A 55111-nucleotide genomic window follows, 5' to 3' on the forward strand; every position below is an offset into this window, starting at 1 on the left:
CCAGACCTCCCCCTCAGACTCCAGACGGATCTGAGCGGATCCGAGCACATGTCCGGCACTGTGGAAGGACACCCGGCACTGGCCGAGCCAGATCGGTTCCCCATAGCGGACGGGATGCAGGCAGATCTCCTGTCCGAGTCGCTGACGCAGCACGCCTTCGCTGACATCCACCGCCCAGTACTCACCGCATCCCGCCCGGGCATGGTCGGCATGGGCGTGGGTGATCAGAGCCCGGGGCACCGGTCGCCAGGGATCCACCCAGGCGTCTGCCGCCCGGCAGTAGAGCCCTTCCGCGGTGCGCTCGATCAAGGTGTCGCGTCTTGACTGCAGAAGTCTGGAGTTCCCTTACCTTGAGCGCGACCTCAGCACCGCGATCGATGAACAGACGCCTCTTCGTCGGGATGACGCTGCTGTCGCTGATGCTGCCCGGCGCCGCTCTCGCACAGAAGAAGATCCCCAAGGCCCAGGGCCACGACCAGTGCCCGCTCGGCTATGTCAACACCCTCGGCACCACCTGCGTCTCCCCCATCGCCTATGAGGTGCAGCCTTCGGAAGGGGATGCCTGCCCTTCCGGTTGGATGAACATCGGAGCCGGGTACTGCCGCAGGAAGTGAGCCTTCGGGCTCAGCGGCTCATCTCCAGCATTCTCTGAATCGGCTGGAGGGCTCTCAGACGCAGCTCCTCCTCCAGTTCGATCGCCGGTTCCAGGCTCTCAAGACAGTCGTGCAGCTTCTGCAGGGTGTTGAGCCGCATGTAGGGGCAGGCGTTGCAGCTGCAACCGTCGACACCGGGCACATCGAGCAGCGTCTTGCCGGGGGCTCGCTGCTTCATCTGATGCAGGATGCCGGGCTCGGTGAGCACGATGAAGGTCTCCGCTGCACTGCTCTGGGTGCGGTTCAGCAGCTTGCTGGTGGATCCGATGAAATCCGCCAGATCGAGGAGGTGCTCCTGGCACTCGGGGTGGGCGATCACCTCCGCATCGGGATGTTCGAGCTTCAGTTCCAGGAGTGCTTCCTCGCTGAAGGTCTCATGAACGATGCAGCGTCCCGGCCAGAGCGTCAGCTCACGGCCGCTCTGCCGCTGCACCCAGCGTCCGAGGTTCTGGTCCGGAGCGAAGAGCACGGGGCGATCCGCGGGCAGCTGTTGAACGAGATCCACGGCATTGCTGCTGGTGCAGATGAGGTCGCTCTGGGCCTTCACCGCCGCGGTGCAATTGATGTAGCTGACCACCACATGGTCGGGATGCTTCGCGCGGAAGTCAGCGAATGCATCGGCCGGACAGTCATCGGCCAGGGAGCAGCCTGCATCGAGATCCGGCAGCACCACCGTTTTCTCGGGACTCAGGATCTTGGCGGTCTCCGCCATGAAATGGACGCCGCAGAAGACGATCACATCGGCGTCGGTGCTGGCGGCCTTGCGGGACAGTTCCAGGGAATCCCCGATGAAGTCGGCGATGTCCTGGATCTCGGGTTCCTGGTAGTAGTGCGCCAGCACGATGGCGTTGCGATCACGCTTCAGTCGTTCGATCGCCGCCACCAGGGCGTCGTCAGCGCTCATCGGAACCGGGCCGGGGCAGGATGGCTCCAGCCTAGGCATCGATTCTGTCGGATCTTCGCGTTGCGATTGCCGGTGATCTCCATGGAGCCTGGGGCACCACGGATGAGGCGGTTCTGGCGCGACTCCAGCCTGATGCTGTGCTGTTCGTCGGAGATCTGAGCGATGGAGACCTGCGGCTGACCAAGAGGATCGCGTCGCTGCCCTACCCACTGGCGGTGATTCTCGGCAATCACGACCTGGGTCGCGATCGCAGCGGAGGGATCCTGCGACAGCAGCTGGCTCTTCTGGGGGAGAACCATTGCGGCTGGACCCAGCGCGGTTGGAGCCAGCCCGCCATCGGACTGGTGGGAGGGCGGCCCGGCAGTGCCGGCGGAGGCTTTCATCTGTCCCATGCCGTGCAGGCGGTCTATGGCCCGATCACCCTCGAGCAATCAGCGGATCGCATCGTGGCCGCTGCTGCTGCCGTTCCTGCGGATCAACCGCTGATCGTGATGGCCCACTGCGGCCCCAGCGGCCTCGGTTCCGAGGCCGACAGCCCCTGCGGTCGCGACTGGAAACCGCCGGCGGTGGACTGGGGCGATCAGGATCTCGCCCTCGCTCTGGATCGGATGGGTCGGCAGCGTCCCCCGGATCTGGTGGTCTTCGGTCACATGCATCATCAGTTGAAGCGTTCGAACGCCCTCCGCCGCACCCTGCTGCGCGATCGCCGCGGAACCGCCTTCCTCAATGCCGCCTGCGTCCCCCGCAGTGGGCGTGATGCCAGCGGTCGTGAGCTGCTGCATTTCTCCTGGGCGGAATTCCGGGGTGCGTCCCTGACCCATCTCAGTCACCGCTGGTACTCGCCGGACGCCCAGCTGATGCATGAGGAGGAGCTGCCACGGCAGGAGGCGATGGCGTGCTGATCTATGTCTGCAGCAGCAGTCATGGGTTCGGTCATGCGGCCCGTGATGCGGCTGTGCTGCAGCAGCTCCGTCGTCTGCGTCCGGATTGGCAACTGGTGCTCAGCTCACAGGTGCCCGCCGGGTTCCTGCGGCTCCTGCTGGGTTCGGCAACGATCGATGTCCGGCACTGCCGCTGGGATGTGGGAACGGTTCAGGCGGATGCCCTGGGGGTGGATGCAGCAGCAACACTCCTCGCTCTCGAGGAGCTGCAGCAGCAGCTGCCTGAACTGATCGAGCAGGAGGCGGCCTGGATTGCATCCCAGGGCAGGCCGGTGCTGGTTCTCGGAGACATCCCACCCGCCGCCGCCGATCTGGCAGATCGGCTCACAGCACCACTGGTGTGGATGAGCAACTTCGGCTGGGATGAGATTTACGGGCCGTACGGCGAAGCTTTCCAGAGCCATGCGGAGGCGGCCCATCAGGCCTACCGCCGCGGTCAGCTCCTGCTTCGCTGCCCATTCGATCTGGCCATGACCTGGGACCTGCCGGAGCAACGACTCGGGCTGGTCTGCGGTGAGCCACGCCCACTCGTGCCTGCGCTGCGTGATCGACTCCTCGCCGCCGGAGCTCCGGTTCAGGTGGGCTTCGGCGGACTCGGGCTGAAGCTCAACCCGCAACTCTTCGCCGCGTGGCCTGAGCAGCACTTCGTGATGGCTCCCCCCGCTGACAGCCGCGAGCGGGAGGCGCTCAGGGCGCTGCCCAACCTGACGCTGCTCCCGGACGGCGTGCGTCCGCTGGATGTGTTTCCGTTCTGCCGGCGCCATCTCGGCAAGCCAGGCTTCAGCACCTTCTGTGAGGCGCTCTCCTTCTCCGTTGGTCTGCATGTGGTGGAGCGCCGGGATTTCGCAGAGGCCAAGGCTCTGATGCGGGGTCTTGCGCGCCATGGTTCCTCCCGCCTGCTCAGCCGGGATCAGTTGCTCACTGGTGACTGGCAACTGGATCAGCCTCTGGTGCCCCCCACGCAGGCTGCGGCTGCCGCCCATGGTGCGGAACAGGCGGCCCGGGCTCTGATCGCCTACGCCGACCCATAACAGATATCCGTTCAAGAAAAAATATTGTGTATCAACGCCTTCAATTTGCGTCTGGATGTCACTGAGCGCCTGAAATATCGCTGATCCGTCGATAGCGAGACGATTCGTGGACTGGCATATATACCTATTGATCCAATCGAATTGTTCGACAAAGTCACGTCGAAGGAAAAATGCTTCCTTCGGCTCAACCAACCATCCGCTTCTGGTTCATCGAGCCTTTATCCCACTCGGGATCTGTACTTCGAACGCTTTTTATGGCTATCCACGAACTGATCGGTCGTCAGGCACTCGCAGCGACCGTCGTCGTCGGATCTCTTTCAGCCTCCCTTGTTTCGGCTCCTGCTGCGGCCAGTCTGCTGCCTCCATCCTCCCGGGCTCAACTGCTCAGCCCTCCAACTGCGGTGCCCACCCGTGCCATCCCGTATGTGATCACCCCCGAGCGTCGGGCGATGCTCAACACGATCCGCTACGCCGAGGGCACCTGGAAGGGCGGGATGGATGTTGGCTACCGCGTCATGTTCGGTGGTGGTCTGATGTCCAGCCTGGATCGTCACCCTGACCGGGTCATCTACAGCACCCGCTACGCCAGCGCGGCAGCGGGTGCCTACCAGTTCATGCCCTTCACCTGGAACCTGGTGCGGCGCAGCATCGGTGTGGTCGGTTTCGGCCCGGAAGCCCAGGATCAGGGAGCTCTGTTTCTGATCCAGCGCCGCAAGGCCCTGGGACTGACCGACGCCGGTACGCTCACTCCGGTGCTCACGGCGATGCTGGCTCCGGAGTGGGCATCGTTCCCGACCCTTTCCGGCCGCAGCTTCTACGGTCAGCCCGTCAAGAAGTACGCCCGTCTCCGTTCCTTCTACAACCTCAATCTCGAGGAACTGCGCCGACTGCGTGATCAGAGACGTGAGGAGCTGTCTCAGGGATCGAGCTCCTCAGATGTCTGTATCGGCTCCCGGATCTTCTGCGCCACAAGTTTCTGAGCAGGCTGAGGGGTCAGCCCTCCGCATCGTTCTGCAGGCGACGGCCCACCGTCGCCTGTGCGATCAGGTAAGCGCCCACGGCACTGCCGAGAAAGCCCATGCTGTTGCGCAGGATCGGCAGCAGATCCGAGGTCCGGGTGATCACCGGAGCGATTCCGAACACGCCGAACAGCATCACCCACAGGGGTGAGAGCAGCAGCAGCCAGGACCAGGCGATCGTCTCTTCGTCTTTCCGGGGATAGGCGGCGAAGCCGGCGACCAGGCCTCCCAGCACCGACGTGCTCAGGGTCAGCAACCACTGCTCCAGCGGCAGACCGGGAACCACCTGGCACCCCCCGCGTTCCAGACAGATTTCGACGGCGTTCAGGGCATCGAGAACGGCGCCGTCTTCACCGTTGTCTTTCACGTAGTACTGGTTGCCGAAGCGGGTCTGCAGCTCCACCCAGTAGGTGCGTGGCATCAGAGCGAAGAAGGCATCGCCCACGTTGAAATTCAGCAGGTTGCCGCCCCGGGGGTCCGCCACCAGAAGCAGGCTGCTTTCATCCAGTCCCCAGAATTCGCGGACGGCCAGGCCCGGTGTCCGCTCGTACTGGGTGAGAACCCGCAGTTTCCAGCCGGTTTCCGCTTCAAACCGTTCCAGGCTCCGTTCAAGCTCGGTCCGCTGCGGCTCGCTGAAGACCCTGGCCAGATCGATCACAGGTGTGGCGTGATCCGGCAGCAGCTCCGGGTTGTCGTAGGCCTGCGCCGGTGTGGCCGCCGTGCAGCTGACCACCAGCACCAGCAACGCGGCCCACAGCCGGCTGATGTGATGTGCTCCCATGGATCTGCTGCAGTGACGGGCATTCTCTCCAATGGATTCCTCCGTTGCGGCCTGTCCCGCCTGGCTGGCGCATCATCTGCAACAGGCCGGTGGTGTGGTGCCCTTCTCCCGCTTCATGGACTGGGCGCTGAATGACCCTGGCCATGGCTATTACGGATCTGGCCGTGCCCGGATCGGTGTGGAGGGTGACTTCGTCACGTCACCCTCCCTGGGATCCGACTTCGCCGCATTGCTCGCCGAGCAGGTGGGCCGGTGGTTGACCCGTTTGATCGCGGAGAGCCCGCCGGGCGCTCCGTTGAGCCTTGTGGAGTGCGGACCCGGCAGTGGTCAGCTTGCGCTGGATCTGGTGAGGGAGCTGCTGCTGCTGCATCCCGATCTCGCCGGTCGTCTGGATCTGCGGCTCGTCGAGCTGAATCCAGGCATGCGTGAACAGCAGCAGTCACTGCTGGAGGGGGTGATGCCCATCCCGGTGCAGTGGTGCTCTCTGGATGATCTGAAGCGTGCACCGGTGCGCGGTGTTGTTCTGGCCCATGAGCTGTTGGACGCGTTGCCGGTGGAGCGTCTGATCTGGTCCGGTGGGGAACTGAGCCGCCAGGGGGTGAAGCTGCTGGAATCTGCGGATGGCACCCCTGCGCTGACGGGCGTGTCGATGCCGTTGCCGGACGATCTGCGGGCTGAGGCACTGGGCATGGCCGAAGCCTGCGGTTTCAGCCTGCCCCCGTTGGGTGCCCCTGCCGGGTGGACGACGGAATGGCATGGCGACGCCTTTCGTTGCATCGATCAGATGGCCAGTGGCCTCAGCCATGGGCTGGTGCTGGTGATCGATTACGCCCTGGAAGCGCGTCGCTATTACACCGCCCGCCGTGATCAGGGCACGCTGATGGCCTACCGGCACCAGCAGTCCGGAGCGGATCCCCTGGCGAAGGCCGGTCAACAGGATCTCACCGCCCACCTCTGCATCGACACCCTGCAGGTTGCGGCCCGGCGTTCCGGTCTGAGTCCTGGCCAGGTGATGCGTCAGGGAGAGGCCCTGCTCGCGCTGGGTCTGGCCGATCGTCTGCATGGGCTGCAACAGCTGGCACCGGCTGATCTGCCGCAAGCGCTTCAGCGCCGTGAAGCGCTTCTGCGCCTTGTGGATCCGGTTTGTCTTGGAGAGTTCCGCTGGCTCACTTTTCTGCAAACCGATGCGGATAAGCCAATAACTGGATGGGAGATTGTGTCCGCGCCGTGTTGATCTGATCCTGCTCTTTAACCAATGGGTCTTGGGCATACTCATGTCGATTGGACATATTTTGCAGAGATTTTCTGGAGTCAGAGAATGAACTCCAAGCTTGGCGTGAACGCAAGTCGTCGTGGAGAATACTGACCGCTAGTGTCTCTGGATACGCCTGAATGTCTTCCTTCAACTCTTCTTAACAAGGCTATAAATTGGTGTTCATTCGCGCTGATTACAATGTGATGATCGATTAACGATGAATGTCTACGCTTTTCTTCTCCGAATACGCCGAAGGCAGCAGTAACAACAAATATCTGGAGATTTTCAACCCCACGCAGGCTGCGATTTCCCTGGCGGATTACGCCTTCCCCAACGCCAGCAATGGAGCTGATGTTGAAGGTGCTCATGATTACTGGAACACCTTCAGCGACGGTGCCTCCATTGCGGCCGGCGGCACCTATCTGATCACTCACCCGGATGCGGACGCTTCCATCGTGGAACTGGCGGATCAGACCCATCGCTTCCTCAGCAACGGCGATGACGGTTATGCCCTGGTTCGCGGCAGTGAAACCGACTATGTCGTGCTCGACCGCCTCGGGGATTTCGGGGCGGATCCGGGGTCTGGCTGGGATGTGGCTGGCGTGAGCAATGGCACCCAGAACCACACACTTGTCCGAAAATCAACCCATGTCCAGGGCAACAGCGACTGGACTGCAGCACGCGGTACAACCACGAACGACAGCGAATGGGTGGTACTTGCTCAGGATGCCTTTCTTGAGGGTGTTGCCGAGGCCACGCCAGGCCGACACGGCTTGAGCACGCTGTTTTTCTCCGAATACGCCGAAGGCAGCAGTAACAACAAATATCTGGAGATTTTCAACCCCACGCAGGCTGCGATTTCGCTGGCGGATTACGCCTTCCCCAACGCCAGCAATGGAGCTGATGTTGAAGGTGCTCATGATTACTGGAACACCTTCAGCGACGGTGCCTCCATTGCGGCCGGCGGCACCTATCTGATCACTCACCCGGATGCGGACGCTTCCATCGTGGAACTGGCGGATCAGACCCATCGCTTCCTCAGCAACGGCGATGACGGCTATGCCCTGGTCCGCGGCAGTGAAACCGACTATGTCGTGCTCGACCGCCTCGGGGATTTCGGGGCGGATCCGGGGTCTGGCTGGGATGTGGCTGGCGTGACCAATGGCACTCAGAACCACACCCTCGAACGCAAAGCAACTGTTTTCACGGGTAACGCCGATTGGGATGCCTCCCGTGGCACCACTGCTGATGACAGCGAATGGGTTGTGCTGATCAACGATGCCTTTCTCACGGCTGATGCTGATCCAGCCGCATCCCCGGGCAGTTTTGAGAGCACCGCCGCGACCCCGGTTGTGATTCCAGCGGCTGCGTCGGAAGACGATGCTGCACCGGAGGTCACTGAGAACACCCTGATTTCCCTGATACAGGGCTCAGCAGACACGTCACCGCACGTTGATGAGGTTCATCGGATTGAGGGTGTCGTGACCGCGATCCATCCTGAGATGGATGGTTTCTACGTTCAAGAGGAAACTTCCGATAGTGATGGCAATGCCGCCACATCCGAAGGTCTGTTTGTCTACGACCGCAATGATTTGTTCAGCGGTGCTGTGGGCGACCTTGTGCAAGTCACCGGCACCGTTGCTGAATACACAAGTTCAAGCGCGAATTTCACCTCGGATTCCTCCGAGGTGCAGAACAGCCTCACCCAGTTGACGTCCATCACGACTGTGACGGTGCTCAGCTCCGGAGCGGACCTGCCTCCCCTCACCAACCTCACACTTCCTGCTGCGGACATGGCGGCCTTTGAGGCTCTCGAGGGAATGCGCGTCAGCGTTGACGCCGTCGATCAACCCTTGGTGGTGACCAACAATTACACCGTTGGTCGATATTCCCAGGTCGGTCTTTCCGGAATTGGCCGACTGTTCCAGTACACAGAACAGAATGCACCCGATGTAGATGGCTACACGGCCTATCTTTCGGAACTCGAGCGTGGTGTGATCTGGCTCGACGACGCGAGTACGGAAAATAATCCGGCGACGTCCATTCATGCGCGTGGCGGTCAGCCCCTCTCGGCAGCCAACACACTGAGAACCGGCGACACGATCAACTCGATTTCCGGTGTTCTGGATCAACGGTACGAGGGTTACCGCGTGCAGACCACGGATCCAGCCAACTTCCAAGCCAGCAATGACCGCCCCAGTCCCATCGTTGATGACCAGGCCTCACTCACCCTGGCTGGGTTCAATGGTCTGAATTTCTGGAATGGCGATGGAGTTGGCGGCGGATTCCCCACGGAACGGGGGGCACGGGATATCGAGACGTACAACCAGCAGCTCAGCAAGCTTGTATCGGCGATTGTCGGTCTGAATGCTGATGTGTTCGCCCTCCAGGAGCTTGAAAACGACGGTTATGAAGAGCTCAGCGCCATCGACAGTCTCGTCGATGCCCTGAATGCCGCAAGCGATAGCGCTGTTTATGCCTATGTGGCTGTTCCAGACGCTTTGTTGAACGGTGGCATCGGACGCTCCGAGCTGGTTGCGGCGGATCTGATCAGTGCCGGCGGGCTGGCCCATGAGATTCCTTCTCACAACTCGGTGACCACGGAGCTGGAATTCCGTTCACTGATCAATGCCTTTGCCCACTCCCGTGGCGAAAGTGCCAACTTTGAGGCCGTCACTCCATTCGACAGCAATTTTGCCAATGGCATCAGTGCCACCGTTGGTGATCTCTCCTTCAGCTGGAATGTTTCTGGTCACGGTGCTGACGCCGGTGCTGGTACGGGGCCACATGCCACCCGTGATGGTTCCGGGCTCAGCTTCAGTGATGCCGAATTCCAGTCGATGCTCTCCCTGGGCCTTCTTGGAACCGATGCGATCGCGAACGGATTCATCTATCGCACCGATGCTGTGCGGTTGGCACCCGATACTGGAGTTGCTGTTCTCGACCTGGGCTATACGCGGGTCGGAGGTGATCCAGCAACAGATGAAGCCAATCGTCCGGTCATCGCTGTCAGTTTTGAAGAGATCTCCAGCGGTGAGGTCTTCACTGCTGTTTCTGTTCACTTCAAGTCGAAGGGATCCATTGCTCAAGGTGATGGAAATGAAGATCTGGGAGACGGTGCTGGAAACAGCAATGGACAACGAACAAGAGAAGCACAGGCGGTTGTGGATTGGCTTGAAACTGATCCAACCAACAGCAACGACTCTGATGTGATCGTCCTGGGCGATTTGAATGCCTACAGCATGGAAGACCCGCTGATGGCCTTCAGGGATGCTGGTTACACCAATCTTGTGGGAACTGATGATTATACCTATCAGTTCAGAGGTCAATTCGGATCCTTGGATCACGCCTTGGTCAGTGACTCAATGCTGTTCCCCATCACATCGGCATCGCCGTGGCACATCAACAGTGACGAACCCGTTGCCTTGACAACTGGAAATTACCAATATGCTCAAAATCCTGAAAATTATTACGCTGCTGATGCATTTGCCTCATCGGATCACGATCCGATCGTTGTGGGTCTTAATTTCGATCGTGCTAACTCATTGGACGGTTTTTACCCCGATCCCCTAAGAGGCACTGCAGGTAACGACGACACCCTCACCGACGCGCTTGATTTTGGTTCCTCTGACGTTATCTTCATGGGCTCCGGCGACGATGTCGCAGATGCTGCCATTGTTAGCGGTCGAGAGAACACAGTGTTCACTGGAAGCGGTGACGATGTGGTCTATGCAAGTCATCGTGATGTCGTGATTGGCGGATCAGGAAATGACTCGGCGTACTTAATTGAAGATGGTGATAACCGTGTTGCGGGTAATGACGGATTTGATGTGTTCCATGTCGGCACATCCGGCAACCGCGTCTTGGGTGGTGCTGATGATGATGTGATTAATGTATTGGGTGGAGCTGGTATCAACTACCTCAGAGGCGGTGATGGCTATGACGCCTTCTGGTTGGTCTCCGCTGCAGGCGATCGTCCTGCTGAGGCTCAGATGGTGATGGATTTCAACCCTGAAGAAGATGTGGTTGGTCTTGCTGGAGTGAGTTATGAGAGTTTGGCATTTGAGCAGGTTGGTCGTGATACCCGACTATCAGTAGATGGATCTCCAGTGGGTCTTTTTAAAGATATTGACTCATCGACCCTGTCTGATATCAGTCATTTTGCAGGCCTTTTGGCGTAGGTCTTTGGTTTCCTGACTGAACCGCTGCCCACCAATCGCCCCCTCTTCCAGTGTGTTCCTTGATACAGGCTCAATGTGTTCTGCACGCTGCCGGTTGCAATATGTTTTAAATAATCTCGGGTGCGCTCCTTTTCCAGCTCGCCATGCCGTTCGACTTTCGGCTGATCTACGCGTCCGACCTTGAGGAATCGCTGGGTCGCGACTCAACGATCAATTTTGCAGCGATTGTTGAGGCACTCAGAGCAGAAAGCTCATCCGATCTGTTGATTTCGGCTGGCGACAACTACATTCCAGGTCCATTCTTCAACGCTGGTAACGACGGCACCATGCGTCGCGTTGATGGCGACGCAACTCTCGGTGCGTTGAACATCGCCTACAACGCCCTGGCGGCTCTGGAGGGCGACGCACAAGCGTACGACGCCTTGCGCGGGGCTCCCGGTGCGATTGATATCGCGCTCATGAACGTCATCGGTTTCGACGCTTCGGCCGTCGGTAACCACGAGTTTGACGCTGGCACCTCCAGTTTTGAAACGCTTCTGGAAGCCGATCAGCGCGGTGATGAGGGTGTTGCTGGTGACCGTTCAGCAGGTACCTTCTTCCCTTATCTGACCACCAACCTCGACTTCTCTGAAGAAGGTGATCTCGCCGGTTTTGTGACCGACGCACCCAACGGAATTGTCAATGCCACTGGCGGGACTCAACCGAGAACGCTGGCTGACGCGGCCATCTTCGACTTCGACAACAATGGTGTTGTTGAGCAGGTTGCTGTTGTCGGGGCCACAACCCCCATTGTGCAGTTCATCTCATCACCCGGTGATGTTGAGGTGCTCGGTACTGCCGGCCTGACGGGTTATCCCACGAGCGATGCTGAACTTGCAGCAGTGACGGAAGCACTGGCTGCAGTCATCCAGCCCACCATCGATGCCCTGCTCGCAGACGGCGTTGATCAAATTGTTCTTGCCAGCCATCTGCAGCAGTATGAGATGGAAGAAGCCCTGGTCGGGCTTCTGAGTGGAGTTGATGTGATCATCTCTGGTGGATCCGGTACGGAGGCCACGTTGCTTTCCGACGGTATTGAGATGGTCAATGCCGATGGAGATCCCGCTTACGTGGTCTCCATCGATGGCTACTACGACTCGGTCGGTGTTTTAGATATCACGTTCGACGACAACGGAGTTCCTTCAGCTGTTACGGCCCAGGAAATTCCTTCCACGGATGCAGGCGTTGCGTCTGTCGGTGGCGATGTCACCACAGGGCGAGCTGCGATTGCTGCTGATCTGATCGAGGCCGCGCGTGATGTGGTCGTCTCCAACGATCAGACCATCTACGGCTACACGGATGTTTGGCTTGAAGGCCGCCGGGGATCCATCCGGACGGAAGAGACCAACATGGGCAACCTTGCCTCTGATGCCCAGCTCTGGTACGCACGCACGGTGGATCCCGAGATCCAGGTTTCCCTCAAGAACGGTGGTGGACTCCGTGCTCCGATCGGATCAGTGTCGGCTGATTCGGAATTCACGGCGCCGGTCGCATTGACCGAAGAGGTCGATGGCTACGACAAACCCGCAGGTGCCATCTCACAGCTTGATCTGGAAGCTGTTGCCGCCTTCAACAACGACCTGGTTCTCGTCAACACAACGGCAGCTGGCCTCCATGAATTGATGGAGCACTCCGTTAACGCGAGTTCACCGGGTTCGACCCCAGGCCAGTTCCCACAGATCGCTGGAATGCGTTTCAGCTTCGACTACGACGCTGACTTCAATCCGCTTGTTGAAGGACAGCAGCGGGTGCGCGATCTGGCTTTGGTTGATGACGAGCACGAAATCACTGAGGTCATCGTCGCCAATGGTCAGCTTGTTGCTGATCCAGACATGGAGATCAAAATGGTCTCCCTTGATTTCCTGGTGAACAACAACGGCGACAGCTACCCCTTCACCGACGATGCCGACTCGGGCATCGAAGGGGTTGCCACCAGTGTGATCGACCTGCTGGATGACAACGGTGAAGAACTTGGCGAGCAGGTTGCGATTGCCCAATACCTTCAGGAGTTCCACGCCACCCCGGAGAGCGCCATCGATGCTGAGGAGGAGCCTGCGTTCCTCGACACCCGCACGATGAATCTGGCTGCTGACAACTTGGCAGCCTATGAATTCGCCGCAGAGGTTGCCGGTGCCAACGCGATTCACGCTCCCATCGGAACCATCGATCTGGAAGGGTCCGAGATCGTGGCCTTTGCCCCTGATCATCAGGTCGCCGTTCTGGTGACCGGTGTTGACAGCAACGCCGCTGGCGATGTGGTTCACATCGTCGATCTCACCGATCTGACGGAGCCCGAACTGATCTCCTCGATTGTTGAGATCGGCGAGGTTCAGAGCGTCGACATCGCCGGCGATCTGGTCGCCGTCGCCGTCGCCGATCAGTCAGATCCAGACACCGATCCTGGTGTTGTCTCTTTCCACCGCATCACCGGCTTCGGCGAACGGGCCCAGCTCAATTTCGTCGGACACGTTGAGGTCGGCGCTCTGCCTGACTCTGTGGCCTTCAACGACCACGGCACTCGCCTGGCCGTTGCCAACGAAGGCCAGTCGAACGATGTCGAAGATCTCGCCGATGATGCCCTGGGCACCATCTCGATCATCGACACCAGCAGCTTTGATGAAACCGGTTCCGTTGACGAGTTCACTGTCGAGACCATCGACTTCTCTTATCTCGATGATCTGACCGAACAACTCAACAACCAGGGCATCCGGATCGCCCGTTCAGCCGAGAGCGTTGGTCAGGACATCGAGCCTGAATTCATCACGACCATCGGGGACACGGCGTATGTCTCACTGCAGGAGGCCAATGCCATTGCCGAGATCGATCTGATCGAGGCAGAAGTTGTTGATCTGTGGACCACCGGCTTCAAGGACTGGGTGCACGGCCGCCCGGTTCTGACCGACATCGAATTTGATCTCGCTTATCCCAGCGTTCACAACGGCGGCGTCGGTCGCCCTGACCCCAATGGCAATGGCGCCGTTGATGTTGGTGAAGCCATCGCCGGTGGCATCTCCGGTGCCTTCTACATCGGTGATGACGAGGAAGACGGTCTGGACCGTTATGTGGTCGTCACCGACCGTGGTCCTCAGGCCTTCGACATCGGTGATCGCGATCTTGATGATCCCGATGATGCCTTCGACGGTGAGAAGGTCTTTGACGACCCGATGTATCCGATCACCGTCTACACCCTGACGGATGACGCTGGAGTGGTTCTCGAAGAGAGCGCCCTCCAGCTGATGGTTCCCGACAGTTCTGAGGAGGGCGGTTTCCGTCTGTCCACTGGTCTGCCCGGTCTGGATGGACAGGAGGCCGGTGTTGCCTACGACATCGCCATGGAGCTGGTGGCTGTCGGTGATGCCGAACTCGGCACCTTCAACCAGTACCAGGTGGCACCTCTCGATGCTTTCGGTATCGATGCTGAGTCGATCAATCTGATCCCTGATGCTGCTGATGCGGCAGCTCAGATCAACGGTGGCGACTCCATGTATGCCATCTCCGATGAGTACGGCCCTCAGATCCTGCTCTTCGATTCCGAGAGTGGTCATCTCGTTCAGCGTTACGTTCCCGAAGGCACCGTTTACGACGCTGACTATTCCGACGACATGGCGGATGTGGAAGGGTTCACCTTCGACACGCTTCCTTCGGTGTACTCCGATCGCCGCACCAACCGTGGCTTCGAGAGCATGGCGTTCAACACCGACGACAACCTGCTCTACGCCTTCATCCAGAGCCCGATGCGCCCTGAGGGCTATCTGGACGGAAACGCCGAGATCATCCGTGTTCTGGCAGTTGATCCCTACACCGGCACACCGCAGGCTGAGTACCTGCACCTGCTCCCCAGTGCCGATATCTCCGCGAAGAATGCCGGTGTCGACAAGGTCGGTGATGCTGTCTACGACCCCCACCGCGGCGTCTTCCTGATCTCCGAGCGTGATTCCTCTGATGGTGACCCCACGGCGACGAAGCGCGTTGTGGAGGTGGATCTTCTCGGTGCCACGAATGTTCTCGACACCGACTGGCAGACCATCCTCGGTGTGACCCAGCCTGAGGCTTACGCCACCGACAGCCTGGTGGATGACATGGCGGCTGAAGACATCTACTTCACCAACCGTGTGGAGTTGTTCAACCTGCCGTCGTTGGGTGCGCACCTCGGCTTCGACAAGATGACCGAGGGTCTGGCTCTGAACACCAACGATGGATCACTCATGGTGTTCAGCGACAACGACTTCGTCAGCCAGGCCAACAGGCCAGCCAACATGGTCACGCAGGTGGCGTTCGAGCCTCTTCCCCTTGACACCTCCAACCGTGGAGAAGCCGGCGGTGAATTCGGTCTGAAGAACGTCTACGGCATCAAGCATCCTGACGGTCTGCATGCCTTCGAGCTCAATGGCGAGACCTTCGTGATCACGGCCAACGAGGGTGATGCCCGTGATGGTGATGAAACCATTGACGAAGTGCGCGTCGGCGATCTGGTGGAAGACCTGGGAACCTCCCAGGAGAACCAGGATTACTGGGTTGAAGAGCTCGGCGAGCGTCTCCACCTGGTCGCCAATGCAGGTGACTATGACCGGGATGGCGACATCGATCAGGCCTTTGCCTTCGGTGGTCGCAGCTTCAGCATCTACGACGAGGTCGGCAACCTGGTGTTCGATTCCGGCAATGAGCTGGATGAGCTGATGAAGGGTATCGGCCTCTATCGCGACAGCCGCAGCGATGACAAGGGGATGGAACCCGAGTGTGTTCTCACCCAGGAAATCGATGGAAGGATGTATGCCTTCATCGGTCTTGAGCGTGGTGAGCACTCCACGGTTGCTGTTTATGACGTGACCACCCCTGCGGACTCCCACCTGGTGGACATCCTTGCCAACACCATCGTTGAGCCTGGTGTTGACGAGGATGGCAACGCAGATCTGTTCACCGGATCGATGCATCCCGAGGGTCTGCTGTTCATCGAGACAGCCCCCAACGGCGGCGGTGTTCTGCTGGTGGCCAGTGAGGGTGACGACTACCCCGTCGAGTCTCAGTTCGATGTCTACAGCTACGGGCTGCCTGACGGTGTGACCCCTGAGCTGGCACTGACCTCAGAGTCTGACCTGGTTCTGGGTACGGCCGGCGACGACGACACCCTCGTTGATGATCTCGGCTTCAGTGGCCACGCTGAAGTGCTGTTTACCGGTGCCGGCACCGACACCGCAGACTCCGAGATCATCGGAGGTGAAGAGAACACCATCTTCACCGGCAGCGGCGACGACACCATCTACGCCAATGAAGACGATGTGGTCATCGGTGGTTCCGGTAACGACACCGCCTTCGCCACGGCGGATGACGGCAACCGCCTCAGCGGTAACGATGGCTTCGATGTCTTCAACATCGGCACCAGCCACAACCGTGTTCTGGGCGGCGACCACGACGACGTCTTCAACGTTCTCGATGGCGCAGGTGTCAACTACCTGAACGGTGGTGATGGCTTTGACCAGTTCTGGCTGATCCCCGGCGCTGGTGATCGTCCTGCCGAGGCTCAGATGGTGATGGACTTTGACTCCGATGAAGATGTCATCGGTCTCTCCGGCGTCAGCTACGACAACATTGATCTTGAGTCTCAGGGTGGAAACACGCTGCTGCGGGTGAATGGAGCGGAGGTTGGCCTGTTCATGAACACCACGACCGAAGACTTCCACATCAGCAACTTTGCTGGTTTGGCTTGATCAACGATCTGATTCATCATTAACATCCCGAAAGGCGGCCATATGGCCGCCTTTTTTTGTTTTTCAATGATCATTCATTAACCCAGTGAGCATGCAAACCGTCTGATGATTGCCAGGCCATTGTCCAGTGGCTTTGCCGGTCCTTAACCACTCATTGTTAGTCTTTTTTGGGATGTTTTGATTTCACGTGAGCAATCATCAGGTCGACGATTCGGAAATGCTCGACCTTGTCTCCTCGGCCTCGGTAACGATTCCGTGGAATATCGCTTGGCAGGAGCTTGATCTCATTTTCGGCCTTGGTCGGTTGGCGAGTGGAGAGCAGGTGCTTCTGAACCCAGCGGACTTTGGAGTTATTCCTGCTGGTGGTGTGCAGCTCCCTGGCGTTGAAGTGCGTGGGTCAGATGCAGGCAACATCATTTATGCCTCATCGAATTCTTCTGTCTATGGCGGTGACAACAGCGATTCTCTTTACAGCATTGATGGTTATTCAGATAATGTACTTGTTGGAGAAGAGGGTAGTGATCGTTTTGTCATTGCTTCCAGCGGAGATTATATCGTTGGTGGTTCTCTGATTGAGAATGCGAATAGCTTCGGCCTTCCTCCTTATCTTGCCGAGGTCGATTCTGTTCCGGATCTCTTTTACCTGACGAATTCAGGTTCTGGCGCATCTGACAATGCTTCTCTGATCGCTGATTTTCGTGTTGGCGTTGATCGTGTTTTCGTTGATGGCGAAGAACGTGGAGGTGAATGGTCCTCTCTCAAGGCTGATCTGGCACTGCTGGGATTCGATGTCAACGCTGCACCGATGCTCCAGGAGAGCTTGAGAAGCATCAGCCGTGAGTTCGTGGCAGGTCAGCAGGGTTTGATCGATCTGACCGGTTCTGTGACCGATCCTGACGAGGACGAGCTGGCTGTTGTGATTCTGTCCGGCCCGGAGTGGGTCAGCAGTTCCGGTCTTCAGATCGTCCTGGCTCCCCCAAGCGGGACCGCTCTCGATGGCGTGGCGACTTATGGAGTTCATGACGGTCGTGCCATCGTTCTCGGTGAGATCCAGTTGTCAGTCACCCCGGGTGATCAGCCGGTACCCAGCCCTGCACCCTCACCCAGCCCTGCGCCGTCAGCCCAGCCCTACCCGTCGGTGCCACCGATTGGTCCGTCTCCCAATTTCGTCGGTGACAGCTCCAGCGTTGAAGTCATCCAGGATGACCAATCCGTCCGCGTGATCGGTGCTCGAGGTGCTGTGTCGATTCCTCTTGATGCCGTTGACAAGGTCACTCTGGACAACACCTCGTCTGAAAGAACTCAACTGACTGTCTCGGCTGAAGTTCGTGGTCTTGACATTCAAATTGACAGTGGGGCGCTGACGCTGGAGGGTTCCAAGGTCGTTGGTTCCACGATTGAGTTTGCTCAAGGAGAGGATGCCGAGTTTGTCAGTTCAGTACAGAAGATTGGCGGTGGTACAACCATCGTGATGAGTGAGGGGAATGACTCCGTTGAAATTGGTCAGGGTGTTGTCAACAAAAGTTTCTTCTCCACTGGCGAGGGAGGGGATGCCGTCCTCCTCGATTCCGCAGTGAAGATCAAGGGGAATACGGTCTTTGATCTTGGCAAGGGCACGGATTCGGCAACGATCGATGCAGAGATCCGAAGGGCAACGTTCGAGTTGGGGAAGGGGGCTGATCAGATCACCATGACTGGTGCGGTGAAGAAAGCATTTGTTGACCTCGGTTATGACAAGGCTGGTGATGTTGTGACCATTGCGTCTGAAGATCTGATCTCGAGGAAGATCAAACTGACCAACTTTGATAAAAAGGATGAGCTGATTATCGGTGGAGAAAGCTTTGGTTACGCTGATCTTCAGTCGAATGATTTTGACCGGATCAGTGTGAGTTTCCGCGGTGAAACCTCGGCGGTTGTTCCGGAAGAGTCCAGCGACTCCAATGCCTCGACGGGGTTTGATTTCCTCTGATCAGCCCTCGAGGCATCGCAGGATCTCCTCCCGGCTGATGTCATCCCGCATTTCCACGGTCCCGATTGATGTCGGCATCACGAAGCGAAGCTGTCCGTCGCGCACTTTCTTGTCACCCTGAAGCGTCCTGAGTACCGACTCGGGATCCAGATCAGGCCAGCTGGTGGGCAGACCTGCTCGATCGATCAACCTGCGCTGACGATCGGCCTCCTCCCGGCTCCAGCTGCTGCGCTGCACCGCCAGCTCTCCCACCGCAACCATTCCGATGGCCACCGCTTCACCGTGCAGCCAGGTTCCGTAACCACTCAATGTCTCCACGACATGGCCGAAGGTGTGGCCGTAATTGAGGATCGCCCTCAGCCCTCCCTCTTTTTCGTCGGCGGCCACCACCCTGGCCTTGGCGGTGGCTGATCGTTCCAGCAGGTTGATCAGAGCGTCGCCGGCAAGTCCCTCGGCGCAACTCGGGTCGGCGATCGCCTCAAGGGCTTCGAACAGCTCCGTATCACCGAGAATTCCATACTTGATCACCTCAGCCATCCCGGCGCGGAATTCGCGTACCGGCAGGGTGGCCAGGGTCTCCGGGTCCATCAGCACGAGTGTCGGCTGGTGAAAGGCTCCGATCAGGTTCTTGCCGCCGGGATGGTTCACTCCCGTCTTGCCGCCGATCGAGGCATCCACCATCGCCAGGAGTGTCGTCGGAACCTGAACCACAGCGATTCCTCGCAACCAGGTGGCCGCTGCGAACCCGGTCATATCGCCGACCACCCCTCCACCGAGGGCGAGCATCAGTGAGCTGCGTTCCAGCTTCATCGCGAAGGCCGCGTCATGAATGCGTGCCACGGTCGCGGGCGTTTTCTGCTCTTCACCGGCCTCGATCACCAGGAGTTCCACCTGGAAACCGCTGCTCCTGAGACTGTTCAGGCAACGATCGCCGTAGGGGCCGGCCACATCCGCGTTGCTGACCACGAGAATCTTGCGGCCGGGACGCACCCCGGCCGCAATCAGCTCGGTTCCGACGCTGCTCAGGGCTCCATCACCGATCACCACCTGGTAGGGCGTCGTCTCCAGTTCCACAGCAATGCGACGGAACGGCGCGGACTGGGTGATGGACATGGGAGCTGAACCAACCTGCCCACTCTGCCGCTCTGCGACGGTCACCCGCGCCTACCCTCACGCCAGCACCCCGGGGCTCATGCGCAACAGCCTCACTGCCTGGGCCTTCCTGCTGCCAGCGGTTGTTCTGATCAGCCTGTCCGTTCTCATCCCGGCCGTCATGGCGCTCGTCATGAGCTTCACGACCACGGGCCTCGATGTGAGTGAGCCCCTGCAGTTCGTGGGCTTGGCCAATCTCCGCCGGCTGATCAGCGACCCCATGGCCCTGCGGGTGATGACCACCACCCTTCTCTATCTGATCGGTGTTGTTCCGCCGATCGTGCTGGGTTCCCTGGCCCTGGCCGTGCTGGTGAACCGCAGCCTTCCCGGCATCCATGTGCTGCGGGGGGCCTTCTACACGCCTGTGTTGGTGTCGATCGTCGTGGCAGCGATCGCGTTCCGCTGGCTCTACGCGGAAAACGGTCTGGTCAACGGCTGGCTTGTGGCCTGGTTCGGTGACACCTTTTCGCCGATCGGGTTTCTCACCACGCCGCAGCTGGCCCTGCCGGCCGTGATGCTGGTGACGCTCTGGAAAGGACTCGGCTATTACATGGTCATCTTTCTGGCCGGTCTTCAGGGGATTCCCAAGGAGTTGTACGAGGCTGCCGAGCTCGACGGCAGTGAAGGCTGGCGTCAGCATCTCGACATCACGCTTCCGTTGCTGCGTCCCTACGTCGCGCTGGTTGCCGTGGTCTCATCCATCGCCGCAACCAAGGTGTTCGAGGAGGTGTACCTGATGACCCAGGGAGGCCCGGCCGACTCCACCAGAACCATCGTTTACTACGTCTACGACCAGGCTTTCGCGGAACTTGAAATCAGTTATGCCTGCACGCTCGGACTGGCGCTGTTCCTGCTGGTGATGCTCTTCACCCTGATCCGCCTGGCCTTCAGTGGCGATCGCGCCTTGATCTGAGCAGCCGATCGCGGATCCCGGTGGCAAGCTGCGGGAGTCTGCTCGACCTGGATGATCGGCGTTGTGGGAGGAGGCCAGCTGGCCCGCATGCTGGTTCAGGCGGCGGCTTCACGTCAGATTCCCGTCGCTGTTCAGACGGGCTCCGATGACGACCCTGCCGTGGAGGGGGCCTCCCGGCTTGTGACGGCGGATCCCAGGGATGTCGCCGGTACGCGCCAGCTGGTGGAGGGATGCAGCGGCATCACCTTTGAGAACGAATGGGTGAATATCGATGCTCTGATCCCCCTTGAGCAGCAAGGAGTTCGCTTCCGGCCTTCCCTGGCTGCGCTCTCTCCCCTGGTCGACAAGCTCTCCCAGCGCCAGCTGCTTGCCGATCTTCTGATTCCGAGCCCGCCCTGGTGCCCGCTGAGCCTGGTGTCCCCTGCTCAGCCGGCCCTTCCTCAAGGCTGGAGTTTTCCTGTGATGGCCAAGGCCGCCAGGGGTGGATACGACGGCAAGGGCACCCTGATCCTCAAGGACATCGATGCGCTGGCTCAGTTGATCCGCTCGGTCACTGCCGAGGAGTGGATGCTCGAGGCCTGGGTGGACTACGAGCGCGAACTGGCGTTGGTGGTCAGCCGCGACACCAGCGGATGCGTCCGGGCATTCCCCCTGGTGGAAACCCATCAGAGCCAGCAGGTCTGCGACTGGGTCCTCGCACCTGCCGCCGTGCCCCAGGCCGTGGAAGCGCTTGCTTTCAACGCAGCCTCGTCGCTGCTGACGAAGCTCAACTATGTCGGGGTTCTCGCTCTGGAATTCTTCTTCGGCCCTGACGGTCTGCAGGTGAACGAGATCGCACCCCGGACCCACAACTCCGGCCATTTCTCGATCGAGGCCTGCACCAGCAGTCAGTTCGATCAGCAGCTGTGCATTGCAGCCGGGCTGCCGGTGCCAGCTCCTCAGCTCGCCTGCCAGGGTGCGGTGATGGTGAATCTCCTCGGTCTGTCCGACGGAATCGCCGCCCCCCTTGATCATCGGCTGGCCTCACTGCGTCAACTGCCCGATGCCACGCTCCACTGGTACGGAAAGAGCCCGGAATCGCCGGGGCGGAAACTCGGCCACATCACCGTGGTGCTGCATGGGGCGACCGCGGATGAGCGCTCCGATGAAGCGCACAGGATCACCACCAGGATCAGAGAGATCTGGCCGTTGCCTTGCTTCGGCTCCGACTAACGTGGCATTGAACTGCTGTGTTGGTGACGGCCTTTTCTAGTGCTCTGATCTGACTCTCTTTCGACTTGGGGAGACTGTCGTGAAGGTGCCGTAAACCGGCCTTGCAGCCGGAAACGAAGCCTCATTTTGACTCCCCTTCTGGTTCTTCCAGGTCGACCACTGGGGCTCGCACGGCATGGCGGTTCACCCTCTTTCTTCAGGCGTTCTCGAGGAGATCACGTGAATCTCTCGTTTCCGACCATCGTTCTGATGCTCCTCGCCTGTTCCTCACCCGTGAAGGCCGACGGGATCAGCTTTCGTCCAGACGATGCCATGGTGGCCTGCCGCGCCATCCTTCCGCAGTGCTTCACGCGGGCGGACTGGGCTGAGCTCTGCCGAACCGATCCCTCGTTGTTGGAGGCTCATCCGGAGGCCTGCCGACTGGCCATGCTGGCCGATCCCGAGAATCCCTGAGCGACTCCATCGCGCCCTTCAGGGGCGATGTCGCTCCATCGCCTGCTGGAGATCCGGTTTCGGCAGGTCCGTGATGATGAACACCTCCTGCACTGTCGTTCCACGACGGGCCACAAGCTTGTAGCCGCCCCGGATTGGCGTGGACACCCGCAGTTCAAGGGTCGGGCAGCGACCCTTGACCCGGTTGATCACGGCCGGGGTGATCGTCTGGATGCCCTGCTCGGACGCCAGAGATCTCAGCCAGGGGATCAGACCCTCGACGTAGGTGCTGTGGGTGATCACAACCCGGCCCAAAACCGAACACTTTCCCAGGAACTGGTCGAAGTTAGCGGCCATGGCTATGCCGGAGAGAGGGTGCTGTGTCGCCATGCTGAGATCCGTGGATGCCTTGCGCCGAGCAGTCTCCGGTCCACTCACCGACAGCTGCGGTCCCCAGGCCCGCATGCTCACCGCGGAAGTGCATGGCAGTGAAGTGCGCGGTCTCGCCATCTGCCCGGGACGGGTTGTGCGCTATGTGCTCGATGCACAGAAGTCTCACCTGGACACCGTTGACCTGTTGCGGTTGACCCGGGCCACCCGCAAACCAGCAGCCTGAATCAGCAGCGTTCGAGTGGTGCCATGGTCAGACCCTCGGATCCCAGTTGCTGGTGGTAGAGCTCGGCCTGCTCGAGCGGGCCGCACCACACTTCTGCAGACCCCTGACTGTCGATGCGATTGGCCAGGGTCCAGGCCTTTTCCTCACTCATCCCCGGGATGATCCGCCGCAGGCAGTCCACCACATGCTGAAAGGTGTTCACGTCATCGTCGAGGACGATGACCCTGGCCTCTGGATAGCGCTGGGTTGTCCTCTGACGCTCCAGCAGCGTTGTGGATCCCGGGCTGGAGCTGCTCATGACAGATGCTGGCGCTTGGGTTGCGAGGACGGGAACCTAGGTAGGATCACACGAGCGAAGCGGTCAAGCACATGCTGTTCACCCTGGCCTGGGCATCTCTAGCCGCCATATTCAGCTTCTCCATTGCGATGGTCGTCTGGGGTCGCAACGGTGACGGAACTCTGAAGTTCTGAGGCCGTTGCCGTCCCTTGATGGTTCCCTGATCAGTCAGTCACTGGCGGTCTCGGCAGCCGTTCTGCTGGTGTTCGTGAGTGTATCGGTGATCTACCTGTCGCTGATCGAGTGGAAAGACCGACGCCGACGCCGCTGATGAAGGTCGCGGCAGGTCTGTTTCGCCGCTTGGCGACCTTCCCGATCACCGCCCCGGCACTGCTGTTGCTGCTGATGCTGTCCACGGCTTGGCTGACGCATGTCGCCCGGCGGGAGCACTCGCCCAGAGATTCTCAGACGCAGCAGCTGGATCTGCTCAGCGCATCCCTGGTGATGTTGCAGAGCTTTCAAGTGGATTCCGGGCAATCCGTTCCGGAGATCTGGTCTGAACGGCTCGGTCCGGAGCAGGCCTCCCGACGCTGGCGTGCCTCCAGGGAGCAGATCTGGTGGAAAGGGTGGGTTCCCTCGGGCAGCAGTGTGCTCGTGCTGCCACGCCAACAGGGCTCAACGGCGGGCAACAGTCCTCTGGATCGGCTCCTGCCCGGGTTTGACCTTGTCTTTTCCGATCCCGCTGAACGCAGCAGCTTCATGGAGTCGTTGCGTCCCCAGCCAGGGGACCCATCACCGCTGGAACGGTTCTGTCTGAGGGCCCTCGAGGTCTCAACGGCTGTGCGATGGACGCCGGAGGCCCTGCTTCCGATGGCCGGACCACTCGCTTCGATGCTCAATTCGGCCTCCCATGGCTGTCTTGTCCTGAATGTCGACGCCAAGGATCTGCGTTGGAGCGGGGTGTTTGCCAGTCGACCGCTTCGGGATGCCCCACGACGACTCAAGCCTCCAAGAGGGACAACGCCTCTGGCACCGGGCAGGCTTCGGGCTCCCATGGCTTCCGATCCTTCGCTGCTGCCGATGTTGCAGCTGGACAGTTCAACAGCGGAGCCCGTGCTCAGTGGAATTCTGAATCGCCCTCTGATCCGGGACGGTCTTGAGAACGACTACGGGTTGACGCTGGCCATGCGTCGCCAGCTTCTTGAGGTGCCGATGCGCCTGAGTGTCGAACCTCAGGCGAAAGGTCCTTTCCAGGCCCGTGTGCAGATCGATCTGCAGCTCCCCTATCGGGATCCGGACGTGAGACGAGCGCTTGAGTTGACGGCGACCCGTCTCGAGAAGCAGGGATTCCGGCGACGACGCGTCGATCTGGTTCACCCGGATGGCCAGACCGTCATCCGGGCGACTCTCTGGCTCGATGATGACGAGGACCCTGGACGGGTGCTTGGGGGATGGACCTGGCTGCCCAGGGATGCAAGCCATGGACACCCCGCTCTGCTCCGCATGGTGCTTGCCGGTGCGCCCACGCTGAAACGATCGGCAACGGCCGAGCTCGGCTCCGACAGCAGCATGAATCTCATGCTGTCTCCAAGGGATCTGGTCACCCACGGTCTGCTGCCCGTCAGCTGGCCGACTGTGGTGCGATCAGCGGAAAGGCTGATGCTGCGCACGATGCCGCTGCGCGGGCAGACAGCCCGGGACGACTCCTGGCGATGGGTGCGTGGTCAGCTCGATGTTCCCTGAGCGGCTTCATCCTGACGTTTTTCCCGCTTCCTTCGGTCGGAGGCCAGGGTTTCCTCCATCAGTTCCACGGCCTGTTCCATCCGTTCACTGTTGGAGGCGAACAGGTTCAGGTCCTTCTCCACCCGTTCAGAAGGGAAGTTGAGGTCAGTGCAGAGATCGACAGCCTGTTGGGCCAGAGCCTTGCCGTCTGGACTGTCCTGGTTGCCGCGAGCGGTTTCGAGCACGGTCAGCAGGCCGATCGCCATCATCCGCGAGTAGTGCGATCCCTCGGGCAACCGCTGCTCGGCCAGCATTGTCGTAATGCCTTCCATCGCTGCGGAGGCAGCGGCGTCGCGGGTTTGAGAAGCTTCCCGTTTCAGGGCGTCGGCATCAAAGCCATTGCTGCTGCAGATCGCTGCGAAGAGACGATCGGGATGGCTTTCCGGTCGATACCCTCGCGTGAAGGTTGTGAAGACCTTTTCGAGGCCTACCGCGAACAGTGGCGTGCTGCTGAACTGTGTCTGATGGCTGAGTAGATGCAGTTCCACCAGCAGCTCATCGCTCACCCGCCGGTAGAGGGGGGCGATGACATGGGGGAACGCCTGATGAAACGCCCGCTTGCTGTCAGCAATGGTCTGACGATCGCCCAAGTCGGAACCCTGGAATGTCGGCAATGACCATAGCGCCGAGGACGACGCCGTTAGGATTGACGCAATCACGCAGAAGCAGATGATCCCGATCGTGATCGAGGAGTCCGGCCGGGGCGAAAGGGCCTTTGATATCTACTCCCGTCTTCTCAGAGAAAGAATCATTTTTCTGGGTGAAGCCGTAACGAGCGATTCAGCCAATCGCATCGTTGCTCAGATGCTTTTCCTGGAAGCGGAAGACCCGGAAAAGGACATCTACCTGTACATCAACTCACCTGGAGGTTCCGTCTACGACGGGCTTGGAATCTTTGACACGATGCAGCACATCAAACCGGATGTTCATACCGTCTGTGTTGGTCTCGCCGCAAGTATGGGAGCCTTCCTTCTCTGTGCCGGTACGAAGGGCAAGCGCAGCAGCCTTCAGCATTCGCGCATCATGATTCACCAACCACTCGGCGGGGCTCGCGGTCAGGCCAGTGATATCCGAATACAGGCTGATGAAATCCTTTTCCTCAAGGATCGCCTCAACCATGAACTGGCTTCGAGAACCGGCCAGCCCCTCGACCGCATCCAACAGGACACCGATCGTGATTTCTTCATGTCACCCACGGAAGCTGTCAGCTACGGGCTGATTGACTCAGTGATCGACAAGCGCCCGGTGCATTCCGTCGCTTGAAATCCGGTCGTCCAACCAAGATCTGTCCGGTCTGCGAGAGACCGTTTCAGTGGAGGAAGGCGTGGAGGAATTGCTGGGACGAGGTTATCTATTGCTCTGATCGATGTCGACGAAGGAAATCAACGGTTTCGTTAAAAGATAATGTTTAAAGCAGCAAGTCATTGCGACTGACCTTCAGGGATTTCCACATATCTTTGATTTGTTCAAAAGCTTTTTCCTGGCTGACTTTTCCGTTTGATTGCAGTCCGACAATCAGGCCGACGCGATCGGCAAATTCCTCGAGATTCTGGTGAAAGGCAACCCTCTGAGGGGTCCAGTCGGGGCCATGAAACTGGCTGTGACCCTGCATCGGTGAACGGGTGCCATCACTGGTCATGAGTGATGCTCAGACATGCAGAACAAGACCCTGACACCTTAGAGATGCTCAGGGTCTTGCGGTGTGATCTCCGAATCAGTTGAGAATCGGTGTCGAGCGGTCCTTGTCGGGAACCGTCGCGAACTCGCCGACCATGGCGCGGAACTCATCGCCGTCCATCGTCTCCTTCTCGATGAGAGTTTCGACCAGGGAATCCATGGCCTGGCGATGCGCCGAGACAATGGACACGGTCTCCTCGTAGCAGTGCTTCACCATGGCGCGCACCTGTTCATCAATCTGACGGGAGATGGAATCGGAGACGTCGCTGCGGGTCATCAGATCACGACCCAGAAACACTTCCTGATTGCCGCCCTCAAGAGCAACAGGTCCGAGATCGCTCATCCCGAATCGCGTGACCATCTGACGGGCCATTGAGGCCACTTGCTGAATGTCGCCACCCGCACCGGTGGTGACTTCCTGGTGACCGAAGACCACATCTTCCGCCGCGCGTCCACCGAGAGCTCCCATGATGCGTGCCTTGAGTTGAGCTCGCGTCACAAGTGACTGCTCCTCGTCGGGGGAGAACCATGTGAGGCCCTGTGCCTGCCCCCGGGGAATCAACGTGACCTTCTGAACCGGATCGTGATCTTTGACGAGGGTTCCGATCAGGGCGTGACCGACTTCGTGGTATGCGATCAGACGCTTGCTGCGTCCATCGGTGAGAGGTCGACCTTCCATGCCGGCGATGATCCGATCCACGGCATCATCGATTTCGCTGAGGCCGATCGCTTCCTTGCGGCGACGGGCCGTGAGAATCGCGGCTTCGTTCATCAGGTTGGCCAGATCAGCCCCTGTGAAGCCGGGGGTGCGACGCGCAATGCTCTCGAGAGACAGCTCTTCCTTGAGTTTCTTGTTCCGGCAGTGCACTTCGAGGATCGAAAGCCGGCCCTTGATGTCCGGTGCATCGACGGTCACCTGGCGATCGAAGCGGCCAGGACGCATCAGAGCGGAATCCAGAACATCCGGGCGGTTGGTGGCCGCGATGATGATGATGCCGCTGTTGCCCTCGAAACCATCCATTTCGGTGAGCAGCTGATTGAGGGTCTGCTCGCGCTCATCGTTGCCGCCGCCGATGCCGGCACCCCGCTGACGGCCGACGGCATCGATCTCATCGATGAAGATCAGGCAGGGGCTGTTTTCCTTGGCTTTCTTGAACAGATCCCTGACACGACTGGCACCGACACCGACGAACATCTCGACGAATTCGGAACCTGACAGAGAGAAGAACGGCACACCGGCCTCACCTGCGATCGCTTTGGCCAGAAGCGTCTTGCCGGTTCCCGGAGGTCCGACCAGCAGCATGCCGCGGGGAATCTGTGCACCGACGGAGGTGAAACGTTCCGGCTGCTTGAGGAAGGTGACGACCTCTTCAAGCTCCTGTTTTGCCTCATTCACACCGGCGACGTCGTCGAACATCACTCCGGTTTCGGCCTCCATCATGAAGCGGGCCTTGCTTTTGCCGAACTGCATCGCCTGACCGGGGCCACCGGGCATACCGCTGTTGCGTCGGGCCAGGAAGATGAGAGAGCCGATCAGGAGCAGTGGGAACAGCAGGTTGCCCAGCAGACCGAGAGCCGGAGGTGCGGTGCGGGGAGGATGAATGTCGAAGCTGATGCCCTCGCTCTTGAGGGTGTTGATCAGTTCTGGGGCCAGCCCGGGAAGATCCACTCTCAGCCGTTGGACGCGATTGTCGAGATCGGGATCGACGGCTTCAACCACGGCATTGCGACCTCCGTCGTAGATGTCGACGGCTGTGACGCGACCTGCCTCGACGTAGTCAAGGAAGCGTCCGTAGCTCATCCTCGCGACGGCGGCATTCCGGGGTGCCACGGTCGGGCCGCTGGGGCCCACTCCGTTGACGCCGCCGTTGCTCACGACCTGCCAGCCGATCAGCAGGACCACGGCGATCGGCAGGAGCCAGAGAACAAGGAGGCGCCAGCGCTGATTCATGATCCTGAGAAATGATGAACGACTGTAAAGCAGTTGGACCGCTCTCTGACGCGTCGTTCAGAGACTTCTGAGGGCCACGATCGGATCCAGCCTTGCAGCTCGGCGGGCCGGAACGACGCCGAAGAACAGCCCGATCGAACCGGAGAGCCCCACCGTGATCAGCACCATGCCGGTGCCGATGGTCGCCGGCAGCGGCGTCGCGGCCGCCACAAGCGCAACGGTGCCGAGGCCTGCCGCCGTGCCGATGGCGCCGCCGAGGCTGGACAGCACAAGGGATTCGACCAGGAACTGCTGCAGAACGTCGCTGCTTCGAGCCCCCAGAGCCTTGCGGAGTCCGATTTCCTCGGTTCGCTCACTGACGGAGACGAGCATGATGTTCATGATTCCGATGCCTCCCACCAGCAGGGAGATGCCGCCGATGGCAGCAAGCATCAGCGTCAGCCCTCCGGTGATGGTTCCCACGATGCTGAGGGCATCCTTCTGGGATCGGACGGCGAAGTCGTCATCGCGCAGGATCCGATGCCGCTGCCGCAGCAGATTGGTGATCTGGAACTTGGCCGCGCCGGTGCTCGCCTCATCCCGAGCTTCCACGCTGATGAAACTGAGACTGATGCCGTAGGTGGGATCCCGACCCGTCAGCCTTGTCACCATCGTGCTGAGCGGGATGTAGGCATTCTCATCCTGGTTGCTGCCGAACACGGCTCCCTTCGGTGCCATCACACCGACCACCTCGAACGCCTGGCTCCCGATCCGGATCTGCTGCCCCAGAGCGTTGCCGGTGGGGAAGAGTTTCAGACGCAGATCCGGGCCGATCGCCACGACGTTGCGGGCAGCCTTGTTGTCCTCGGCGGTGATGAACCGCCCCCGAGCAACCTCGAAGCTGCGCACGGGGAGAAACTCGGGCGTGACGCCGGAGATCGAGCTGGTGGCGCTGCGGGCTCCCGTCTGGACCACCTGGCTGCTGGTGATCTGCGGAGCCACACGACTGACGCTTGGCACCTGCTCGGCGATCGCTTCGGCATCCTCCAGAACCAGTGTTCTCGGGAAGGCGACTCCTCGGCGACGGGTGTCGTTGTTCCCTGGAACCACAAACAGAACGTTGGCTCCGAGGTTGCTCAGCTGTTCCTCGGCCAGGCCCTGCGCACCGCGCCCGACTCCGACAAGGGTGATCACCGAGGCATTGCCGATGACAATGCCCACCATCGTGAGCAGGCTGCGAAGCCGGTTGCTCCGCAGGGTGGTGAGGGCCATCCTCACCGTCTCCGTTGGCGGCATCCGCCGGGTCATGGCTGCTCAGGCAGGTGGGTGCTTCAGATCATGTTGACCGCTGACTCCTCGGAACTGACGATTCCAACCTTGAGCAGATCGGTGGAACCCGAGACGCCTGTGTGCGTGCCCGCGGTCTGCACCACCAGATCCCCCTCATTGAGCAGTCCCAGCGACTTCGCCTTGTTCATGGCCGCCAGGAAGGTGTGGGTGGTCCGTTCATGCTGCGGAATCACCAGAGGCTTCACGCCCCACACGAGCTGCAGCCGGCAGGCGACGGTGGGATCCGGGGTGATGGCCAGAATCGGTGCGGCTGGACGGAATTTGCTCACGTTCTTGGCGGTGGCACCGCTTTTGGTGAGCGGCAGAATCGCCGACGCATTCAGCTGACTGGCGATGGAACTCACCGCCAGGCTGAGGGCGTTGGGAATCGTGCTGGGCAGATGACTGTCAATGGCCCGCCGGGGGTAGTCCTTCTCGATGCGGCAAGCGATGGTCGCCATCGTCTGAACCGCCTCCACGGGAAAATCGCCGACAGCGGTTTCGTTGGACAGCATCACGGCATCGGTGCCGTCGAGGATGGCATTGGCGACATCGCTCACTTCCGCGCGGGTCGGCCGCGGGCTGGAGGCCATGGAATCCAGCATCTGGGTCGCTGTGATGATCGGGATGCCGAGGCTGTTCGCCTTGCTGATCAGTTCCTTCTGCAGCAACGGCACCTCCTCTGCCGGCATCTCAACCCCCAGGTCTCCCCTGGCCACCATCACTCCGTCACAGAGCGGCAGGATCGCGTCGATCTGATCGATGGCCTCGAATTTCTCGATCTTGGCCACCACGGGTGTGGAATGGCCGTGCTGGCGGATCAGGTCACGGATCTCCTCCATGTCGGAGGGATTTCGGACGAAGCTGAGCGCCACCCAGTCCACCTGCTGGGACAGCCCGAATTCCAGGTCCACCTTGTCCTTATCGGTCAGCGCCCGGACGGACAGCTGCACATCGGGGAAGTTCACTCCCTTGTTATTCGACAGAACCCCGCCGACGGTGACGCTGCAGTGCAGGGTCTGCTCGGCCTGATCAACCTGTTCGACCTTCATCTCGACGCGTCCGTCGTCGAGAAGGATGCGGCTGCCAGCGGTCACTTCATCCGCCAGCTTGTCGTAGGTGACGGTGGCGATGGTCTGGTCGCAGCTCACCGGTCTGGAGGTGAGGGAGAACCGGTCGCCGTTGGCCAGGGTGATCGGACCATCAGCAAAGCGACCCAGACGGATTTTCGGCCCCTGCAGGTCCTGAAGGATGCCGATGTTGATGCCCAGTTCGTTGGAAACCTCCCGGATGGTCGCGATCCGTGCCGCATGCTCGCTGTGATCGCCGTGCGAGAAGTTCAGGCGGAAGGTGGTTGCTCCAGCCTGAACAAGTTCCTTGATCCGCTCGGCGCTTTCCGTGGCGGGGCCGATGGTGGCCACGATCTTGGTCCGACGGTTCTGATCGAACTGGCCCATACCGAGGCTAAAAACCTTGCGGAAACTACCATCCAGTCGTTGGGAAGCCGGCGTCCGCCGGTGGGAGGCAGCCATCGACATCAATGCTTATCAGGCCGCTGCCCGCCGCACTGCCGCTTATCCCGACGTGGGCGCCAACCCCGTCTATCCGACGCTGGGTCTCAGCGGCGAGGCCGGAGAGGTGGCGGACAAGGTCAAGAAGGTGCTTCGGGACCGCGGCGGTGTCTTCGACGACCCAACCCGGGAGGCGATCAAGCTCGAGCTGGGCGATGTGCTCTGGTACGTGGCGCAGCTCGCGTCAGAGCTCGGTTATGACCTCGAGGAGGTTGCCACCGCCAACCTCGACAAGCTCGCCAGCCGTGCCGCCCGTGGTCGCATCGGCGGCAGCGGTGACCATCGCTGATCGCTGCCATGTCCCGTCGTCTGCTTGCGCTCCTCACCAGCCTGCTGATCCTGCTTGGATCAGCGGCTCCAGCCAGGGCTGCGGATCTGAAGCTCTCCGCCATCCAGTTGCTTCCCTGCACTGAGGAGGATCCGGGAAATCAACCGGATGTCGGACGCCCGATGGGAGCCAGTTGCTTCGTGCTCAGCGGCGAGGTCGACAACCCCGGTCGTCGTCCGGTCGTGGACACGGATGTCTATGCCCGCATCCTGGATGCCAGCGGAGAACCTGCTCTGCAGAACCGCACCCGAGTGGGATCCATCGGTGATGTGGCCCCAGGGACACATCCGTTCGCCCTGCGGATCGCCGTTCCGGCAGGAACACCAGGTCCCTTTGATGTCCGGAACGCCAAAGCCAGGGGGTTTTCAGCTCCGGTGCGCAGCCGCGTCGACGAGGGTGATGATCTTCTGCCTCTGGAGCAGGAGATTCAGTAGCTCAGACCGCCGGCATAGAAATAGAAGCTGGCGTTGAGCAGCAGTTGCTGAAGCAGGTTCAGCGCCACGAAGGCCAGGATGGCGGAGAGGTCGATGCCACCCAGGGGAGGAATCAATCCGCGGAAGGCGTTCAGGTATGGATCGGTGATCGAACTCACCGTGCTCAGCACAGGATTGCCCCAGTCCAGATTGGGGAACCAGCTCAGCAGCACCCGGACGATCAACACCAGGGAATAGATCTGAAGGGTCTGGGCCAGAACCTGAAGGATGGTGACGGAGAGACTCGCCATGGCTGGAGCTGTTGTACTTCGACTCTATGCAGGCTCCGTTGTTTCGGACGTTCCAAGATCCGGGAGCACTGAAAAGGTGCGATGGAACTTCTCCGAAAGCGTCAGCCAGTAGGAACGGCCTTCACTCTGCCGTCGGCGTTCGATGAAGTCCTGGGCGAGCAGTTCCTTGATGTGGTCGTAGGCACCGGAGCCACGCAGATCAACCAGCTCCGACTGAAGGATGCGCTTCTTCAGCGCGATGGTGGCCAGGGTGCGCAGGGTGGCCGTGGACAGGTTCACCGGAAGAAGATCGCGGACCAGATCTCCGAGTCCGGCTCGCAGTTGCAGCCCGTAGCGTCCGTTCTGGCTGACGATTTCGAGGGCTGTTTCGCGCTGCGAGTAGCTCGTGCTCAGTTCAAGGAGCGCCTGCTCCACCTCCGATCGCGGAACACCGGCCAGCTCCGACAGTTCACCCACCGCAATCGGCCGCCCCTTGAGATAGAGAATCGCCTCCAGTCGGGTGGCCAGTGACGGCTCCGTCATCTCTACCCCGCAGGATGAGTCAAGGTACCGCCTGATCCCTTACAGGAACAGGGCATAGGCGGGATTCGTCGTTTCCTCCCAGCATCGGTACCCGAGGTCGTCCAGGAAGGCCCTCCAGCCATCCATGCCATCGACGGGCACAAGAACTCCCACCACGATGCGACCGACGTCGGCACCGTGATTCCTGTAATGAAAAATGCTGATGCTCCAGCCGGGGTGAAGGGCATTCACGAAGTTCATCAGGGCGCCGGGGCGCTCCGGGAACTCGAAGCGATACAGCAGTTCGCGGCAATCACCGGCGCAGGCCTGTCGGGCTGAGGAGGGCAGTCGCCCGCCCACCATGTGGCGAAGGTGATTCTTGGCGAATTCGTTGTCGCTGAGGTCATGGCAGGGGAATCCGGCGGCGCCGAGTGCGCTCACCAGAGCGCTGCGGTCCCGTTCGTCCTGCACCTGCACACCGATGAAGATCTGTGCCCGGGAGCCTTCCGTCATCCGGTAGCTGAATTCCGTGAGGCTGCGGCGTTTGAGCTGCTCGCAGAGATCGCGCAGGCTTCCAGGTCGCTCCGGGATCTCCACAGCGAGCATCGCTTCGCGCTCTTCCCCGAGTTCAGCCCGTTCGGAGATGAAGCGAAGCCGATCGAAATTCATGTTGGCGCCGCAGGCCACGGCGATCAGACGGCGACCGGTCAGCTGCCGATCGATCACGTCCCGCTTCATCCCCGCCACGGCGAGGGCACCGGCGGGTTCCAGAATCGACCGGGTGTCCTCGAACACATCCTTGATGGCTGCACAGATGGCATCCGTGTCGACCGTGACCATGCGGTCCACGTGCCGTTTCGCCAGTTCAAACGTGTGTTCCCCGACCCGGCGCACGGCGACACCATCAGCGAACAGCCCCACCTGGTCGAGCTCAATGCGCTCGCCAGCCTCCAGAGAGCGAGTCATCGCTGCGGCATCCTGCGGTTCGACGCCGATGATCTCGATCTCGGGCCAGAGCGCTTTCACATAGGCAGCAATCCCACCGATCAGGCCACCTCCGCCGACGGCGACATAGATCGCCTGGGGTGGTTCCTCGCTCTGCCGCATGATTTCCAGCGCGATCGTGCCCTGGCCGGCGATCACCTCCGGATCATCGAAGGGGTGGATGTAGGTGAGCCCTTCGGCACTGCAGCGGCGTCGCGCTTCTGCGGAACATTCGTCGTAGGTCTCCCCGTGCAGGACCACCTCTCCACCGAGCGCCCGCACCGCCCGCACCTTCACTTCGGGCGTCGTGCTGGGCATCACGATCACCGCACGGCAGTTCAGGCGACGGGCACTGAGAGCGACACCCTGGGCGTGATTGCCGGCGCTGGAGGCGATCACGCCACGCTGCAGCTCATCCGTGGTCAGCTGCGACATCCGGTTGTAGGCGCCCCGCAACTTGAACGAGAACACCGGTTGAAGGTCCTCACGCTTGAGCCAGACGCGGTTCTGCAGACGGCGACTGAGATTTGGGGCGGGTTCGAGCGGAGTCTCGTGGGCGACGTCATAGACGCGGGCCCGCAGTATCCGCTGCAGATAGTCGGTCATCACACCATTCTCTCCAGAGCCCGCAGCCTCTGGTCAACGGAAGGGACCCCGTAGATTGCATGGATTGCAGTGGGCTGTGCATGCATCTCGGAGATCTGAAGCATCCGAATGAGCTGCACGGACTCAGCGTCGCTGAGCTTGAGGATGTCGGTCGTCAGATCCGTGAACGCCATCTCGAGGTGGTGTCCACCAGTGGTGGCCATCTCGGCCCGGGGCTCGGTGTTGTTGAGCTCACGCTTGCTCTGTATCAGACCCTCGATCTCGACCACGACCGTGTGATCTGGGATGTGGGCCATCAGGCCTATCCCCACAAGTTGATCACCGGCCGGTACAACGACTTCGGAACGCTCCGTCAGCAGCACGGGGTGGCCGGCTATCTCAAGCGGTCGGAGAGTCGTTTCGATCATTTCGGTGCCGGTCATGCCAGCACCTCCATTTCCGCAGCCCTCGGAATGGCCCTGGCGAGGGACAACCGCGGCGAAAGCTTCAAATGCGTTGCCGTGATCGGCGACGGGGCCATGACCGGTGGCATGGCTCTCGAAGCGATCAACCACGCCGGTCACCTGCCGGAGACCCCCTTGCTGGTGGTGCTGAACGACAACGACATGTCGATCTCACCGCCGGTCGGGGCTCTCTCCAATGCACTCAACCGGGCACGACTCAGCCCACCGATGCAGTTCCTTTCCGGCAGTGTCGAGGAAAGCGTCCGTCATCTGCCCTTCATGGGCGGCGAACTGCCGGCGGAACTGAACCGTCTCAAGGGAAGCATGCGCCGACTGGCGGTGCCGAAGGTGGGGGCGGTGTTCGAGGAACTCGGTTTCACCTACATGGGGCCGATCGACGGCCACGACATCGGTGAGATGATCCGAACCTTCCAGGCGGCCCATCGTTCCCACGGTCCGGTTCTGGTGCATGTGGTCACCACCAAGGGCAAGGGCTATCCCTATGCCGAGGCTGATCAGGTCGGGTACCACGCCCAGTCCGCCTTCGACCTGAGCACCGGCAAGGCGATTCCCTCCAAGAAGCCGAAGCCTCCCAGTTACAGCAAGGTGTTCGGGCAGACCCTGGTGAAGCTGTGCGAACAGAACAGCCGCGTGATCGGTATCACCGCCGCCATGGCCACAGGAACCGGTCTGGATCTGCTGCAGAAGGCTGTTCCCAAGCAGTACGTCGATGTCGGAATCGCCGAACAGCATGCGGTGACGCTGGCCGCCGGGATGGCCTGCGAGGGTCTGCGACCGGTGGTGGCGATCTACAGCACCTTCCTTCAGCGGGCTTACGACCAGCTCATTCACGACGTGGGCATCCAGAAACTGCCGGTCACGTTTGTGCTCGATCGTGCCGGCATCGTCGGAGCCGATGGCCCGACGCATCAGGGGCAGTACGACATCAGCTACCTGAGATCGGTGCCCAACTTCACCGTGATGGCTCCCAAGGATGAAGCCGAGCTTCAGAGGATGCTGGTCACCTGCCTTGCACACCCTGGCCCCACGGCGCTTCGGATCCCACGGGGCTCCGGTGTGGGCGTCACGCTGATGGAGGAGGGATGGGAGCCGCTGCCGGTCGGCTGCGGTGAGGTTCTGCGAGAGGGCGATGACCTGCTGATCGTTGCTTACGGCGCCATGGTCAAACCGGCGCTTGACACAGCAACACTTCTGGAAGAAGCCGGGTTCTCGGCCACTGTGGTGAACGCGCGATTCCTGCGGCCGCTCGATGAAGCGCTGATCCACCCCCTGGCCCGACGCATCGGCAGGGTGGTGACCATGGAGGAAGGGGCTCTTCCCGGTGGTTTCGGTGCCGCCGTTCTCGAGTCTCTCAACGATCGCGACATCAACCCCTCCCTGCTGCGTATCGGTATCCCCGATCAGCTGGTGGATCACGCCACACCCCAGCAGAGCAAGGAATCCCTGCAGCTGACCCCCCCACAGATGGCCAAGCGCATCCTCGACAGGTTCCCTCTGTCATCCCGTGCCGACTTCATCGAAACCTCACCCGTCGGCGCGGTCCAGTCCTGAGCTCTCCAGGGCACTGAAGCGATGACGGTTCTCGTCGCCGGCGCCGGACCTGCCGGAGCGCGCCTGGCGATCCGTCTCGCCCAGGCCGGGGAGCAGGTGATGTTGGTGGATCCCCTGAGCGACCCCCACCGCAACGCCTATTCCAGTGCTGCCGTTCCGATGCGGGACGTTCTCCAACTCGGGATTCCGAACGATTGCTGGGGCAGTCGCTGGAACGGTTGGCAGCTGCACGATCCAGAGGGCATGACTCACCAGTGGTGGGCAAACGATGCTCTTGGTGTCGTGCTCGATTTCGGTCGCCTTCGGGCCGCACTGTGGGAGCAGGCCTGCCGTGCGGGGGTCCATTTGATCAGCGGCTGCAGGGTTGCGCTGGAACAGCTGCAGGACGATTGCGCCACGGTGGAGCTGCGCTCCGGTCGCAGCGCCTCAGAGCGCCGGACCGTCCGATGGCTGGTGGATGCCACGGGCTCTCAGCGGATTCTGTTGCGTCAGGCGGGGGTGCCCGTGGAGACCCGGGAGGATCCGCTGCTGAAGGGTGAGGGCGTCGAATGGCTGCTTCAGGCGGATGACCGCCGTTCGGCTCCGTGGCGGGATCGGCTCAGCTTCTTTCTCGGCTCACGCTGGGTTTCTCACGGCTACGGCTGGGTGTTCCCCATGGATCAGCATCGTCTGAAGGTGGGAATCTGCCGGTTGCCACCTCCCTTGTCAGGCCGGGGCGATGCCCTCGGTTCCAGTCTTCGGCGCCTGATTCAGCACTGTGACCTCGACAGCCTGCCGGTGCTGGATCGCCACGGCGGCTTGGTCTCCAGCACAGTCCGTCGCGACCAGAGCATGGGACGTGGTGCTCTGATCGCGGTCGGTGATGCGGCAGGAACCTGCAACCTTCTCGGTGGCGAGGGACTTCGTCACGCTCTTCGGAGTTCCGATCTGCTGGCGGACGTCATGAGCGATGAGAGGGCTCATCCTCAGAAGCGGGATGCCTTGATCTCCCACTACTCCTCTCGCTTGCGCCAACGTCTGGGCTGGCGTTGGGGCATCAGTGGACGTCTGGCTCGACGCACCTGGTGGGGTTTGGATGCTCCCCGTGCGGATCGGCGGATGCTTCGTCTGATCGAGGGACTCTCCAGACAGGCAGGCGCAGAAGACCTGTCGCAGCTTCTGTTCGACTACAGGTTCGAACGCTACGGGCCGCGTCTGCTTCCTTATCTGATCTGAGGGAGTGCCGGTGGGGGCAGCTCCCTCAGGACGGTCTGTTCCGAATCAGAGAACGCCGCGGGCAGCAAGACCCTGGATGGCGCCGATGCCCATCACGTGGCCAAGGCTGGTGGTGGCCAGCAGGGCAGCGCGGCCCATGCCGCCGAAGAAGGCGGGATTGGGGAGTTGAGCACCTTCGTTCGGGTGCTTGATTGTTGCCTTGCCGATCGCGATGGCAATCACGTTGCAGGCAATCATCACCAGGGCAACCTTGGGAGACCAGGAGACGGTTGCAGGGGCGATAGCGAGGAGAGGGGTCAGCATGCAAGGCGTGGAGCGACGCTCCATCATCCGAGGTCATCACTGTTGTGAACTGCACTCTTAAGAGTTGTTCACCCTTGATGCCGCTGGATCAGCCCGATCACCAGAACGGCGTTTCCGAGTGTGAGAAAAGCTTCCGCGCCCCCGTGGAGGGCATCGATCTCCACGAGTTCCGCGTTGCAGCAACGCAGCGCCACAATCGCCGCCCCGATCGTCACCAGCACGAAGAGCAGGGTGAGCCGGAAGCCCCAGAGAGCCAGAGGAGGCAGTGCGTCGCTTTGTCGCAGCCAGTGCAGAAACAGCAGGTAGGGCGGCAGAGACAGGGCGAAAAGGGGAGCGGGATCGAGGTCCATGGGCATCAGGTCGCCGCGCGACGCTTCAGCTGCAGAGCGGCCAGTGCCAGAACAACGTTGCCCAGCAATGTCAGGCTGGCCTGAAGCAGCACGAGGCCGCGCAGAGCTTCGCTGTTATCGAACAGGTGCCAGGTGCAGGCGGCCATGGCGCTCACCAGGGCGGGAAGCATGGCCAGGGCCAGTCCGTTCAGGCCCCGCCGCTGGATCAGAACGATCGCCAGGATCCACTCGATCACTGAAGCGATGTGAATCCACCAGGTTCCGAAGGAAAGCTCATGCATGGCGACACCCTAATGATGGGAACTGCCGGATAATGAGCCTGTTTGCAGGGCGATGACCGTGGCTGGGACCGGCACGCGCACCCTGCTTCTGTGCGGTTACTACGGGGAGAACAACCTCGGGGATGATGCCCTGCTGCTGGTGCTGCTTCAGCAGATCCCTGCCGGCTTCAGCCTGCTGATCACTGCGAACGATCAGGAGGCGTTGCGGGCCCTGGCGCCGATGGCGGACGGCGTGGCCCGTCGATCGCTGGGCTCCGTGCTCGCGGCCGTGGGCCGGGCCGATGCTCTGATTCTCGGCGGCGGAAGCCTGCTGCAGGACAGCACCAGCCTGCGGAGCCTGATCTATTACCTGCTGCTGATCGTGACGGCACGGATTCAGCGCCGCCCGATTCTGCTCTGGGGTCAGGGGCTAGGCCCCTTGAACAGACCGACCAGTCGGTGGCTGGTGCGGCAGGTGCTGCCTCTGTGCACAGCCGCCAGTTGGCGTGATCGGAGTTCCCTGGAGCGTTCCAGGCGCTGGGCTCCCCGACTGCCGGCGCAGATGGCCCCTGATCCGGTCTGGCAGATGCCCCCGCAGTCCTGGTCTGGAGGCGTTTCGATCGTCGTCTGCTGGAGACCGACATCCCTGCTGGATGACTCCGGCTGGTCCGTGCTCCTCTCGGCTCTCGATGATCTGGCGGAACAGCTGCAGGCCCCTGTGCGCTGGCTCGCGTTTCACCAGCATCAGGATGCCGTGCTGTTTGATGCGCTGAAGGAGCGTGGTCTGATCCCTGCGTCTCTGGCGGCCCGCAGCTCAACGATCGTGCCGCGCAGCGTTGAAACTGTTTTCGCGACCGTGCGCAAGGCGAGGCTGGTGGTGCCCATGCGCCTGCATGCGCTGATTCTCGCCAGGCTGACCGGTTGCCCCATGGCGGCCCTCAGTTACGACCCGAAAGTGGAAGCGGCTGCGGAGATGGCCGATGTGCCCTGGCTGAAGCTGGACAAGCTGCCGACGGCGGCAAGCATCCTCAGCCAGTGGCTGGCCGCAGCCGATGCACCCGCCGATCCTCAGACCATCGAGCAGATCCGAACCCAGGCTTCGGCCCATGGCCGCATGCTGGAACAGTTTCTTCAACGGTGAGCGGATGTTTTGTGTTGATCGAAACTGCGATCGATGGCCTGGCCGATGGTCAGCCCCACCGGTAGATCACCACCGAAGCTTGTGCCGAGAATGTGGCGATACAACTTTGCGTCCACGAGCCGGTAGGTGGAATCCGGGAGGGGGATGTAGTTGCTGCTGTTCACCAGTGAGCTGATGTTGCGCAGGTAGTAGCTCACGAACTGACGGAAGTTTTTGTTCTTTCTCAAGGCCTGATCGTTGACGTACAGAAACAGTGGCCTTGCCAGTGGTTGATACTTTTCGTTCTGGACTGACTGCCTGGAAGGCGCAGTAGCCTGCCCTTCAGGATTGATGATTTTAACAGACTTGAGACTCTTGGCATTATTCTTGAAGTAGGCGTAGCCGAAATAAGCCAGAGCATCTTTGTTCTCCATCACGCACCTGACAAGAACGTTGTCGTCTTCACTGGAGGTGTAATCAGTTCGGGAGTTTGTCTTCGAGCCATTCACTGTCTTGTTGAAGACGTCAAACGTTCCTGAATCCATGCCAGGGCCGCATAGCTTGATGCCGACATCAGGAAAATCAAGATTTACTTGATTCCATTTGCTGATCTTCCCCTGAGCCTGCTTGCTCCAGAGCCTTGAGAGTTCATTGATGGTGAGGCTGTTCGCCCAGCTGTTGGCAGGATTGACGACAACTGTGATGGCATCAAAGGCAATCGGTAATTCGATGAAACTGATGTTATTGGTCTTGCAAGACCTCAATTCTTTGGCGGAAATCGGACGCGAAGCGTTGGCAAGAACGATGGTCCCACTGCAGAACTGACGGAACCCGGCTGATGATCCTGTTTCGCTGAGTTTGAAGTTGCTCGTCGCACCAGCAGCAGTGGACTTGAATTCACGGATTGCTGATCGCGTGATCGGGTGAACGGTGCTGGATCCGCTGATCCTGATGGTGTCTGAGCTTTGCGCTGTTGCTGCGGTCAGTCCCACTGCTGCACTGACGCCCGCAAGAAGAATTACTGGGCGGATGGCTGCCGATGAACCCATCGTCGAACAGGGATGCTTCTCAATGATGGGGACGGAAGTTGACCGCCGGGTTAAGCAACGGTTATTGCTCCTGACAGATGCTCACCATGCATGGATTGGATGGGATGCCAAAGGATGGAAATCATCAGAAATGGTCAATATTGATGATTTTACTTCTCTGTTTCTATTGCAAACTTTGCCCGGAATGAATCAGCTTGTTGATCGTTGTTGTTGAGATTATGGAGAGTTGAAACTGATGGTTGTGCCTGTGTTGTCTTGCTTCCATGCCTGAGCTGCAGGCCCTGAAGGCTCTGACCGATGACAATCAACAAGGTCTGGATCAGAAGGCAGATCAGAACGTCACTGCGTTGTCTCCAGAGTGCGGACGTCATCACCGGACTGCATCGACATTTATTTCAGCGACTTCGGCTGATCCAGGACGTGTCGCAGCGCACCGCTGGATCAGGCCATTCGAGTTCCGCTGCCGTCCAGAAACCGGTGCTCATCGGAGCTGTTCCACGACACCCTGAGATCGTCGCCAGGCTCAACCGTGCCGTCGCACAGCATGCGCAGCGTTCCAGCGCTGCACTCCAGAAGCAGCTGCTGCCCGGCCCCCAGCCATTCCCGGCCGATCAGACGGCAGGGGAGGCCTTCGCGATCGAGTCGCAGATGCTCAGGTCTGATCCCCACGATCAATCCCGTCTCCCGATGCAGCAGGTTCATCTGTGGTCGTCCGATGAACTGTGCGACAAACAGGGTCGCCGGGCGTTCGTACAACTCCCTGGGCGTTCCGATCTGTTCGATCCTGCCGTTGCGAAGCACGGCAATCCGGTCTGCCAGCGCCATCGCCTCCTGCTGGTCGTGGGTCACGTACACCACCGGCTGTGGACCCTGCAGGACGAGTCGCTTGAGCTCAGGCCTCAGCTCCTCCCTGAGCTGGGCGTCGAGATTGCTCATCGGTTCATCCAGCAGATACACAAGCGGATCCCGCAGCAACGCCCGTGCCAGGGCAACCCTCTGCCGTTGCCCTCCCGACAGCTCCGAAGGCCGTCGTTCCGCGAGCGATCCCAGCTGCATCACCTCGAGGATCGACGCCACCCTGCGGCGCTGATCATCGGGGGACACCCCACGGATGCGAAGTCCGAGATTCAGATTCTCCCGGATGCAGAGATGGGGGAAGAGGGCATAGCTCTGGAAGACCATGGCCACCCGTCGCCGATCCGGCGGCACGCCGTTCATGACCTCGCCATTGATCCGGATGCTGCCTTCATCGGGCGTGTCAAGGCCGGCGATCAGACGCAGGGCTGTGCTCTTGCCACAACCGCTCGGGCCGAGCAGCGCGAGGCATTCCCCTGAACCGACCTCGAGGTCAAGGTTCTGAAGGATCCATGTGTCGCCGTAACGGCGGCCGACCGATTGCAGAGTCAGGCTCATCCCTTCACCGCGCCGTTGGTGAGGCCGGAGACGATCTGGCGCTGAAACAGCAACACGAGCAAGAGCAGAGGCAAAGCTCCGAGCACTGTGGCAGCCGCGTAAGCGCCGTAGGGAACGGAATACACCGAGGAGCCGGCGATGCGGGCCATCGCCACCGGCAAGGTGAGCTGTTCACTGCGGCTCAGCCAGGTGAGGGCGATCGGATATTCATTCCAGGCGAACAGGAAGACGAGAATCGCCGTGCTGGCCGTCGCCGGTGCGATCAGGGGAATCAGAACCCATCGCAGCCGCTGCACCAGGCTCATTCCTTCCAGTTTTGCCGCGTCATCGAGATCCTTCGGAAGCCCTTCGAAGGCTGCCGTCAGCAGCAGCAGGGCCAGTGGGAGGGAAAGGGCTGAATACGGAATGGCCAGGGCGAGAAGACTGTTGCCCAGATTCAGGCTGCGGGCCAGTTCCAGCAGGGCCAGAAACAGGAGCACATAAGGAAAGAGGGCGGCACCGGCGATCAAGGCCCGACTGACGCGCAACCACCGTTGGGGCAGTCGCACCAGTCCGTAGGCGGCGGGGATGGCCAGGGCGATGGTGAGCACGGTGGACGCCGAGGCCAGCACGGTGCTGTTCAGCAGAAATCTCCAGAAGGGTGGATCGCTGCTCAGCAACTGGCGGTAGTGGATCAGGGTCCAGCGCTGAAGGAACGGGACCCCACCATCCACCAGTGCCGCCGTGGTGGTGAAGGAGCTGATCAGCTGCCAGAGCATCGGAGCCAGTGACCAGAGCAACAGCAGGCTGATCCAGAGTTGTCGTCGGTTCATGGCTGCAACGGTCGCAGCGCGCCGGAGAGCCGCAGCGCCAGGGCACCCAGCAGGATCGAGAGACTCAGCAGCAGGAACCCACCCAGCATGACCGTGGCGCTGTAACCGAAGTCGAGGAAACGCATGGCGTTGAAATAGGCATACAACGCGAGGCTCTCCGTGCTCCCGGCCGGTCCGCCTCCCGTGAGGACCTGAATCAGGTCGAACACTCCGAAGGCCTGGGCCAGCCGGAACAGCAGGCTCAGCAGGATGTACGGCAGCAGCAGCGGCAGGGTGATGTCCCGCAGTGCCTGGATGGAGCGGCCTCCTTCCAGACGGAAGGCTGCGTAGAGATCGGCCGGAATCGTCTGCAGGCCAGCCAGAAGGATCAACGTGATGAAGGGAGTTGTCTTCCAGACATCGGCCACCACCGTGGCCAGCCAGGTCCACTGCGGTGATGCCATCAGATTCAGCGGACCCAGCCCCACGAACCCGGCGACTGCTTCCAGGGGGCCATAGGGGGTGTTGAAGATCCAACGCCAGCCCAGAGCCATCATCGTGGTGGGCAGAGCCCAGGGCAGAAGCGTGAGAGCTCTCACGGCACCGCGCCCCCTCCAACGCTGATCGAGCAGCAGGGCGATCAGAAGGGCGAGGAACAGCTCGGCTGTCACGGACACCAGAGCGAAGCGGCTCGTCTGCAGCACGTCCTGCCAGAAACGGTCGTCGGCCAGCAGCCGCATCCAGTTGGCACCGCCGTTGGCCACCGGCACCAGGCCCGTCAGGACCGAGTTGGCGTGGAAGCTGAGCCAGGCATAACGCAGCATCGGCCATCCGAAGATGAGAGCCATCAGCAGCAGCGCCGGCGTCAGCAGCAACCAGGTCACGAGGCGCCTCCCGCGGCTTCGACGATCGTCATGCTGTTGATCTGTGCCTTGTTCATCGCCTGGTCAACCGCCAGATCATCTGTGAGCACGCCACTGAGCTGACGCTGCAGCACATCACTGAGCTGGGCGTAGAGCGGCGTGGGAGGTCGCGGAACAGCGTGGGTGAGGGCCTGCTCCAGGTCCGGCAGGATCGGGGAGAGTTCCAGCATCTCGGGATCCCGGAACAGGGACCGGTCGGTGGGGGTGTAGCCCTGATTGCGGAATCGCTCCCTCTGCGCGTCGGGAGATGTGAGGAATCGAATCGCCTCGATCACGGCCTGTGGATGATCCGAGCCCTTCAGCAGGCTCAGCCCCCAGCTCCCGAGCGTGGCTGCGGGCTGATGCCCCGCGTTGTGGACCATCAGCGTCACCCCGACCTGTCCCCGCACAGCACTGTCAGGCTTCTGAAGCTCCGCCCAGGCGTACGGCCAGTTCCGCATCAGGGCGGCATCTCCTGCCTTGAAGGCCTGCAGCGACTCGGATTCGGAATAGTTGGTCACAGCCTTCGGACTGATGCCATCACGGATCAGGCTCCGCATCCATCCGACGGCCTCAAGCGCCTCGGATGAGTTGAGCGAGGGTTCACCGGTCTGTGGGTTCAGCCAGTTGCCACCGAAGGCACTGAGCATCTCAACGAAATCACAGCTCAATCCCTCGTACTGACGCCCCTGCCAGACGAATCCACTGTTCACCGCACCGTCATCCATCAGCCGGCGGCCGACACTGCTCAGCTGGTCCGGAGTGCGCGGTGGTGCCTCCATCAGGTCTTTGCGCCAGTAGAGCAGACCCACGTCGGCGATCAGGGGCCAGCGGTAAAGAACGCCGTCGTAGTGATTGCCAAGCCGGGCTCCCGCGACCAGTGCATCGATCTCCTGAGGTTCAAAGTAGGAATCAAGCGGTTCAAGCCACCCGGCGGCGGCGTACTTGGCCAGCCAGGTGACATCCATCAGCAGGGCATCGAAGGGGGGACTGCCCAGCAGAAGACTGCTGATGGCCAGGTCGGAGATCGACTCGGTGTCGCGGGGGCCGCGGGTCACTCTGAGGGCGATGCTCCCGCGATGGTCACGATTGAACCGCTGCACCAGCTCTGCCGTGGCATCCGCGAAGGGAGCCGGCATCAGGATGTTGACCCGCTGAATCTGTCGTTGTCCGGACCAGGCCAGCCCGAAGCTGAACAGCAGGGTGAGGCCGAGCAGAGCGGCCAGCGTGCGCCGGCCGATGGTCATGCAACGACAGCCTGAGGGAAACCGGCCAGCTGCTCTTCAGCCCAGTCTTTGACGGTGTAGTTCTCGACTGCCTCCGTCATCCGACTCATCCGATCCCGCTGCTCCTCCTCCGGCATGACCAGTGCCGTCTCGATGGTTTCATCCATGCGTCGGTTGGAGTACGGGTTGGTCAGCACCGCTCCATCAAGCACCACAGAGGCGCCTGTGAATTCCGACAGAACCAGGACTCCCCCACGGTTCCGGCGGGCTGCGGCATATTCCTTGGCGACCAGATTCAGCCCGTCCCGAAGTGGCGTGATCCAGCAGACATCGGCGTGGCAGAACCAGGCGATCATCTCCTCGTAAGGGATCCTTCGGGTGGAGAAACGCACCGGAACCCAGTCAATCTGGCTGAAGCGACCATTGATGCGACCGGCCATTTCTTCGATCGACCGCTGTGTGTCCTCGTAGATCTTCATGCCGCTCGCAGCTGCAACACAGGCCAGCATCAGCACAACGTCACCGTGAAGATCAGGACGTCGCTCCAGCAGGCGTTCATAGGCAAGCAGCAGTTCTTCGTTTCCCTTGGTGTAATCAACCCGGCTTGCGGAAAGAATCAGCTTGCGTCCCTTCTTGGTGTCCTGAACGATCAGTTCACCGTGATTTTCGACAGCAGCACTCCAGGAGAGCTCCTGAATCACATCCGGCGATGTTCCCACCGGTGAACTCAGCAACTGAACACAGCGGCCGTTGTGCTCCAGATGACTGGTGACGGTGCCTTCTGACAGGGCTGTCCCGACCGTGATGAATTTCTTGTCGACCGGCACCTTCGGTCCGCGGTTGGCTCCAACAAGAGTGCTGGCAGCTCTGGCGAAGTTCTCGGTGTATCGGGGGATGTGAAAACCCACAACATCACAGCAGAGCAGACTCTCGAGGATCTGCTCACGCCAGGGAAGAATCGCGAAAACATCATTCCCCGGGAAAGGAGTGTGGTGAAAAAACGCGATTTTCAGATCTGGACGTCGTTCCCGGATGTATCCGGGTGCGAGCCAGAGGTTGTAGTCGTGCACCCAGACGGTCGCGCCCTCAGCAGCTTCCTCACAGGCTGCCTCAGCAAATCTCAGATTCACTTCTTCGAAGATGGACCAATCGGCGTTATTGACGTTGAAGTGTGTTGGAAATGTATGCAGAATCGGCCAGAAGGACTCCTTGGATGTGATGTGATAAAAACTGGTTATCTGAGTATCATGGAGCGGAATTCTGCAGAGCGTGAATGGTGATGGATCCTGCATTCCGATCCGCTCAATGTCACCGGATTCGGGATTCTCGACCCTTCTCCAGGCAATCCAGGTTCCGTCATCGCAGTCTCTGAATATATTTCTCAGGGTTGGAATGATGCCGTTCGGGCTTTTCTGGTCCACCCATATTCGATTTCCCTGCTCATCAGTTCCTTCGTCAAAAGGTGTGCGGTGGTAGAGAATGATGAAACTACTGCTGCCCATGTTCACAACATCGCGCATGAATTTGATAACCACCTTTCATCAAGGTGGCGAATTTGTCAAACAGACGTGTTGTTCTGAAGATTCAGAAGAGAATCCAGCACTTCCTTCGCGTGACCGTTCGGGCGTACGGCGACCCACCGCTCGCGCAGAACGCCGTTGGGGTCGATCAGGAAGGTGTGACGCAGCGAGTAGGGAGCCATCCACGACCCGTAGGCCTTGCTCACGGTTCCGTCGGGGTCGGAGAGCAGTGGAAAGCTCAGCTCCTCGCTGTCACAGAAGGATGTGTGGTCATCGACGCTGTCGGCACTGATGCCCACCACCTGAGCCCCCGCGTCCCGGAAGCTCTGATGCATGGTCTGGAAGCCGCGGGCCTCCAGCGTGCAGCCCCCGGTGAAATCCCGGGGATAGAAGTACAAGGCCAGCCACTGGCCCTGGAAATCGGAGAGAGACCACAGGGAACGATCTTTATCGGAGCGACTGGATCCAGGCAGCTGGAAGGTCGGCACGGCCTCGCCGATGGAGAGCTGGGTGCCTCCCAGAGCGCTCACACTTCTCGGGCCAAGACTCACCGCCGCCATCAGCAGACCGGTGCGTATCAGCAGATCCCTGCGCTGCATCGGAGCGGCTTCAGAGCTTGGCGAGATTGATGCCGAGGGACTTGGCATAGGCACCAAGTCCCTTCTTCTGGATGGTCTTCAGGGCGCGAGTCGTGATGCGCAGGTTCACCCAACGCTTTCCTTCGGCCCACCACAGACGACGCTGCTGCAGATTGGCCTGCTGCAACTTCTTGGTACGGATGTGGGAATGGCTCACGGCCATGCCGTTGTTGGCGCGAGTACCCGTGAGCTGACACACCCGTGACATGACGACGTCCTTCTGACTTGAGGTTGCTCGATCCCGATCAGACGGAATCAAACAACAACCCTATCAAAGACTGGCTGCTAGAGGCCTCTCTGCATCAGGTCACCCATCAGGGTTGCGCTGCGGGTCTGGAATCCGGCCAGTTCGTTGGGTTCCAGCCCGCCGACCCCGAGTCGTGCCATGTCGTAGAGGTGAATCGCCAGATCGCGGGATAGCCGCTCAGTGGGGGACGACTCCGCCGAACCCACGAGAACGGAGCCGGATTTGAGTTTCAGAAGCCCCTCCACGAGGGGATGGCGGCGATTCACCAGCAGAACATGGTGATCCGGCAGTCCTGGAAGTCTCTGCTCCATCAGGGCTCCCATGTCATTCAGCCGCCGCATCTGCTCCGGCAGAAGAATCATGGCCGGGGGTGCGCCCTCACTCTTGAGCGCCTGCACCTGAACGGTGACCTTGTCGTTGGCCAGAGCGTCCTTGATCAGACTGCGAAGGGTTTCAGACTGGGTGTTGCCATCCTGATCCGCCAGCTCGGAGTCGTCGTCCTTGAGGCTTTCATCCAGCTCGGAATCAACCCGCTGGAACTTCAGATCGTCATGTCGCTGCTCCATCCAGGGGATGAACTGCGTGTCGATCACCGTTTCGAGTTTCAGGACCTCGGCTCCCTGAGCGATCCACAGATTCAGAGCGCCCGCCTGAGCCACATCATCCGTGCTGTAGAGAATGCGGGTGCTGTTGTCGGATGGAAGTCTGCTGCGGTATCCGGCGAGCGTTGTGTAGCAGTTGCCGTTTGCACCCACAGGATCTGCCTCGTCGCCTGTCCCTGCGGGCGCTGATGTTCCGAACAGAATCAGTTCGGACACCTGATCAGCGAACTTTTCATCCTCCATCGCGCCGATCTTCACGAACGGGGCAAGTGATTCCCAGGCTTCTGCGTAGGCAGAGGGGTCGTCCTGTTTGAGGCTGCGAAGTCGATCGGCCACTTTCTTGGCGACGAAACTGCCGATGGAGCGGACTCTCCGATCTGTCTGCAGGGCACTGCGGCTCACATTCAGGGGAATATCCGGTGAATCGATCACCCCTCGCAACGGCAACAGATAGCGCGGAACAACTTCCTTGATCGAGTCGCTGACGAAAACCTGATTGCAGTACAACTTGATTTCTCCCTTCTCCCAGTCGGCGCGACCAGTCTGTTTCGGGAAGAAAAGAATTCCCTGAAGGTTGTAGGGATAATCCGTATTGAGATGAACCCACAGCAGGGGATCACCCTGGAAGGGATAGAGATAGTTGTAGAGATCGATGTAATCCTGATCTGTCAGGTCACGAGCACTCTTTCTCCAGGGTGCTTCCCTCTTGTTGATGGTCTCGCCTTCGAGTTGCACCGGTACTGCCATGAAATCGCAGTAGGTGTTGATCAAGGTCCGGATTCTTGCCGGCTCAAGGTATTCAAGTTCCTCCTCCATCAGATGGAGAATCACATCGGTCCCGGCCGACTCGCGTTCTGCCGCGACGATGCTGAAATTCGGAGATCCATCGCAGCTCCATCGAACCGCTTCACTGTCAGGTCGGGCTGATCGCGTCACCAGCTCGACGCGCTGAGCCACCATGAAGCTCGAGTAGAAGCCAAGGCCGAAGTGGCCGATGATTGCGTCGTCCTCCTGTTTGTATTTCTGGAGGAAATCCTCAGCGCTTGAGAAGGCGACCTGGTTGATGTAGCGCTTCACCTCATCAGCCGTCATTCCGATCCCGTTGTCGGAAATGGTGACGGTTTTGGCTTCACGGTCGACGCAGATCCGGATGGCGCCCTCATCGCCCTCGCTGCAGTCGCCAGCCATGGCGGCCATCCGCCTCTTGCTGATGGCGTCGACCCCATTGCTCACCAGTTCTCTGAGGAACACCTCGTGGCCTGAATAAACGGCCTTCTTGATGATCGGAAAGATGTTCTCGGTGTGGATCTGAATCTGACCCTGTTCTTCCATCACCGACATGAGGATCTGAGAGAAAAACCGACCCTACAAATCGACCCAGACCTCCCTCAAGAGCCACCCTTGGTGGTTCTCCGTACTGATGGGCTCATCCGGGGCAGAACGCAGCTTCAGAATTCGGCTTTGAGCTCCGTGCCATGAAGGTTGACGGCCCGAGAATCACTGTTTGGGTCAGCGGTCTGATCCTTCTCTCACTGGCCGTCTTCCTGATGCAGGCCGGGTGGAGTGCGGCCTCCATCAAGACAGGCATCGATGCCACCGGTCGCAGCTCCCTGCTTCTGTTCTCGATCGCCTTCACAGCCTCCAGTCTCCAGAGTCTCTGGAGAACACCTCTCACCATCTGGATCCTGCGCAACAGGCGTTGGATCGGTCTGAGCTTTGCAGCGTCCCACTTCGTTCATCTGGCTCTGATCCTGGCGATCTCCCTCTGCTTCCCGGAACCATTTCTCAGTGATCAGTCAAAGGCGCAGTGGGTGTTCGGGGGGCTCGGCTACCTGTTCGTCGCTCTGATGGCTTTGACGTCCACGGATCAGGCCCAGAAATGGATGGGTCTGCAGAACTGGAAGCGGCTTCACTTCATCGGCAGTCACTGGTTGTGGGCTGTGTTCGCACTCACCTATGTCGAGCACACGAAGAAGGGTCCGCTCTGGCTTTACGCCCCGCTGCTTGTGTTCACTCTGGCTCTGATACCGGTTCGCATGGCGAAGCACCAGCCACCCGGAGCGCTTCACGGAACCACGAACTGAGGGAACGTGGTTCAGCTCACCTTCTGCAGGTCCGGTCGCTCCTCGGCCAGGATCGCCCCCTCCACAGGGCAGACCTGCAGACAGATCCCGCAGTCGATGCAGGTGTCGAAGTTGATCCAGTAGAAGTCGGTTCCCTTGCTGTTCTTGCCGCCCCCCTGATCGATGCAGGCGACCGGACAGGCATCGACGCAGTCGGCGACGCCTTCGCACACATCGCTCACGATGGTGTGGGGCATGACGGGAATCAAATGGGACCCGGACTTTAGGGAGTGATCCAGTCCAGCTGCAGCCCGCCTCGCTCCCTGGCCATCGCCTCCGCCTGGGTTCGATCAGCCACCGGTTTCAACTCCACCACCGCGCGTGTTCCCTGTTGATGCCAGGACAGCTGTCTTTGCAGTGCATCCTCCAGGCCGGTTCCGGCTGAATAGGCCACCAGAACAGCCGGTTCAGCGGCTTGCCCCGCGCTGGATTCGCTGAGCAATTCTCGGATCGGATCGATCGCCAGGCTGAACCCGACACCGGCCGCATCCATCCCCGTCGCCCCGCAGCGTCGAACCAGATCGTCGTAACGACCTCCACGGGCAATCACGACAGGTGCTGCCTTCCCCTGGCACACCAACTGGAACACAAGACCTGTGTAGAGCTCGAAGATCGGCTGGAAGGTGGCATCCAGCTGAACTGAGACACCCTGGGCGTCAGCCGCCGGCGTGAGCAGGTCCGTGAGACGCTTCAGATCCGCGAACACCGGCTGCGGGCCGAACCGTTCCTCCAGCTCCCGCAACTGCAGGTCAGGTCTGCCTCGGCTGTCGAGATGCCGAAGCAGCCCGTCACGATCGACCTGCGGCAGATCCATCGCTTCGATGGCCAGGCGGTCGTATCGGGTGAGAGCTGTGCGGATGGCGTCCTTTCGGACTCCGTCATACGGAGAGAGCACCAGATCCATCAGGGCGGTGTGACCGATCAACAGCTGCGGTTGATGCCCTGCCCCCAGATCGAGGGTCGACACCGAAGCGATGAGCAGGGCCAGCAGTTCCATCTCCGCTTCCACTCCCTGGACGCCGAACAGCTCCACTCCGCTCTGGAGGTTCTCCTCGATGCACATGCCGCCTTCATCAGCAGAACGGCTCTGGAAGACCGTGCCAGAGGCCCAGAGGCGCAGAGGTCGAGGCCGACTTGCCAGCCGCGTGCTGGCTGCGCGAGCGATCGAGGCGGTCATCTCGGGGCGAAGCCCGAGTGGGTCGTCCGAAACCAGCCTGACGACATCACCGCTGTCGATGGCACCCCCTGCCATCAGGGTGTCCAGCCGCTCGACCCGGGGAGGAGACACCTCGTCGTATCCCCAGAGTCTGTAGACGGCGGCAAGCCGTTCACTGAGCAGGCGATTGCTCTCCACCTGCCGCGGGTTGAGATCCCGGGCGCCAGCTGCGGGTTGCAGCGCCATGTCCGAAGTCGTCGGCGACGCTTCAGGATCCCACGGCCGTGATCCCCGGCGCACCGAAACAGGCACCGCTGAGTGGCTCCACCTGGTTCAGTTCGTCCACCATGGGCTGATGCAGCCCGGGGGCACAGGCCAGGACGCGTCCGCTGCCGATGTCGAAGCGCTCTCCCCTGTAATCGCTGACCTGTCCGCCGGCGATCTCCACCAGAGCAACGCCAGCCGCGAGATCCCAGGGCGCGAGACCCCGTTCCCAGTAACCGTCGAGACGCCCCGCTGCGACAAAGGCCAGATCGACCGCAGCAGCTCCGCCACGACGCACGCCGCGGGTGCGATGGGTGAACCAGCAGAACTCCGCGTAGTTGTTGTCGAGCCGTGTGTGACGGTCATAGGCGAAGCCCGTCACCAGAAGCGCGTCCGCCAGGTCGTTGCAAGAACTCACCTGCATCGGTGATGTGTTGAGAAAGCTGCCGAGGCCCGGAGCTCCCCAGAAGGTCTCGTTCAGAAACGGCACGGCGATCGCCCCGAGCACGGGCTGTTGTCGCCACGTCAATCCGATCGATGTGGCGAAGAAGGGATACCCGTGAGCGAAGTTGGTGGTTCCGTCGAGCGGATCGACACACCAGCGCAGGCCGTCCTGTTCACCTCTGGCCCCGCTCTCCTCAGCCAGAACGGCGATATCGGGCGTTCGTTCCCTCAGCGCCTCCAGCACTCTGGCTTCCGCAGCGAGATCTGCGTTGGTGACCAGATCCCCGATGCGACCTTTGTTCTCGATGCTGGAGAGACGTCCGTAGTGACGCATCAGCTCAGCACCGCCGAGTTCGGCCACCTCCCTGGCCACGTCTGCCAGGTGACGCAGAGCCGCCTGATTCAGACCAGCCTGCTCAGCGGCCTGCGCACACAGGTTTGATGTCATCGTTCAGTCCTCCTCCAGAGGGAGTCCGGCCCGTACGGAACCGCGACCGAAGTGGCGACCGAACTGGAGCTCATAGACCTCGTCCTCATCCTGGGTCTCCGCTTCAAGCGGGCCCGTCGCCCTGGCGACACACAACAGTCCATAGCCTCGGGCACGCAATTCCTTCGACAGTCCCATCGCCTCCCGTTGATCGAGTTCTCCTTCCAGCACCCGGACGGCGCAGCTCGTGCAGCATCCGTTCCGACAGGAAAAGGGCAGCGGATCGCCCTGCAGCTCGAAGCTGCGCAGGATGTAATCACCCTCAGCCACCTCATGGGTGATGGTTCGGTTCTGCTGGCGCCAGTGCACCGTGATCCTGTGCTGCGGCCGCATGCAGCCCTCTGGAAAAGGCCCTGCTACATTGGCATCTGCCCCACATAAGCCGGTGGAGAGCTGGCCGAGTGGTCGAAGGCGCAGCACTGGAAATGCTGTATAGGGGCAACTCTATCGAGGGTTCGAATCCCTCGCTCTCCGCTTCTCCGGTCCGTCAGGACCGGATTTTTTTTGCCTGGCTTCCACATCAGCAGCGCGCATAAAAACAGGGTGGCTGTGACACCACCCTGTTCCGCTGGTTGATGACACCCCCTGGAACTGATCAGCCGAAACGGCCCGAAACGTAATCCTGAGTGGCCTGTTGCTGGGGGGAGTTGAAGATCTTCTCGGTGTCACTGAATTCCACCAGATACCCCACCTTGCCGGTTCCACCCTCAACGGCCTCGGCGTTGTAGAAGGCGGTCATGTCACTGACGCGAACGGCCTGCTGCATGTTGTGCGTCACGATCACGATGGTGAAGCTCTTCTTGAGCTCATGCATGGTTTCCTCGATCTTCAGGGTGGAGATCGGGTCAAGCGCTGAACAGGGCTCGTCCATCAGGATCACCTCCGGCTGAATGGCGATGGTCCGTGCGATGCAGAGACGCTGCTGCTGACCACCTGAGAGGGAGTATCCGCTTTCCTTGAGCTTGTCTTTGCACTCGTCCCAGACCGCTGCCTGCCTTAAGGAGCGTTCCACAAGCTCGTCCATGTCACCGGTGAAGCCATTGATGCGAGCACCGAAGGCGATGTTCTCGTAGATACTTTTGGGGAAGGGATTCGGCTGCTGGAACACCATTCCGATGCGCCGCCGCACCTCAACAGGGTCCACCTGCGCACCGTAAAGATCAACACCATCGAAGAGAACACGCCCCTTCAGAGAACAACCTTCGATGAGATCGTTCATGCGGTTGAGGGCACGCAGAACGGTTGATTTTCCGCAGCCAGAGGGTCCGATGAACGCCGTCACCTTGCCGCGCGGAACATCGCAGTAGACGTTCTTCACGGCTTCGTAGGAGCCGTAGCTGATGGTGACGTTCTGAATCGAGATGGCGGTATCTTCCGACACCTGCTGCTGTTCAGTGTGGAGCTGGGAGGTGGTCATGGCTCTGTAGGGGAGCGATGGGGAAGAGGAACGGTTGGAAGAAGTCAGTCAGTCGATCACCTGGAAGCGAAACGACCGAGCCAGCGGGAGAAGAGATTGAGCATCAGGATCACGGCCACGAGAATGAATGAAGCGGCCCAGGCCAGTTCGTTCTGAATCTCGTAGGGCATGATCGCGAAGTTGTAGATCAGCACGGAAAGCGTTGCGATCGGTGCAAAGATCCCGTCGGACCAGAAGGGTGAAAACAGGGCTGTGAAGATCAGGGGAGCAGTTTCACCCGCTGCTCGGGCGATGGCCAGAACGACACCTGTGGCGATCGGGGTGAACGCGGTCGGAAGCGTGATCCGCACGATCGTGACGAAGCGGGAGGCGCCAACACCCAGGGCGCCGCGTCTCAGATCATCCGAGACGAGTTTGAGGCCCTCGTCGGTGGTCTTGATCACCGTGGGCAGCATCAGGATCGAAAGGGCGATGCCACCGGCTAGAGCGCTGTAGGCATTGCCGAAAACGATGCGGCTGGTGACGATCGTTCCGTAGATGAAAACGCCGGCGATGATCGAGGGAACTCCCGCCAGCACGTTGGTGCCGAAGCGGATGAACTGAGAGAAGGAACCAGACCGGGAATATTCAGCCAGGTAGATCCCGCCTCCGACGCCAACCGGAATCGCCACAAGCCCGGCGATGATCGTCACCACGAAGGTCCCGATGATCGCGTTGCCGATGCCGCCACCCTCAAGACCGGGAGGAGGGGGCAGCTCGGTCAGCAGACTGATGCTGATCTTCGAAGCTCCCCGGATCAGCACGTAGCCCAGAACGAGAATCAGCGGAAGAACAGCAATGCCCGCAAACAGACCGGCGATGATCGTGAGAATGCGGCTGCCGATGTTGCGGCCCAGTGCAGGCTTGTAGGAAAGATCGGGAAGCCCGTCAGCAGTTTTGATTGAAGTGGAATAAGTCATCTCAATACTTCAGGCTGAGTCGTTTTACGATCCACTGAGCGAAGATGTTCACCGCAAGGGTCATGATGATCAGAACGAAGGCCGCATACATCAAGGAG

General features: G+C 60.5%; 57 protein-coding genes, 1 tRNA gene and 1 other RNA gene (2 of these 59 running past the window's edge). 26 read left to right on the top strand and 33 right to left on the bottom strand.

Going from position 1 to position 55111, the window contains the following annotated elements; all coding sequences use genetic code 11:
- On the bottom strand, window positions 1-309 hold the 5' end (the start) of the coding sequence (locus ACJ0G7_RS10180) for a ligase-associated DNA damage response exonuclease (protein WP_043690979.1). It extends 678 nt beyond the left edge of the window; only the first 309 of its 987 coding nucleotides appear in the window; its start codon is at window positions 307-309; its stop codon lies beyond the left edge, outside the window.
- Between the two features lie 68 nt (window positions 310-377).
- Between ACJ0G7_RS10180 and ACJ0G7_RS10185 the strand changes: the two genes are divergently transcribed.
- Complete coding sequence (locus tag ACJ0G7_RS10185) at window positions 378-614, top strand: hypothetical protein (RefSeq protein WP_043690981.1); 237 nt, start codon at window positions 378-380, stop codon at window positions 612-614.
- 10 nt (window positions 615-624) lie between these two features.
- Here the strand turns inward: ACJ0G7_RS10185 and nadA are convergent, their stop codons facing one another.
- Window positions 625-1557: a quinolinate synthase NadA gene (gene nadA / locus ACJ0G7_RS10190; protein ID WP_407396021.1), complete on the bottom strand. Its 933-nt coding sequence runs from the start codon at window positions 1555-1557 to the stop codon at window positions 625-627.
- A 113-nt stretch (window positions 1558-1670) separates the two neighbouring features.
- Here nadA and ACJ0G7_RS10195 point away from each other — a divergent pair, with 113 nt between their 5' ends.
- The 3 genes from ACJ0G7_RS10195 (at window position 1671) to ACJ0G7_RS10205 (ending at window position 4509) form a co-directional block, all read left to right on the top strand.
- On the top strand, window positions 1671-2459 hold the full coding sequence (locus ACJ0G7_RS10195; RefSeq protein WP_043690987.1) for a TIGR04168 family protein: 789 nt from the start codon (window positions 1671-1673) through the stop codon (window positions 2457-2459).
- The gene (locus ACJ0G7_RS10200; protein ID WP_407396023.1) at window positions 2453-3529 is read left to right on the top strand and encodes a hypothetical protein; all 1077 of its coding nucleotides are present in this window, start codon (window positions 2453-2455) and stop codon (window positions 3527-3529) included. The genes ACJ0G7_RS10195 and ACJ0G7_RS10200 overlap by 7 nt, the downstream gene beginning before the upstream one ends.
- A gap of 254 nt (window positions 3530-3783) precedes the next feature.
- Window positions 3784-4509, top strand: coding sequence for an endolysin (locus ACJ0G7_RS10205; protein ID WP_407396025.1), 726 nt, complete (start codon window positions 3784-3786; stop codon window positions 4507-4509).
- Between the two features lie 13 nt (window positions 4510-4522).
- On the opposite strand, the gene ACJ0G7_RS10210 is transcribed toward ACJ0G7_RS10205, so the two are convergent.
- Window positions 4523-5329: a TPM domain-containing protein gene (locus tag ACJ0G7_RS10210; RefSeq protein WP_407396027.1), complete on the bottom strand. Its 807-nt coding sequence runs from the start codon at window positions 5327-5329 to the stop codon at window positions 4523-4525.
- A 31-nt stretch (window positions 5330-5360) separates the two neighbouring features.
- Here ACJ0G7_RS10210 and ACJ0G7_RS10215 point away from each other — a divergent pair, with 31 nt between their 5' ends.
- From ACJ0G7_RS10215 to ACJ0G7_RS10230, 4 genes are all read left to right on the top strand, one after another.
- Entirely contained in the window at window positions 5361-6563 is a 1203-nt protein-coding gene (locus ACJ0G7_RS10215) for a class I SAM-dependent methyltransferase (protein ID WP_407396029.1), read from the top strand.
- Between the two features lie 242 nt (window positions 6564-6805).
- Window positions 6806-10765: a lamin tail domain-containing protein gene (locus ACJ0G7_RS10220; RefSeq protein WP_407396031.1), complete on the top strand. Its 3960-nt coding sequence runs from the start codon at window positions 6806-6808 to the stop codon at window positions 10763-10765.
- Window positions 10766-10908: 143 nt separating this feature from the next.
- Window positions 10909-16509 (top strand): choice-of-anchor I domain-containing protein, encoded by a 5601-nt coding sequence (locus ACJ0G7_RS10225; protein WP_407396032.1) that lies wholly within the window; start codon window positions 10909-10911, stop codon window positions 16507-16509.
- Between the two features lie 187 nt (window positions 16510-16696).
- Window positions 16697-18478, top strand: a complete 1782-nt coding sequence (locus ACJ0G7_RS10230; protein WP_407396033.1) for a hypothetical protein — start codon at window positions 16697-16699, stop codon at window positions 18476-18478.
- On the opposite strand, the gene aroB is transcribed toward ACJ0G7_RS10230, so the two are convergent.
- Window positions 18479-19591 (bottom strand): 3-dehydroquinate synthase, encoded by a 1113-nt coding sequence (gene aroB, locus ACJ0G7_RS10235; protein ID WP_407396034.1) that lies wholly within the window; start codon window positions 19589-19591, stop codon window positions 18479-18481.
- A gap of 79 nt (window positions 19592-19670) precedes the next feature.
- Here aroB and ACJ0G7_RS10240 point away from each other — a divergent pair, with 79 nt between their 5' ends.
- The 4 genes from ACJ0G7_RS10240 to ACJ0G7_RS10255 all read left to right on the top strand — a co-directional run bounded on the left by ACJ0G7_RS10240 (window position 19671) and on the right by ACJ0G7_RS10255 (window position 22208).
- Window positions 19671-20543 (top strand): carbohydrate ABC transporter permease, encoded by an 873-nt coding sequence (locus ACJ0G7_RS10240; RefSeq protein WP_186485605.1) that lies wholly within the window; start codon window positions 19671-19673, stop codon window positions 20541-20543.
- 51 nt (window positions 20544-20594) lie between these two features.
- The gene (locus tag ACJ0G7_RS10245; protein WP_043691003.1) at window positions 20595-21755 is read left to right on the top strand and encodes a 5-(carboxyamino)imidazole ribonucleotide synthase; all 1161 of its coding nucleotides are present in this window, start codon (window positions 20595-20597) and stop codon (window positions 21753-21755) included.
- 6 nt (window positions 21756-21761) lie between these two features.
- Window positions 21762-21944: non-coding RNA, 6S RNA (gene ssrS / locus ACJ0G7_RS10250), on the top strand.
- Between the two features lie 30 nt (window positions 21945-21974).
- Complete coding sequence (locus tag ACJ0G7_RS10255; protein WP_407396035.1) at window positions 21975-22208, top strand: hypothetical protein; 234 nt, start codon at window positions 21975-21977, stop codon at window positions 22206-22208.
- An 18-nt stretch (window positions 22209-22226) separates the two neighbouring features.
- On the opposite strand, the gene ACJ0G7_RS10260 is transcribed toward ACJ0G7_RS10255, so the two are convergent.
- A complete protein-coding gene (locus ACJ0G7_RS10260) occupies window positions 22227-22502 on the bottom strand; it encodes a DUF2103 domain-containing protein (protein ID WP_043696445.1) in 276 nt (91 codons plus the stop codon).
- A gap of 73 nt (window positions 22503-22575) precedes the next feature.
- Between ACJ0G7_RS10260 and ACJ0G7_RS10265 the strand changes: the two genes are divergently transcribed.
- Window positions 22576-22803, top strand: coding sequence for a hypothetical protein (locus tag ACJ0G7_RS10265; protein WP_043691007.1), 228 nt, complete (start codon window positions 22576-22578; stop codon window positions 22801-22803).
- Window position 22804: 1 nt separating this feature from the next.
- Here ACJ0G7_RS10265 and clpS read toward each other — a convergent pair whose 3' ends face one another.
- The gene (gene clpS / locus ACJ0G7_RS10270) at window positions 22805-23101 is read right to left on the bottom strand and encodes an ATP-dependent Clp protease adapter ClpS (RefSeq protein WP_043691010.1); all 297 of its coding nucleotides are present in this window, start codon (window positions 23099-23101) and stop codon (window positions 22805-22807) included.
- A 71-nt stretch (window positions 23102-23172) separates the two neighbouring features.
- Between clpS and petN the strand changes: the two genes are divergently transcribed.
- The 3 genes from petN to ACJ0G7_RS10285 are packed head-to-tail and all read left to right on the top strand — an operon-like array spanning window position 23173 to window position 24823.
- Window positions 23173-23274: a cytochrome b6-f complex subunit PetN gene (gene petN, locus ACJ0G7_RS10275; protein WP_043691012.1), complete on the top strand. Its 102-nt coding sequence runs from the start codon at window positions 23173-23175 to the stop codon at window positions 23272-23274.
- Between the two features lie 5 nt (window positions 23275-23279).
- Window positions 23280-23411 carry a hypothetical protein gene (locus tag ACJ0G7_RS10280; protein ID WP_256381027.1) on the top strand — a complete coding sequence of 44 codons (132 nt, stop codon included), beginning with the start codon at window positions 23280-23282 and terminating at the stop codon, window positions 23409-23411.
- Between the two features lie 29 nt (window positions 23412-23440).
- Window positions 23441-24823, top strand: a complete 1383-nt coding sequence (locus tag ACJ0G7_RS10285) for a hypothetical protein (protein ID WP_407396037.1) — start codon at window positions 23441-23443, stop codon at window positions 24821-24823.
- On the opposite strand, the gene psb29 is transcribed toward ACJ0G7_RS10285, so the two are convergent.
- The gene (psb29, locus tag ACJ0G7_RS10290; protein WP_407396038.1) at window positions 24805-25452 is read right to left on the bottom strand and encodes a photosystem II biogenesis protein Psp29; all 648 of its coding nucleotides are present in this window, start codon (window positions 25450-25452) and stop codon (window positions 24805-24807) included. The two genes, ACJ0G7_RS10285 and psb29, sit on opposite strands and share 19 nt — an antisense overlap.
- Before the next feature lie 79 nt (window positions 25453-25531).
- On the opposite strand from psb29, the gene clpP reads away from it, so the two are divergent.
- Window positions 25532-26125: an ATP-dependent Clp endopeptidase proteolytic subunit ClpP gene (clpP, locus tag ACJ0G7_RS10295; RefSeq protein ID WP_043691017.1), complete on the top strand. Its 594-nt coding sequence runs from the start codon at window positions 25532-25534 to the stop codon at window positions 26123-26125.
- On the top strand, window positions 26122-26274 hold the full coding sequence (locus ACJ0G7_RS10300; RefSeq protein ID WP_407396039.1) for a DUF2256 domain-containing protein: 153 nt from the start codon (window positions 26122-26124) through the stop codon (window positions 26272-26274). Before clpP ends, ACJ0G7_RS10300 begins: the two co-directional genes overlap by 4 nt.
- Here ACJ0G7_RS10300 and ACJ0G7_RS10305 read toward each other — a convergent pair.
- The 4 genes from ACJ0G7_RS10305 to pyk form a co-directional block, all read right to left on the bottom strand.
- Window positions 26271-26501 carry a hypothetical protein gene (locus ACJ0G7_RS10305; protein ID WP_407396040.1) on the bottom strand — a complete coding sequence of 77 codons (231 nt, stop codon included), beginning with the start codon at window positions 26499-26501 and terminating at the stop codon, window positions 26271-26273. The genes ACJ0G7_RS10300 and ACJ0G7_RS10305 overlap by 4 nt on opposite strands.
- 75 nt (window positions 26502-26576) lie before the next feature.
- Window positions 26577-28490 carry an ATP-dependent zinc metalloprotease FtsH gene (gene ftsH, locus ACJ0G7_RS10310; protein WP_407396042.1) on the bottom strand — a complete coding sequence of 638 codons (1914 nt, stop codon included), beginning with the start codon at window positions 28488-28490 and terminating at the stop codon, window positions 26577-26579.
- A gap of 57 nt (window positions 28491-28547) precedes the next feature.
- Entirely contained in the window at window positions 28548-29777 is a 1230-nt protein-coding gene (locus ACJ0G7_RS10315) for an ABC transporter permease (protein WP_043691020.1), read from the bottom strand.
- A 23-nt stretch (window positions 29778-29800) separates the two neighbouring features.
- Window positions 29801-31255, bottom strand: coding sequence for a pyruvate kinase (pyk, locus tag ACJ0G7_RS10320; RefSeq protein WP_043691021.1), 1455 nt, complete (start codon window positions 31253-31255; stop codon window positions 29801-29803).
- 73 nt (window positions 31256-31328) lie between these two features.
- Here pyk and ACJ0G7_RS10325 point away from each other — a divergent pair, with 73 nt between their 5' ends.
- On the top strand, window positions 31329-31658 hold the full coding sequence (locus ACJ0G7_RS10325) for a nucleoside triphosphate pyrophosphohydrolase family protein (RefSeq protein ID WP_043696451.1): 330 nt from the start codon (window positions 31329-31331) through the stop codon (window positions 31656-31658).
- 8 nt (window positions 31659-31666) lie between these two features.
- A complete protein-coding gene (locus ACJ0G7_RS10330) occupies window positions 31667-32131 on the top strand; it encodes a hypothetical protein (RefSeq protein ID WP_407396044.1) in 465 nt (154 codons plus the stop codon).
- On the opposite strand, the gene ACJ0G7_RS10335 is transcribed toward ACJ0G7_RS10330, so the two are convergent.
- Genes ACJ0G7_RS10335 through ilvA form a run of 3 tightly spaced genes read right to left on the bottom strand, consistent with a single transcriptional unit; the run spans window position 32125 to window position 34512 of the window.
- Entirely contained in the window at window positions 32125-32421 is a 297-nt protein-coding gene (locus ACJ0G7_RS10335) for a YggT family protein (RefSeq protein WP_043691024.1), read from the bottom strand. The genes ACJ0G7_RS10330 and ACJ0G7_RS10335 overlap by 7 nt on opposite strands.
- Before the next feature lie 24 nt (window positions 32422-32445).
- Window positions 32446-32943 carry an SMC-Scp complex subunit ScpB gene (gene scpB, locus ACJ0G7_RS10340; RefSeq protein ID WP_043691026.1) on the bottom strand — a complete coding sequence of 166 codons (498 nt, stop codon included), beginning with the start codon at window positions 32941-32943 and terminating at the stop codon, window positions 32446-32448.
- A gap of 39 nt (window positions 32944-32982) precedes the next feature.
- On the bottom strand, window positions 32983-34512 hold the full coding sequence (ilvA, locus tag ACJ0G7_RS10345; protein WP_407396045.1) for a threonine ammonia-lyase, biosynthetic: 1530 nt from the start codon (window positions 34510-34512) through the stop codon (window positions 32983-32985).
- An 80-nt stretch (window positions 34513-34592) separates the two neighbouring features.
- Between ilvA and dxs the strand changes: the two genes are divergently transcribed.
- On the top strand, window positions 34593-36527 hold the full coding sequence (gene dxs, locus ACJ0G7_RS10350) for a 1-deoxy-D-xylulose-5-phosphate synthase (RefSeq protein WP_043696454.1): 1935 nt from the start codon (window positions 34593-34595) through the stop codon (window positions 36525-36527).
- Window positions 36528-36548: 21 nt separating this feature from the next.
- Window positions 36549-37742 carry an NAD(P)/FAD-dependent oxidoreductase gene (locus ACJ0G7_RS10355; protein ID WP_407396046.1) on the top strand — a complete coding sequence of 398 codons (1194 nt, stop codon included), beginning with the start codon at window positions 36549-36551 and terminating at the stop codon, window positions 37740-37742.
- Window positions 37743-37787: 45 nt separating this feature from the next.
- Here ACJ0G7_RS10355 and psaK read toward each other — a convergent pair whose 3' ends face one another.
- The 3 genes from psaK to ACJ0G7_RS10370 all read right to left on the bottom strand — a co-directional run bounded on the left by psaK (window position 37788) and on the right by ACJ0G7_RS10370 (window position 38676).
- Window positions 37788-38045: a photosystem I reaction center subunit PsaK gene (gene psaK / locus ACJ0G7_RS10360; RefSeq protein WP_043691033.1), complete on the bottom strand. Its 258-nt coding sequence runs from the start codon at window positions 38043-38045 to the stop codon at window positions 37788-37790.
- 68 nt (window positions 38046-38113) lie between these two features.
- On the bottom strand, window positions 38114-38395 hold the full coding sequence (locus ACJ0G7_RS10365; RefSeq protein WP_052378285.1) for a DUF3593 domain-containing protein: 282 nt from the start codon (window positions 38393-38395) through the stop codon (window positions 38114-38116).
- A gap of 5 nt (window positions 38396-38400) precedes the next feature.
- Window positions 38401-38676 (bottom strand): DUF2499 domain-containing protein, encoded by a 276-nt coding sequence (locus ACJ0G7_RS10370; RefSeq protein WP_043691035.1) that lies wholly within the window; start codon window positions 38674-38676, stop codon window positions 38401-38403.
- Between the two features lie 52 nt (window positions 38677-38728).
- Here ACJ0G7_RS10370 and csaB point away from each other — a divergent pair, with 52 nt between their 5' ends.
- Window positions 38729-39796: a polysaccharide pyruvyl transferase CsaB gene (csaB, locus tag ACJ0G7_RS10375; protein WP_407396048.1), complete on the top strand. Its 1068-nt coding sequence runs from the start codon at window positions 38729-38731 to the stop codon at window positions 39794-39796.
- Here the strand turns inward: csaB and ACJ0G7_RS10380 are convergent.
- A complete protein-coding gene (locus ACJ0G7_RS10380; protein WP_043691038.1) occupies window positions 39787-40824 on the bottom strand; it encodes a PstS family phosphate ABC transporter substrate-binding protein in 1038 nt (345 codons plus the stop codon). The two genes, csaB and ACJ0G7_RS10380, sit on opposite strands and share 10 nt — an antisense overlap.
- Between ACJ0G7_RS10380 and ACJ0G7_RS10385 the strand changes: the two genes are divergently transcribed.
- Window positions 40805-41038, top strand: a complete 234-nt coding sequence (locus ACJ0G7_RS10385) for a hypothetical protein (protein WP_407396049.1) — start codon at window positions 40805-40807, stop codon at window positions 41036-41038. The genes ACJ0G7_RS10380 and ACJ0G7_RS10385 overlap by 20 nt on opposite strands.
- 227 nt (window positions 41039-41265) lie before the next feature.
- On the opposite strand, the gene ACJ0G7_RS10390 is transcribed toward ACJ0G7_RS10385, so the two are convergent.
- From ACJ0G7_RS10390 to htpG, 8 genes are all read right to left on the bottom strand, one after another.
- Window positions 41266-42237 carry an ABC transporter ATP-binding protein gene (locus ACJ0G7_RS10390; protein WP_407396050.1) on the bottom strand — a complete coding sequence of 324 codons (972 nt, stop codon included), beginning with the start codon at window positions 42235-42237 and terminating at the stop codon, window positions 41266-41268.
- Complete coding sequence (locus ACJ0G7_RS10395) at window positions 42234-43049, bottom strand: carbohydrate ABC transporter permease (protein WP_407396051.1); 816 nt, start codon at window positions 43047-43049, stop codon at window positions 42234-42236. The genes ACJ0G7_RS10390 and ACJ0G7_RS10395 overlap by 4 nt, the downstream gene beginning before the upstream one ends.
- The gene (locus ACJ0G7_RS10400; RefSeq protein WP_043691044.1) at window positions 43046-43912 is read right to left on the bottom strand and encodes a carbohydrate ABC transporter permease; all 867 of its coding nucleotides are present in this window, start codon (window positions 43910-43912) and stop codon (window positions 43046-43048) included. Before ACJ0G7_RS10400 ends, ACJ0G7_RS10395 begins: the two co-directional genes overlap by 4 nt.
- A complete protein-coding gene (locus ACJ0G7_RS10405; protein WP_407396052.1) occupies window positions 43909-45177 on the bottom strand; it encodes an ABC transporter substrate-binding protein in 1269 nt (422 codons plus the stop codon). Before ACJ0G7_RS10405 ends, ACJ0G7_RS10400 begins: the two co-directional genes overlap by 4 nt.
- The gene (gene ggpS, locus ACJ0G7_RS10410) at window positions 45174-46658 is read right to left on the bottom strand and encodes a glucosylglycerol-phosphate synthase (protein WP_407396053.1); all 1485 of its coding nucleotides are present in this window, start codon (window positions 46656-46658) and stop codon (window positions 45174-45176) included. Before ggpS ends, ACJ0G7_RS10405 begins: the two co-directional genes overlap by 4 nt.
- Before the next feature lie 56 nt (window positions 46659-46714).
- Window positions 46715-47275 (bottom strand): peroxiredoxin, encoded by a 561-nt coding sequence (locus tag ACJ0G7_RS10415; protein WP_407396054.1) that lies wholly within the window; start codon window positions 47273-47275, stop codon window positions 46715-46717.
- 10 nt (window positions 47276-47285) lie between these two features.
- Complete coding sequence (rpmB, locus tag ACJ0G7_RS10420) at window positions 47286-47522, bottom strand: 50S ribosomal protein L28 (protein WP_043691050.1); 237 nt, start codon at window positions 47520-47522, stop codon at window positions 47286-47288.
- 77 nt (window positions 47523-47599) lie between these two features.
- Window positions 47600-49504 (bottom strand): molecular chaperone HtpG, encoded by a 1905-nt coding sequence (htpG, locus tag ACJ0G7_RS10425; protein WP_407396056.1) that lies wholly within the window; start codon window positions 49502-49504, stop codon window positions 47600-47602.
- 134 nt (window positions 49505-49638) lie between these two features.
- On the opposite strand from htpG, the gene ACJ0G7_RS10430 reads away from it, so the two are divergent.
- Window positions 49639-50247: a ferric reductase-like transmembrane domain-containing protein gene (locus ACJ0G7_RS10430; RefSeq protein WP_407396057.1), complete on the top strand. Its 609-nt coding sequence runs from the start codon at window positions 49639-49641 to the stop codon at window positions 50245-50247.
- Window positions 50248-50258: 11 nt separating this feature from the next.
- Here the strand turns inward: ACJ0G7_RS10430 and ACJ0G7_RS10435 are convergent, their stop codons facing one another.
- The 4 genes from ACJ0G7_RS10435 to ACJ0G7_RS10450 are packed head-to-tail and all read right to left on the bottom strand — an operon-like array spanning window position 50259 to window position 52970.
- Window positions 50259-50483, bottom strand: coding sequence for a ferredoxin family protein (locus ACJ0G7_RS10435; RefSeq protein ID WP_043691056.1), 225 nt, complete (start codon window positions 50481-50483; stop codon window positions 50259-50261).
- Window positions 50484-50509: 26 nt separating this feature from the next.
- On the bottom strand, window positions 50510-51688 hold the full coding sequence (locus ACJ0G7_RS10440) for an ATP phosphoribosyltransferase regulatory subunit (protein ID WP_407396059.1): 1179 nt from the start codon (window positions 51686-51688) through the stop codon (window positions 50510-50512).
- A 22-nt stretch (window positions 51689-51710) separates the two neighbouring features.
- Window positions 51711-52598 carry an inositol monophosphatase family protein gene (locus ACJ0G7_RS10445; RefSeq protein WP_407396061.1) on the bottom strand — a complete coding sequence of 296 codons (888 nt, stop codon included), beginning with the start codon at window positions 52596-52598 and terminating at the stop codon, window positions 51711-51713.
- A 3-nt stretch (window positions 52599-52601) separates the two neighbouring features.
- The gene (locus ACJ0G7_RS10450) at window positions 52602-52970 is read right to left on the bottom strand and encodes a 2Fe-2S iron-sulfur cluster-binding protein (protein WP_043691059.1); all 369 of its coding nucleotides are present in this window, start codon (window positions 52968-52970) and stop codon (window positions 52602-52604) included.
- A 54-nt stretch (window positions 52971-53024) separates the two neighbouring features.
- Between ACJ0G7_RS10450 and ACJ0G7_RS10455 the strand changes: the two genes are divergently transcribed.
- A tRNA-Ser gene (locus ACJ0G7_RS10455) sits at window positions 53025-53111 on the top strand.
- 121 nt (window positions 53112-53232) lie between these two features.
- Here the strand turns inward: ACJ0G7_RS10455 and pstB are convergent.
- The 3 genes in view from pstB to pstC are tightly spaced (at most 56 nt apart) and all read right to left on the bottom strand, a layout consistent with a single transcriptional unit that may run on beyond the window.
- Entirely contained in the window at window positions 53233-54054 is an 822-nt protein-coding gene (gene pstB, locus ACJ0G7_RS10460; protein WP_043691061.1) for a phosphate ABC transporter ATP-binding protein PstB, read from the bottom strand.
- 56 nt (window positions 54055-54110) lie between these two features.
- Window positions 54111-55013, bottom strand: a complete 903-nt coding sequence (gene pstA / locus ACJ0G7_RS10465; RefSeq protein WP_407396063.1) for a phosphate ABC transporter permease PstA — start codon at window positions 55011-55013, stop codon at window positions 54111-54113.
- Between the two features lies 1 nt (window position 55014).
- A protein-coding gene (gene pstC, locus ACJ0G7_RS10470) for a phosphate ABC transporter permease subunit PstC (protein WP_407396064.1) crosses the window boundary here: on the bottom strand, window positions 55015-55111 show its end. 854 nt of this gene lie beyond the right edge of the window; only the last 97 of its 951 coding nucleotides appear in the window; the start codon falls outside the window, past its right edge; it ends in the stop codon at window positions 55015-55017.

Origin of the sequence: Parasynechococcus sp., assembly GCF_045559935.1 — a bacterium.
Taxonomy (GTDB): Bacteria; Cyanobacteriota; Cyanobacteriia; order PCC-6307; family Cyanobiaceae; genus Parasynechococcus.

Excerpts from the sequence above, each read along its gene's own strand:
- ACJ0G7_RS10185 (WP_043690981.1), top strand. The coding sequence starts at position 378 with ATGAACAGACGCCTCTTCGTCGGGATGACGCTGCTGTCGCTGATGCTG.
- nadA (WP_407396021.1), bottom strand. The coding sequence starts at position 1,557 with ATGAGCGCTGACGACGCCCTGGTGGCGGCGATCGAACGACTGAAGCGT.
- ACJ0G7_RS10205 (WP_407396025.1), top strand. The coding sequence starts at position 3,784 with ATGGCTATCCACGAACTGATCGGTCGTCAGGCACTCGCAGCGACCGTC.
- ACJ0G7_RS10210 (WP_407396027.1), bottom strand. The coding sequence starts at position 5,329 with ATGGGAGCACATCACATCAGCCGGCTGTGGGCCGCGTTGCTGGTGCTG.
- ACJ0G7_RS10215 (WP_407396029.1), top strand. The coding sequence starts at position 5,361 with ATGGATTCCTCCGTTGCGGCCTGTCCCGCCTGGCTGGCGCATCATCTG.
- ACJ0G7_RS10220 (WP_407396031.1), top strand. The coding sequence starts at position 6,806 with ATGTCTACGCTTTTCTTCTCCGAATACGCCGAAGGCAGCAGTAACAAC.
- ACJ0G7_RS10225 (WP_407396032.1), top strand. The coding sequence starts at position 10,909 with ATGCCGTTCGACTTTCGGCTGATCTACGCGTCCGACCTTGAGGAATCG.
- aroB (WP_407396034.1), bottom strand. The coding sequence starts at position 19,591 with ATGTCCATCACCCAGTCCGCGCCGTTCCGTCGCATTGCTGTGGAACTG.
- ACJ0G7_RS10240 (WP_186485605.1), top strand. The coding sequence starts at position 19,671 with ATGCGCAACAGCCTCACTGCCTGGGCCTTCCTGCTGCCAGCGGTTGTT.
- ACJ0G7_RS10245 (WP_043691003.1), top strand. The coding sequence starts at position 20,595 with ATGATCGGCGTTGTGGGAGGAGGCCAGCTGGCCCGCATGCTGGTTCAG.
- ACJ0G7_RS10265 (WP_043691007.1), top strand. The coding sequence starts at position 22,576 with ATGCTGAGATCCGTGGATGCCTTGCGCCGAGCAGTCTCCGGTCCACTC.
- clpS (WP_043691010.1), bottom strand. The coding sequence starts at position 23,101 with ATGAGCAGCTCCAGCCCGGGATCCACAACGCTGCTGGAGCGTCAGAGG.
- petN (WP_043691012.1), top strand. The coding sequence starts at position 23,173 with ATGCTGTTCACCCTGGCCTGGGCATCTCTAGCCGCCATATTCAGCTTC.
- clpP (WP_043691017.1), top strand. The coding sequence starts at position 25,532 with ATGATCCCGATCGTGATCGAGGAGTCCGGCCGGGGCGAAAGGGCCTTT.
- ACJ0G7_RS10305 (WP_407396040.1), bottom strand. The coding sequence starts at position 26,501 with ATGACCAGTGATGGCACCCGTTCACCGATGCAGGGTCACAGCCAGTTT.
- ftsH (WP_407396042.1), bottom strand. The coding sequence starts at position 28,490 with ATGAATCAGCGCTGGCGCCTCCTTGTTCTCTGGCTCCTGCCGATCGCC.
- ACJ0G7_RS10315 (WP_043691020.1), bottom strand. The coding sequence starts at position 29,777 with ATGACCCGGCGGATGCCGCCAACGGAGACGGTGAGGATGGCCCTCACC.
- pyk (WP_043691021.1), bottom strand. The coding sequence starts at position 31,255 with ATGGGCCAGTTCGATCAGAACCGTCGGACCAAGATCGTGGCCACCATC.
- ACJ0G7_RS10330 (WP_407396044.1), top strand. The coding sequence starts at position 31,667 with ATGTCCCGTCGTCTGCTTGCGCTCCTCACCAGCCTGCTGATCCTGCTT.
- ACJ0G7_RS10335 (WP_043691024.1), bottom strand. The coding sequence starts at position 32,421 with ATGGCGAGTCTCTCCGTCACCATCCTTCAGGTTCTGGCCCAGACCCTT.
- scpB (WP_043691026.1), bottom strand. The coding sequence starts at position 32,943 with ATGACGGAGCCGTCACTGGCCACCCGACTGGAGGCGATTCTCTATCTC.
- ilvA (WP_407396045.1), bottom strand. The coding sequence starts at position 34,512 with ATGACCGACTATCTGCAGCGGATACTGCGGGCCCGCGTCTATGACGTC.
- dxs (WP_043696454.1), top strand. The coding sequence starts at position 34,593 with ATGCATCTCGGAGATCTGAAGCATCCGAATGAGCTGCACGGACTCAGC.
- ACJ0G7_RS10355 (WP_407396046.1), top strand. The coding sequence starts at position 36,549 with ATGACGGTTCTCGTCGCCGGCGCCGGACCTGCCGGAGCGCGCCTGGCG.
- psaK (WP_043691033.1), bottom strand. The coding sequence starts at position 38,045 with ATGCTGACCCCTCTCCTCGCTATCGCCCCTGCAACCGTCTCCTGGTCT.
- ACJ0G7_RS10365 (WP_052378285.1), bottom strand. The coding sequence starts at position 38,395 with ATGGACCTCGATCCCGCTCCCCTTTTCGCCCTGTCTCTGCCGCCCTAC.
- ACJ0G7_RS10370 (WP_043691035.1), bottom strand. The coding sequence starts at position 38,676 with ATGCATGAGCTTTCCTTCGGAACCTGGTGGATTCACATCGCTTCAGTG.
- csaB (WP_407396048.1), top strand. The coding sequence starts at position 38,729 with ATGACCGTGGCTGGGACCGGCACGCGCACCCTGCTTCTGTGCGGTTAC.
- ACJ0G7_RS10385 (WP_407396049.1), top strand. The coding sequence starts at position 40,805 with ATGGCTGCCGATGAACCCATCGTCGAACAGGGATGCTTCTCAATGATG.
- ACJ0G7_RS10380 (WP_043691038.1), bottom strand. The coding sequence starts at position 40,824 with ATGGGTTCATCGGCAGCCATCCGCCCAGTAATTCTTCTTGCGGGCGTC.
- ACJ0G7_RS10390 (WP_407396050.1), bottom strand. The coding sequence starts at position 42,237 with ATGAGCCTGACTCTGCAATCGGTCGGCCGCCGTTACGGCGACACATGG.
- ACJ0G7_RS10395 (WP_407396051.1), bottom strand. The coding sequence starts at position 43,049 with ATGAACCGACGACAACTCTGGATCAGCCTGCTGTTGCTCTGGTCACTG.
- ACJ0G7_RS10405 (WP_407396052.1), bottom strand. The coding sequence starts at position 45,177 with ATGACCATCGGCCGGCGCACGCTGGCCGCTCTGCTCGGCCTCACCCTG.
- ggpS (WP_407396053.1), bottom strand. The coding sequence starts at position 46,658 with ATGGGCAGCAGTAGTTTCATCATTCTCTACCACCGCACACCTTTTGAC.
- ACJ0G7_RS10415 (WP_407396054.1), bottom strand. The coding sequence starts at position 47,275 with ATGCAGCGCAGGGATCTGCTGATACGCACCGGTCTGCTGATGGCGGCG.
- rpmB (WP_043691050.1), bottom strand. The coding sequence starts at position 47,522 with ATGTCACGGGTGTGTCAGCTCACGGGTACTCGCGCCAACAACGGCATG.
- htpG (WP_407396056.1), bottom strand. The coding sequence starts at position 49,504 with ATGTCGGTGATGGAAGAACAGGGTCAGATTCAGATCCACACCGAGAAC.
- ACJ0G7_RS10430 (WP_407396057.1), top strand. The coding sequence starts at position 49,639 with ATGAAGGTTGACGGCCCGAGAATCACTGTTTGGGTCAGCGGTCTGATC.
- ACJ0G7_RS10435 (WP_043691056.1), bottom strand. The coding sequence starts at position 50,483 with ATGCCCCACACCATCGTGAGCGATGTGTGCGAAGGCGTCGCCGACTGC.
- ACJ0G7_RS10440 (WP_407396059.1), bottom strand. The coding sequence starts at position 51,688 with ATGGCGCTGCAACCCGCAGCTGGCGCCCGGGATCTCAACCCGCGGCAG.
- ACJ0G7_RS10445 (WP_407396061.1), bottom strand. The coding sequence starts at position 52,598 with ATGACATCAAACCTGTGTGCGCAGGCCGCTGAGCAGGCTGGTCTGAAT.
- ACJ0G7_RS10450 (WP_043691059.1), bottom strand. The coding sequence starts at position 52,970 with ATGCGGCCGCAGCACAGGATCACGGTGCACTGGCGCCAGCAGAACCGA.
- pstB (WP_043691061.1), bottom strand. The coding sequence starts at position 54,054 with ATGACCACCTCCCAGCTCCACACTGAACAGCAGCAGGTGTCGGAAGAT.
- pstA (WP_407396063.1), bottom strand. The coding sequence starts at position 55,013 with ATGACTTATTCCACTTCAATCAAAACTGCTGACGGGCTTCCCGATCTT.